Origin of the sequence: Arthrobacter sp. ES3-54 (assembly GCF_029504395.1) — a bacterium.
Lineage (GTDB): Bacteria > Actinomycetota > Actinomycetes > Actinomycetales > Micrococcaceae > Arthrobacter.
In genome coordinates this window covers 57,414-113,907 of record NZ_JAQFIF010000010.1, presented here as the reverse complement: position 1 = coordinate 113,907, position 56,494 = coordinate 57,414, and the positions used below count along the sequence as shown (strand labels likewise).

General features: G+C 66.1%; 54 protein-coding genes (2 of these 54 only partly in view). 33 read left to right on the top strand and 21 right to left on the bottom strand.

Going from position 1 to position 56,494, the window contains the following annotated elements; translation table 11 throughout:
• A protein-coding gene (locus tag M2428_RS16545) for a glycosyltransferase family 9 protein (RefSeq protein ID WP_277527044.1) crosses the window boundary here: on the bottom strand, positions 1-1,051 show its 5' portion. Its footprint begins 95 nt before the window's first position; the window shows 1,051 of its 1,146 coding nt (coding positions 1-1,051); its start codon is at positions 1,049-1,051; its stop codon lies beyond the left edge, outside the window.
• Positions 1,052-1,495: 444 nt separating this feature from the next.
• Here M2428_RS16545 and rfaE2 point away from each other — a divergent pair, with 444 nt between their 5' ends.
• Positions 1,496-3,043 carry a D-glycero-beta-D-manno-heptose 1-phosphate adenylyltransferase gene (rfaE2, locus tag M2428_RS16540; RefSeq protein WP_277527043.1) on the top strand — a complete coding sequence of 516 codons (1,548 nt, stop codon included), beginning with the start codon at positions 1,496-1,498 and terminating at the stop codon, positions 3,041-3,043.
• A gap of 56 nt (positions 3,044-3,099) precedes the next feature.
• On the opposite strand, the gene M2428_RS16535 is transcribed toward rfaE2, so the two are convergent.
• Together M2428_RS16535 and M2428_RS16530 are read right to left on the bottom strand one after the other, a co-directional pair.
• Positions 3,100-3,474 (bottom strand): hypothetical protein, encoded by a 375-nt coding sequence (locus tag M2428_RS16535; protein WP_277527042.1) that lies wholly within the window; start codon positions 3,472-3,474, stop codon positions 3,100-3,102.
• A 458-nt stretch (positions 3,475-3,932) separates the two neighbouring features.
• The gene (locus M2428_RS16530; RefSeq protein WP_277527041.1) at positions 3,933-4,814 is read right to left on the bottom strand and encodes a C2 family cysteine protease; all 882 of its coding nucleotides are present in this window, start codon (positions 4,812-4,814) and stop codon (positions 3,933-3,935) included.
• A 457-nt stretch (positions 4,815-5,271) separates the two neighbouring features.
• Between M2428_RS16530 and M2428_RS16525 the strand changes: the two genes are divergently transcribed.
• From M2428_RS16525 to M2428_RS16495, 7 genes are all read left to right on the top strand, one after another.
• On the top strand, positions 5,272-5,574 hold the full coding sequence (locus tag M2428_RS16525; protein WP_277527040.1) for a DUF4193 domain-containing protein: 303 nt from the start codon (positions 5,272-5,274) through the stop codon (positions 5,572-5,574).
• 47 nt (positions 5,575-5,621) lie between these two features.
• A complete protein-coding gene (locus M2428_RS16520; RefSeq protein ID WP_277527039.1) occupies positions 5,622-6,050 on the top strand; it encodes a DUF5956 family protein in 429 nt (142 codons plus the stop codon).
• Positions 6,051-6,288: 238 nt separating this feature from the next.
• Positions 6,289-6,858 carry a dihydrofolate reductase family protein gene (locus M2428_RS16515; protein ID WP_346780754.1) on the top strand — a complete coding sequence of 190 codons (570 nt, stop codon included), beginning with the start codon at positions 6,289-6,291 and terminating at the stop codon, positions 6,856-6,858.
• 716 nt (positions 6,859-7,574) lie between these two features.
• A complete protein-coding gene (locus tag M2428_RS16510) occupies positions 7,575-8,372 on the top strand; it encodes an MBL fold metallo-hydrolase (RefSeq protein WP_277527038.1) in 798 nt (265 codons plus the stop codon).
• Positions 8,373-8,717: 345 nt separating this feature from the next.
• Positions 8,718-9,038 carry a hypothetical protein gene (locus M2428_RS16505; protein WP_277527037.1) on the top strand — a complete coding sequence of 107 codons (321 nt, stop codon included), beginning with the start codon at positions 8,718-8,720 and terminating at the stop codon, positions 9,036-9,038.
• 344 nt (positions 9,039-9,382) lie between these two features.
• Entirely contained in the window at positions 9,383-10,045 is a 663-nt protein-coding gene (locus M2428_RS16500) for a hypothetical protein (RefSeq protein WP_277527036.1), read from the top strand.
• Positions 10,046-10,205: 160 nt separating this feature from the next.
• Entirely contained in the window at positions 10,206-10,865 is a 660-nt protein-coding gene (locus M2428_RS16495; RefSeq protein WP_277527035.1) for a DNA alkylation repair protein, read from the top strand.
• A 59-nt stretch (positions 10,866-10,924) separates the two neighbouring features.
• Here M2428_RS16495 and M2428_RS16490 read toward each other — a convergent pair whose 3' ends face one another.
• From M2428_RS16490 to M2428_RS16480, 3 genes are all read right to left on the bottom strand, one after another.
• On the bottom strand, positions 10,925-11,311 hold the full coding sequence (locus M2428_RS16490) for a hypothetical protein (protein ID WP_277527034.1): 387 nt from the start codon (positions 11,309-11,311) through the stop codon (positions 10,925-10,927).
• Positions 11,312-11,681: 370 nt separating this feature from the next.
• Positions 11,682-13,688 carry a VWA domain-containing protein gene (locus M2428_RS16485; RefSeq protein ID WP_277527033.1) on the bottom strand — a complete coding sequence of 669 codons (2,007 nt, stop codon included), beginning with the start codon at positions 13,686-13,688 and terminating at the stop codon, positions 11,682-11,684.
• Between the two features lie 43 nt (positions 13,689-13,731).
• A complete protein-coding gene (locus M2428_RS16480; protein ID WP_277527032.1) occupies positions 13,732-15,120 on the bottom strand; it encodes a sigma 54-interacting transcriptional regulator in 1,389 nt (462 codons plus the stop codon).
• A 153-nt stretch (positions 15,121-15,273) separates the two neighbouring features.
• On the opposite strand from M2428_RS16480, the gene M2428_RS16475 reads away from it, so the two are divergent.
• Both M2428_RS16475 and M2428_RS16470 read left to right on the top strand, forming a co-directional pair.
• Complete coding sequence (locus M2428_RS16475) at positions 15,274-15,933, top strand: MSMEG_4193 family putative phosphomutase (protein WP_277527031.1); 660 nt, start codon at positions 15,274-15,276, stop codon at positions 15,931-15,933.
• Between the two features lie 13 nt (positions 15,934-15,946).
• Positions 15,947-16,648, top strand: coding sequence for an SCO1664 family protein (locus M2428_RS16470; RefSeq protein WP_277527030.1), 702 nt, complete (start codon positions 15,947-15,949; stop codon positions 16,646-16,648).
• Positions 16,649-16,735: 87 nt separating this feature from the next.
• Here the strand turns inward: M2428_RS16470 and M2428_RS16465 are convergent, their stop codons facing one another.
• A complete protein-coding gene (locus M2428_RS16465; RefSeq protein ID WP_277527029.1) occupies positions 16,736-18,007 on the bottom strand; it encodes an FAD-dependent oxidoreductase in 1,272 nt (423 codons plus the stop codon).
• Positions 18,000-19,358, bottom strand: coding sequence for an aromatic acid/H+ symport family MFS transporter (locus M2428_RS16460; RefSeq protein ID WP_277527028.1), 1,359 nt, complete (start codon positions 19,356-19,358; stop codon positions 18,000-18,002). Before M2428_RS16460 ends, M2428_RS16465 begins: the two co-directional genes overlap by 8 nt.
• A 49-nt stretch (positions 19,359-19,407) precedes the next feature.
• Between M2428_RS16460 and M2428_RS16455 the strand changes: the two genes are divergently transcribed.
• From M2428_RS16455 to M2428_RS16435, 5 genes are all read left to right on the top strand, one after another.
• Complete coding sequence (locus tag M2428_RS16455) at positions 19,408-20,229, top strand: IclR family transcriptional regulator (protein ID WP_277527027.1); 822 nt, start codon at positions 19,408-19,410, stop codon at positions 20,227-20,229.
• A gap of 120 nt (positions 20,230-20,349) precedes the next feature.
• Positions 20,350-21,483, top strand: a complete 1,134-nt coding sequence (locus M2428_RS16450) for a cupin domain-containing protein (protein ID WP_277527026.1) — start codon at positions 20,350-20,352, stop codon at positions 21,481-21,483.
• Positions 21,480-22,304: a fumarylacetoacetate hydrolase family protein gene (locus M2428_RS16445; protein ID WP_277527025.1), complete on the top strand. Its 825-nt coding sequence runs from the start codon at positions 21,480-21,482 to the stop codon at positions 22,302-22,304. The genes M2428_RS16450 and M2428_RS16445 overlap by 4 nt, the downstream gene beginning before the upstream one ends.
• Positions 22,304-23,062, top strand: coding sequence for a maleylpyruvate isomerase family mycothiol-dependent enzyme (locus tag M2428_RS16440; protein ID WP_277527024.1), 759 nt, complete (start codon positions 22,304-22,306; stop codon positions 23,060-23,062). The genes M2428_RS16445 and M2428_RS16440 overlap by 1 nt, the downstream gene beginning before the upstream one ends.
• 133 nt (positions 23,063-23,195) lie before the next feature.
• Complete coding sequence (locus tag M2428_RS16435) at positions 23,196-24,008, top strand: alpha/beta hydrolase (protein ID WP_277527023.1); 813 nt, start codon at positions 23,196-23,198, stop codon at positions 24,006-24,008.
• 29 nt (positions 24,009-24,037) lie between these two features.
• Here M2428_RS16435 and M2428_RS16430 read toward each other — a convergent pair whose 3' ends face one another.
• A complete protein-coding gene (locus tag M2428_RS16430; RefSeq protein ID WP_277527022.1) occupies positions 24,038-24,229 on the bottom strand; it encodes a hypothetical protein in 192 nt (63 codons plus the stop codon).
• Positions 24,230-24,432: 203 nt separating this feature from the next.
• Here M2428_RS16430 and M2428_RS16425 point away from each other — a divergent pair, with 203 nt between their 5' ends.
• On the top strand, positions 24,433-24,678 hold the full coding sequence (locus M2428_RS16425) for a zinc-binding dehydrogenase (protein ID WP_277527021.1): 246 nt from the start codon (positions 24,433-24,435) through the stop codon (positions 24,676-24,678).
• 39 nt (positions 24,679-24,717) lie between these two features.
• On the opposite strand, the gene M2428_RS16420 is transcribed toward M2428_RS16425, so the two are convergent.
• The gene (locus M2428_RS16420; RefSeq protein ID WP_277527020.1) at positions 24,718-25,818 is read right to left on the bottom strand and encodes an ATP-binding protein; all 1,101 of its coding nucleotides are present in this window, start codon (positions 25,816-25,818) and stop codon (positions 24,718-24,720) included.
• A gap of 270 nt (positions 25,819-26,088) precedes the next feature.
• Here M2428_RS16420 and M2428_RS16415 point away from each other — a divergent pair, with 270 nt between their 5' ends.
• On the top strand, positions 26,089-26,907 hold the full coding sequence (locus M2428_RS16415; protein WP_277527019.1) for a CPBP family intramembrane glutamic endopeptidase: 819 nt from the start codon (positions 26,089-26,091) through the stop codon (positions 26,905-26,907).
• 46 nt (positions 26,908-26,953) lie between these two features.
• Here the strand turns inward: M2428_RS16415 and M2428_RS16410 are convergent, their stop codons facing one another.
• The 7 genes from M2428_RS16410 to M2428_RS16380 form a co-directional block, all read right to left on the bottom strand.
• Positions 26,954-28,390: an MFS transporter gene (locus M2428_RS16410; RefSeq protein ID WP_277527018.1), complete on the bottom strand. Its 1,437-nt coding sequence runs from the start codon at positions 28,388-28,390 to the stop codon at positions 26,954-26,956.
• An 89-nt stretch (positions 28,391-28,479) separates the two neighbouring features.
• Positions 28,480-28,953, bottom strand: coding sequence for a MarR family transcriptional regulator (locus M2428_RS16405; protein WP_277527017.1), 474 nt, complete (start codon positions 28,951-28,953; stop codon positions 28,480-28,482).
• Positions 28,954-28,991: 38 nt separating this feature from the next.
• A complete protein-coding gene (locus tag M2428_RS16400) occupies positions 28,992-29,606 on the bottom strand; it encodes a TetR/AcrR family transcriptional regulator (protein ID WP_277527016.1) in 615 nt (204 codons plus the stop codon).
• Positions 29,607-29,632: 26 nt separating this feature from the next.
• Positions 29,633-30,892, bottom strand: coding sequence for an FAD-dependent oxidoreductase (locus M2428_RS16395; RefSeq protein ID WP_277527015.1), 1,260 nt, complete (start codon positions 30,890-30,892; stop codon positions 29,633-29,635).
• Entirely contained in the window at positions 30,889-31,083 is a 195-nt protein-coding gene (locus M2428_RS16390) for a ferredoxin (protein ID WP_277527014.1), read from the bottom strand. The genes M2428_RS16395 and M2428_RS16390 overlap by 4 nt, the downstream gene beginning before the upstream one ends.
• Positions 31,080-32,252: a cytochrome P450 gene (locus M2428_RS16385; protein WP_277527013.1), complete on the bottom strand. Its 1,173-nt coding sequence runs from the start codon at positions 32,250-32,252 to the stop codon at positions 31,080-31,082. Before M2428_RS16385 ends, M2428_RS16390 begins: the two co-directional genes overlap by 4 nt.
• Positions 32,253-32,303: 51 nt before the next feature.
• The gene (locus M2428_RS16380; RefSeq protein WP_277527012.1) at positions 32,304-34,049 is read right to left on the bottom strand and encodes an MFS transporter; all 1,746 of its coding nucleotides are present in this window, start codon (positions 34,047-34,049) and stop codon (positions 32,304-32,306) included.
• A gap of 306 nt (positions 34,050-34,355) precedes the next feature.
• Here M2428_RS16380 and M2428_RS16375 point away from each other — a divergent pair, with 306 nt between their 5' ends.
• The 6 genes from M2428_RS16375 to M2428_RS16350 all read left to right on the top strand — a co-directional run bounded on the left by M2428_RS16375 (position 34,356) and on the right by M2428_RS16350 (position 41,262).
• Positions 34,356-35,366 carry a phosphotriesterase gene (locus tag M2428_RS16375; protein WP_277527011.1) on the top strand — a complete coding sequence of 337 codons (1,011 nt, stop codon included), beginning with the start codon at positions 34,356-34,358 and terminating at the stop codon, positions 35,364-35,366.
• 53 nt (positions 35,367-35,419) lie between these two features.
• A complete protein-coding gene (locus tag M2428_RS16370; protein ID WP_277527010.1) occupies positions 35,420-36,373 on the top strand; it encodes a phosphotriesterase in 954 nt (317 codons plus the stop codon).
• Between the two features lie 78 nt (positions 36,374-36,451).
• Positions 36,452-37,609, top strand: coding sequence for an NAD(P)/FAD-dependent oxidoreductase (locus M2428_RS16365; protein ID WP_277527009.1), 1,158 nt, complete (start codon positions 36,452-36,454; stop codon positions 37,607-37,609).
• A 5-nt stretch (positions 37,610-37,614) separates the two neighbouring features.
• Positions 37,615-38,565, top strand: a complete 951-nt coding sequence (locus tag M2428_RS16360) for an alpha/beta hydrolase (protein WP_277527008.1) — start codon at positions 37,615-37,617, stop codon at positions 38,563-38,565.
• Positions 38,562-39,530 (top strand): MBL fold metallo-hydrolase, encoded by a 969-nt coding sequence (locus tag M2428_RS16355; RefSeq protein WP_277527007.1) that lies wholly within the window; start codon positions 38,562-38,564, stop codon positions 39,528-39,530. Before M2428_RS16360 ends, M2428_RS16355 begins: the two co-directional genes overlap by 4 nt.
• Positions 39,523-41,262, top strand: coding sequence for a CocE/NonD family hydrolase (locus tag M2428_RS16350; RefSeq protein ID WP_277527006.1), 1,740 nt, complete (start codon positions 39,523-39,525; stop codon positions 41,260-41,262). Before M2428_RS16355 ends, M2428_RS16350 begins: the two co-directional genes overlap by 8 nt.
• Positions 41,263-41,336: 74 nt before the next feature.
• Here the strand turns inward: M2428_RS16350 and M2428_RS16345 are convergent, their stop codons facing one another.
• The 3 genes from M2428_RS16345 to M2428_RS16335 form a co-directional block, all read right to left on the bottom strand.
• Positions 41,337-43,727 carry an excinuclease ABC subunit UvrA gene (locus M2428_RS16345; RefSeq protein ID WP_277527005.1) on the bottom strand — a complete coding sequence of 797 codons (2,391 nt, stop codon included), beginning with the start codon at positions 43,725-43,727 and terminating at the stop codon, positions 41,337-41,339.
• Positions 43,728-43,851: 124 nt separating this feature from the next.
• The gene (locus M2428_RS16340; RefSeq protein WP_277527004.1) at positions 43,852-44,271 is read right to left on the bottom strand and encodes a VOC family protein; all 420 of its coding nucleotides are present in this window, start codon (positions 44,269-44,271) and stop codon (positions 43,852-43,854) included.
• Positions 44,268-44,717, bottom strand: a complete 450-nt coding sequence (locus M2428_RS16335) for a helix-turn-helix transcriptional regulator (RefSeq protein ID WP_277527003.1) — start codon at positions 44,715-44,717, stop codon at positions 44,268-44,270. The genes M2428_RS16340 and M2428_RS16335 overlap by 4 nt, the downstream gene beginning before the upstream one ends.
• A 105-nt stretch (positions 44,718-44,822) precedes the next feature.
• Here M2428_RS16335 and M2428_RS16330 point away from each other — a divergent pair, with 105 nt between their 5' ends.
• From M2428_RS16330 to M2428_RS16305, 6 genes are all read left to right on the top strand, one after another.
• The gene (locus tag M2428_RS16330) at positions 44,823-46,091 is read left to right on the top strand and encodes a type III polyketide synthase (protein WP_277527000.1); all 1,269 of its coding nucleotides are present in this window, start codon (positions 44,823-44,825) and stop codon (positions 46,089-46,091) included.
• Between the two features lie 62 nt (positions 46,092-46,153).
• Positions 46,154-46,864, top strand: coding sequence for a class I SAM-dependent methyltransferase (locus M2428_RS16325; RefSeq protein ID WP_277527089.1), 711 nt, complete (start codon positions 46,154-46,156; stop codon positions 46,862-46,864).
• Positions 46,857-48,065, top strand: coding sequence for an NAD(P)/FAD-dependent oxidoreductase (locus M2428_RS16320; RefSeq protein WP_277526999.1), 1,209 nt, complete (start codon positions 46,857-46,859; stop codon positions 48,063-48,065). The genes M2428_RS16325 and M2428_RS16320 overlap by 8 nt, the downstream gene beginning before the upstream one ends.
• Before the next feature lie 194 nt (positions 48,066-48,259).
• The gene (locus M2428_RS16315) at positions 48,260-49,108 is read left to right on the top strand and encodes a PhzF family phenazine biosynthesis protein (RefSeq protein ID WP_277526998.1); all 849 of its coding nucleotides are present in this window, start codon (positions 48,260-48,262) and stop codon (positions 49,106-49,108) included.
• Positions 49,109-49,132: 24 nt separating this feature from the next.
• On the top strand, positions 49,133-50,179 hold the full coding sequence (locus tag M2428_RS16310; RefSeq protein ID WP_277526997.1) for a hypothetical protein: 1,047 nt from the start codon (positions 49,133-49,135) through the stop codon (positions 50,177-50,179).
• A 9-nt stretch (positions 50,180-50,188) separates the two neighbouring features.
• Positions 50,189-50,860: a peptide deformylase gene (locus tag M2428_RS16305; protein WP_277526996.1), complete on the top strand. Its 672-nt coding sequence runs from the start codon at positions 50,189-50,191 to the stop codon at positions 50,858-50,860.
• On the opposite strand, the gene M2428_RS16300 is transcribed toward M2428_RS16305, so the two are convergent.
• Positions 50,857-52,926 carry a S9 family peptidase gene (locus M2428_RS16300; protein ID WP_277526995.1) on the bottom strand — a complete coding sequence of 690 codons (2,070 nt, stop codon included), beginning with the start codon at positions 52,924-52,926 and terminating at the stop codon, positions 50,857-50,859. The two genes, M2428_RS16305 and M2428_RS16300, sit on opposite strands and share 4 nt — an antisense overlap.
• Positions 52,927-53,098: 172 nt before the next feature.
• On the opposite strand from M2428_RS16300, the gene M2428_RS16295 reads away from it, so the two are divergent.
• From M2428_RS16295 to M2428_RS16280, 4 genes are all read left to right on the top strand, one after another.
• Positions 53,099-54,046, top strand: coding sequence for a putative RNA methyltransferase (locus tag M2428_RS16295; protein ID WP_277526994.1), 948 nt, complete (start codon positions 53,099-53,101; stop codon positions 54,044-54,046).
• Between the two features lie 233 nt (positions 54,047-54,279).
• Positions 54,280-54,741, top strand: coding sequence for an NfeD family protein (locus tag M2428_RS16290; protein WP_277526993.1), 462 nt, complete (start codon positions 54,280-54,282; stop codon positions 54,739-54,741).
• Positions 54,742-54,830: 89 nt separating this feature from the next.
• On the top strand, positions 54,831-55,787 hold the full coding sequence (locus tag M2428_RS16285) for an SPFH domain-containing protein (protein ID WP_277526992.1): 957 nt from the start codon (positions 54,831-54,833) through the stop codon (positions 55,785-55,787).
• A gap of 418 nt (positions 55,788-56,205) precedes the next feature.
• Positions 56,206-56,494, top strand: the 5' portion of a protein-coding gene (locus M2428_RS16280; protein WP_026266329.1) for an RNA polymerase-binding protein RbpA. It continues 59 nt past the right edge of the window; 289 of the gene's 348 nt are visible here — the first part of the coding sequence; its start codon is at positions 56,206-56,208; its stop codon lies off the right edge, out of view.

The following is a 56,494-nucleotide window of genomic DNA, read 5'->3' as shown; positions in this document are numbered from 1 at the left end:
GTGGGCAACGCGGAGCCGTCCAGCCAATCTGGGTGATGTCGGCGCCGCACTCGGGGCAGTGTGTCAGCCATGACACGTGTACCCGGTGCTGGCTGCGGCCCAGCGGGCCTGCATTGATGACGTTCCCGGCCCAGTACAGACCTACTGTCGGGGTACCCAGCGCCTGTGCCAGGTGTCGCGGACCGCTGTCGTTGCCCACCAGGACCGTTGCCGCGGCCAGTAGCGACGCCAGAGCCCCAAGCGCGAGCTCACCGGCCAGCGAAGTGACCTGCGCCGAGGCGGCCGCCTCCACTACCGCTGCGGCCAGATCTTCTTCGTCCCTGGTGCCCACAACGAGCACCCGGGCACCGTCCGCTGCGCAGGCCGCCGCCACCTCGCCGAAGCTTCGCGCCGGCCAGCGTCGACGCGGGTCTGTCGCGCCCGGGTGGATAACCACGACGGCGGACTCGCCTCCCAGGAAAGGTTCCAGACCTGCCGCGTAGCGGTCTAAAGGCCGAAGCCGAGCCTCCAAGCCGGCCGGGGGAGCGCCGGCAAGTCCGGCAACTTCGAGGGCTCGGAGCGGTTCGTGCTGGTAGTAGGCATAGGGAAGGTTGCGCTCCAGCCGAGCCGCATCAGGGGTCCGGGCGCCCACCGTATGCCGGGCGCCCAGGCGCAGCAGAAACGGATTGGAGAAGCGCCCTCCGCCGTGCAGCTGCACAGCGAGGTCGAGCGATTCCCCGTTCATCTGGGCGAAAAAGGCCTCCAGATCCGTACCGTCCTCCGGGCCCGGCCGGATGCCTTCCGCGAAGGGTAGAACCCGGACGTCGTAGGCTGGTCCGGCGGTGCTGGCCGCCAGTTCCTGGTGGACGGGCGTTCCCAGGACAGTGACGACGGCATCGGGGTAGGCCGCCCGGAGGGCAGCGATGGCCGGCAGCGCAAACAGTAGATCGCCCAGCCCGCCCCCGCGCAGCACTGCTATTCGCCTGACGCGTTCGAACTTCTCCAGAATCGGTCCGACGCCCCAGCCGACAACGTCGGCGTCGCCGGATACTTCCGGTCTGAACCCTTGCATCAAGTCCTCCCGCGTCTGTACTTGCCTCGGCACTTGGCTCGTCGTCCGTATGGAGGGCCGTCGGTGTAGCGGCCCTCGGCCGACCGTGCCGCAACCATAGTTCTCCTCGGGGGCCGCTGGCTACACCGTCCGCCGGTGATCAGCCCAAGGCATCGGGGGCACTTCGGCCGCCGGCCAAGGGTGTAAACCTGCCCCCACGGGGTAAGTAATGGGTCATAGGAAGAGCGGCGAAAGGCCTGTGAGTATTTCGGCAGCTGCTCAGGACCTCTCCAGGAGCCAGGGAAGGATTCCCGTGTCTGCGACCGTCAACTGCGTACGCAACAGATCCAGGGAGCGGATGTCTATCCGCGAACCGCAAACGGTTGAACGTATTGGCAGTGCCCCGGCAACTCCGCCGAGGCCCCCCGAAATCATGGGGCGCGCCCTAGGCGGAAGCCGGCGACCGTGACACCGCGCTCGGCCGCGGAGAACACTCCCGGCGGCGGGGATCTGGCTGGGCAGCGTGGCCTGGAAGAGTGGCTTCCCAGACGGTTGGCCGCGATCGGTCCAGCGGTAACGGTCGTCGGCGACGCAATGCTGGACGGCTGGTGGAGCGGCACCATCGAAAGACTCTGCCGCGAAGCGCCGGCCCCGGTGGTCGATATCGGCAAACGCAGTTTCGCCCCGGGCGGCGCCGCGAACACCGCCGTGAACCTGGCTGCCCTCGGGGCCAGGGTGCGGCTCGTTGGGGTCGTGGGCTGCGACGTGGCAGGTGCGGAATTGCTGCGACAGCTGGGGGAAGCCGGTGTGGACACCGGGAATATCTGCCGCGTCCCGGGCCTGACCACCACGACGAAGACGCGGATCAGCAGCGCCGGCCAGCTGCTGCTGCGCTTCGATGAGACCGCCGAACGGATTCCGGCGGCAGCCCTCAACGCCTCGGCCAGGTCCCTGCCGGCAGTTGTCCAGAACCAGGACGCCGTCGTCATCTGCGATTATGGTGCCGGATTTCTTAGCGGGCCGGTGAAAAGCACCCTCGTCACAGCCCTCGCGGGGCGCCCCGAGTCCGTGCTGGTGGTCGTTGACGCCCATGATCCCCGGCCCTGGGCTGCTCTCAGGCCGGACTTGGCCACGCCGAATGCCCAGGAGGCCTCCGAAGTGCTCGGCATCAAGTTGTCGGCCAGCTCCAGGCGACCCGCCGTCGTCGTTGAGCATCGCCAGGAGCTGCTGCGCGCAACCGGGGCAGCTGCCGTGGTGGTGACGCTGGACCGTGAAGGTGCAATCCTGATACCCAGTTCCGGCGACGTCCACCGAACATGGGCCAAGCCCGTCACGGAGAAGCAGGCTTCCGGGGCCGGGGATACCTTCGTGGCTGCGCTGACACTTGCCCGGGCCGCCTCGCTGCCGCTGACGACGAGCGTGGACCTCGCCCAGGCGGCAGCCGACATCGTGGTCCGCCGGACGGGAACGTCGGTGTGCAGCACGGATGATCTTGGCCAGCACCTGGCCAGCTTCGCTGATACCGCGCTCGACGCCGGGGAGCTCGCCCGGCAGATTAGCCGCCACCGGGCCGCCGGGCAGAGGATCGTGTTGACCAACGGCTGCTTTGACGTCCTGCACCGCGGCCACACCCGGTATCTCAACCAAGCAAAGCAACTGGGCGACATCCTGGTGGTGGCCCTAAACAGCGATGATTCCGTCCGGGCGCTCAAAGGGCCGGATCGCCCGATCAACTCCGTCACGGACCGGGCCGCCGTGGTCGGCGCGCTCAGTTGCGTGGACTATGTCACGGTGTTCGACACACCCACCCCGGTGCCACTCATCGAGGCGCTTCGTCCGGAGATCTACGCAAAGGGCGGTGACTACTCCTCGGAGATGCTTACGGAAGCCCGAGTCGTGGAACGGTATGGCGGCACGGTGGCGATTCTGGACTACGTGGCCGATGTGTCCACGACAGCCGTCGTAAAGCGCATCCGCCACGGCGGCGGTGCCGTTCCGGTCGAACCAACGTGAGCATGTGACTATCGAAAACCATCGTCCCCGGATGAACCCAGGAATCGGCCCGGGCTCTAGGCGGCCGGGGCTGATACCGAGCCGTTTCCTGGCGCCGGTTCCCGGCCGATAGCGGCGGTTCCGTCGTCGTCAGCAACACTCTTTTGGAGCTCTTGGGGGAGCGGTGCGAGGGGGAGTTCCCGATGGACGATGTAGTCGCAGGCAGCGGGGCCCGTCATCGCCAAGCCTCTGCACAAGCCGCCGCGGTGTTCGGGCTGGATGTTCGCCGCGCGCAGTCCCGCTCTGAAAGTTCTGGCTGGGGCGGGCGTGGATTCCCGGAGGGCGCACCAGCTGAGGTATAGACCGTACAACTCTTCCTGGGTGAGCCCGTCTGCGTCCGGATTCCGGGCGATGCAGTCATTGACGAACTCCTGCAGTGGTGACTTCAACATCTTGGCCTCCTGCGTCCGGCGGCGTAGCCGCTCAACTGGCACAGCTATCAAGGGGTGAAGCAAAACCGTCCCGGGCTTCGCCGGGCACCTAAAAATTTAGAATGTCGGGCTACACCTGTCAACCGCGATCTACGCCTTGATTCATTGCCCGCTCTGGACGGGCCCCGGGCCCTTCCATCACGGCTCAATGGCAGGCGTGAGAGGGAAGCTGCCTGCCGAAGGAGCTGGAGAAAGTCATGAGCAACGAACCCAATATGCTCGGGCGAAGACGGCCGAATGGACCCGGATGTCCTCATCGGCCGCCACCGGCTCGGGCACATGCTCGTCATAAGGCCGAGAGCCGGATGAGCGGGAACCAGGCCCGCGACGAATCGCGGGCCGGCCGGGGGTGAGGGCGCGGCAGGGGAACTTGACCGCGGTCTTTCGTTCAACGGTCTGTACTCGTTCAACGGTCTGTGTTAGGGAAGTGCCGGTATCGCGATGTACTGGTTGATATTTGTGGACTGGAAGGTCTCAAACGACAGCGTCTCTTGGCCGCCCTCCGGATCTCCCACCACGACGGTTTGGTCGGAAGAATTCACGCCCAGCAACGCGTAGGAATGGTCGGACACCAGCTTGCCGTCGGAGTTGGACGTCCCAAGGGTAATCAGCCCGCTGGCGAAATCCTCCGCGATCTGCGCAAAGGTCACGTCCGTCATGGGGCCGCCGGGATTGCGGTCGACGCCAGCCTCACCGGTGATGGCATAGAGGCCATTATGCACATCGTGGTCCTGAGCGTTGCTGAGGTCGGTGCCATCGATGCCCTTATAGCTGTTGCCGTTCGCCGCCGCCCATCCTTTCTCGATAATCGCCGCCCATGAAACGTTCTTGCCGTCAATATTTTCGATGCCATTTTCGAAGGGTTTGTCGCGGCGGAACGGAAGATCACCGTTGACCGTCACCGTCACCGGATTGGGTACGCCGTCATATTTGCTGTGGAAGGTAATGGTGTAGGTCCCGTTGCCGTTGTCGTGGACCATGTTCAAAATGGTCTCAGGCGATCGCGCGGCCACTGTCATCAGGGCGGCCAGGAAATAGCAATCGCCCGCGTCGCCCTGCTTGATATTCGTCAGGTCCCCGGAGATATTCGGCTTTCCGGCGCTATCATGCGCAAAAAGAACTTGATTCGGAACTTTCTGGTAAGTAGCACGCCCAGACACTGTTGGGTTGTTCCCCTGAGGCCCGGACGCTCCCGGAATCGGCGAAACGTTCGACCGGGAAATGAAAAGATACGCAATTCCAAGAATCACGATCACGGCAATTAGTGAGCAAATGACAATTGTTTGGAATTTGGCCGACATGGATACTGGACGTTGCATATTGCGTGCCCTCCCGTTCTGCCGGTTCATGCCCGGGCGGCGGCATCGCCGCTACAGAGTCCGGCAGCAGCCTCGCCGTCGGTCTCCTTGTACTTGATCAATTCACCAAGTGACCAACAGCTTGCCGCAGGCAACCAGATGCGCGCAAGGACCCGCGGATGATTCACAGGCAAAACCAAGGAAGTCACAGCTAAGAGGGGCATCGCATGGCACCACCACAGTGATTGCGAGGCTGTCGTCAGCCCGGGGTGATGGCTGCTCCGGGACATGGCAGGGGGCGTTTCCGCTGGTCCAGCGGCCATGGCGCTGGACCAATTTCCGGGCTGCCAGAAGCCGCCCGCCACTTCGTGGCGTGCGGGGAATACGGGCGCCCTCGCGTGTGTTGGACTGGAGTCAGACATGATCGTCCGACAACATCAGGGAAGAGAGAATCACCGAAGTGGCAACCGATTACGACGAAGTCCGTTCCGACGTCAAGGAATCACAGGACAGGTCTCTGGAGGCGCTGCAATCCGCGAACGCTCCCGATGCCCGCAGCGTCGTCCGCGAGCTGGACGAGTCCGAGGCCCTGGATGACGCCATCACCCCCGGCGGAGAGTTCGTCGCCGAGGAACTTATCGTTCAGGTCATTCCCCAAGCCCAGGACGAGTTCACCTGCTCCTCCTGCTTCTTGGTCCGGCACAGGTCCCAGCTCGCGCGCGAAAGCAACGGCCACTCGTACTGCATCGAGTGCGAAGGCTAAAGCGCTCCTTCAGGGCGCACGCGCACCCCAGCCGATACGGAGCAACCATGTGGAGTGAGGTACAGGAAGCTGAGCCCTCAGCTTCCTGGGTGGAGCTGCCCGAAAACGGCTGGGGAGCGCTCATGGGGTGGGCAGCCGGCAGGGAAAACCTGCGCCGCCACCCGTCCTCGGACGCGGACAAGGTGGTCACCGGCTACACCGAGCACGCTGGCGTTCGGCACTATTTCGAAGGTCCGTTCACAGCCGCTGACCGGCAAGGAGTAGATGACGACATCGATTCCTACCTCCGGGACGCCGACGTCCCGCCGCGGCCTAGGGGGTATGTCTGGTTGATCCGCGTTCCGGATGGGTATGCATCACCTGAGGCCTTTCTGGCCGACGTCGACACGTCAATGATTCGAGCGGCAGGCGCCGTCACACATCCAAAGCGGCTGCGGCCGATATTCGTTGCCGTTCTCCGCGGCTTCTACGCCTAGGGCCACTGAGCGGCCCGAAGCTCTGCCGCTTTGTCCGCCTGCAGCGGGGCAGGGGAGTGAGCGCGGAATTGGCCGTCGTCCTGTGTACGCACGACGTGATGCTAACCCGTTGATAAACAACTTCTAGTGTGCTTCTTTAAGCAAGTAGCGCAGATCCAGAAGGGGTGTCACCACGACATGAGGTTGACGACGACGACCAACGTCTCGGTGGACGGCGTGATGCAGGGGCTGGGCGGACCTGAGGAAGATCGCCGCGGCGGCTTCGACCGCGGGGGGATGGGCCATCCCGCTTCTCGATACCGAAAGCGGGGACTATCTCAACCAGGTCTACGGCGGTGCCGCCGCGTTCCTCTTTGGCCGGCGAACCTACGAGATCTTCGCCCGCTACTGGGGAGCCATGATCGATCCGAGCACGAGCCCGATCGCCGCCGCACTGAACAGCCGGCCCAAGTACGTGGCATCGACCAGCCTCACCGACCCGCAGTGGGCGGGCACGAGCATCCTGAGCGGCGACGTCGCCGGGGCCGTCCGTGATCTGAAGGCTCAGCAAGACGGCGAACTGCTGGTGCCCGGCAGCGGTGTCCTCGTCCGATGGCTACTCGCCCACGAGTTGGTGGACCAGCTCGACCTGCTCACCTATCCCGTCGTCGTCGGCCAGGGCACTCGGCTGTTTCCCGATTCCGGTCCGGACATCGCGCTCGAGCTGGTGACCACGCAGACCACTTCCCGGGGAATAACCATCCAGACTTATCGGCCTCTTGGGCGCCGCCCGGAGTACGCAACGTCCTCGGCCGACCCGAACACATGACCTAGCTGCGCTTCCTAGCTTGTGGAGCGCTATGACCTCAGCGGGCCGGAGTTGGATCGCCTGGCGTCCTGGTGCCACACGGACGGTGACCCGGAGCGCAACATTGAGGTGGTGCAGGACGTCGTCGACGGCGTCGACGACGAACGTGAGGCGCGGGATGCCCGGGGTGTTCATCGGCGCCCTCGGCCAATACCAACGAAGTCGTAGTCGACGCAGCCCCATAATCCGGCTCTTCATCAACAGCTGATTCATCTGCCGACGCACGCAGAGTGCAGCGGGAATATGAATCGGTCCGAGTCCTGATTCCAGCGGTTCCTGCATTCAGGAACCGCTGCATGACACTACAAAGAATGACCAGGCCGGGGGAGTGGCGCCCCAGAAGGGCTAGGAGAGGGCCGTATGGTCGGAGTCCTGAGCAGGACGCGCAGGCTGTTGATCGGTTTCGAAGCCCTCGGTGGTGTGGAAAACGATTCATGTGGTGCCCCGGCGGATTCGTGACCGGCGAGTTCTCGCGGCTACTTGCGTCACCGCGGGTCACCGGGGGAGTATTTCCGCATGACGATGCCTCTGCAGCTCGGGTTTTCCGTTGACCGTGAGAGTGTCGCGATGGGTGACGATGTCATTTCGGACAAGCATGTAATCAGCGTCGATGCGGGAACTTCACTCAGTGTCATGATGCACCGCTACGCCAGTCGCGATGTAAAGGGGCCCAGCGCGTGCTGACGCAGGTCGCGGACGGTGTGCTTATCCACGAGAGCGAGTTCTGCCAAAGCAACGCCGTTGTCGTGCAGGGCGGGGCTGGCGTGCTGCTCATCGACGCCGGGGTGCACGAGGACGAAATGAGCTGTCTCGTGAGCGACCTGTCGGAATTGGGGCACACGGTAGTGGCAGGCTTCTCGACGCATCCGCACTGGGATCACCTGCTCTGGCACGCCGGGCTCGGCGCCGCGCCCCGTTACGGCACCGCGCGCTGCGCGGCGACCGCCGGGGATCGGCTGTCGGGCGGGGTGGATGCGGTCGCGAAGGCCGCCGGCATCCCCGAGGAGGTCTCCCTAGATCTGCTCGGCCTCATCACAGGCCTGCCCGCCGAGACGACGCAGATTCCATGGCATGGCACGGGGATCCGAATCATCGAGCATCATGCGCATGCCCCGGGGCATGCGGCGCTGTTGATCGAGGAACGGGGAGTCCTCGTCGCCGGCGACATGCTCTCTGATGTGCTGATTCCGATGCTCGACCTGAATGGCATCGGCGACCCGATCGAGGAATACCTCACTGCGCTGCGGCTGCTCGAGGACGTGGCGGGCGACGTGGATGTCGTTGTCCCGGGCCACGGGTCCGTCGGCCGAGCTGACCAGGTGCGTGCGCGGATCGACCAGGATCGGGCGTACGTGCTCGCCTTGCGTGACGGCACGGATCCCAGCGACCCGCGGATTGGTCCGTCGGCCAAGCCCGGCTGGGAATGGGTGAGCGACGTGCACGCAGGGCAAGTACAGCGCCTCCTTCGGAATTAGTCGGTAGCCAGACTTTCGGGTTTGCCCAACGTTCGGCATCCGATAGCGGGACGAGCTTCCTGACGGCGTCGTTTTGCGCTTGCTCCCCAGCCCTGCCATTGGTTCTTGACGCCCTGGGTGGCCAACCAATAACCAATACGCCGGCGTACTCGCTGGATTCCCGGGGTTTCTTCGTCGAAGCACATCTGCATCACACCACAAAGAGCGAATGGGTCGGGGGAGAGGCGCCCCAGTGCCGGGCAGGGCGTAGGTTAGGCTCATGAGCATCCGCCGCCGGCGACAACAGGCCGCCATGTGGACCCTGGCCCGCCTGGCCTCCCTGGTACTCACCATGCGGGATTGGCGATGACGTTCTCACTCATCCACACCCCGGGGTCGTTCGCCAGGGAAGGTCCGGGCCATGCGCTGATCTTCGCCGGAGCTGTTGTCTCGGCGGCCTCAGCCGTCTGGGCGCGCCTGAGCGATCTGGGATGGCCGGTGATCCTGGCCGTCGCGGGACCTGCGCTGCTGGTCGGCTGGCCGGATCTCGTCATGCCCGACAGTCTCATTCCGCACCTTGGGGGTTTACTCGCACTGCCCGCGGCGTTTGCGGGGCTGATAACCGGACTCGTGGCCGGACGCCGCCCAAGTGGACGCGATGAGAGGCCCTTATGGATGCAGTACTGAGTTGGATGCGCGGGTGGAGGGGAGCGCTGTGCACCTCTCCCGTAGTGCCATACAAAGCTAGCTTTACATAATGTTGATTATCGGCGTTATAATAATCAGTCGAGAGGGGCTGATGTTCTGCCAGCCCAACCCTTGGCAGTCTGCAGACAGCAACGATGCTGGCTGGGTGGTCGGGTGAGCTCATCGGGAACCGCAGCCCGGGCGCGCATGGCCGCCAGTCTCTGGCTGGACCGGTCCGACACTGCAGATTTGGCCAAATTCCCGTCAGACCATCTGGACGATTATGTCCGTCACCAGAGGCGCGCCTGCTCGTCTCCGCCGGAATGCCTACGCATGATATGGGTATGACCGAAAAATCCCTGCGTGTCCTTTACTCGATCGGCCTGGGCATCATCATCGTGCTCTTCGTTGGCCTCGGCATCGCAACCTTCTATCCAGCCCCTGAACTGTCATCGCTGGTAAATCTCGACACCGCGGCCAGGCAGGCAGCCATCGACGCCCACCAGTCCGCGATGCACGACTACAACCGCAACGTCACCATTGCGGCGCTCGTCTCGGCTCTCGTGATCCTGGGCGCCAGTATCTGGACCGAATCGAGGAAGCCACTGTTCGCCGGCGGGTTCCTCATCGGCGGCCTGCTGACGCTCATCTACGGCCTTATTCGAGGCCTGACGTCCGGCGTGACGGCAGTTGCTTTCTTCTCCGTCGCCGTCGGCCTCTTCGTCGTCGTATATCTCGGACATCAGCGGTTCTTTTCCGCCCGGGCCGTCGAAGCCCGGGCAAGGGCACGGGCGGAGAACGGGACCGCCGCGTACGGCCGGATGCCCATGCAGCCGCCGTATGCCCCGGTACAGCAACCCCAAGGGCCGGCTCCATCCCCGTACACCCAGGGTCAGCCCTACCAGCCGCCGCAGCCCCAGCAGTGGCAGTACCCGCCCCAGGCGCAGCCGACGCAGCAGCCGTACCCTACGTACCCGCCGGCGCCAGGAGATTCCGGACAGCGCTAACGCCCACCATTAGAGAGGCCCGCCGACCATCATGTTCGGCGGGCCTCTCTGCTCCCCTGTCGTTTCTTGACCATGCGCTTGCTGATCGCTCGGTTGAGCGCGCTTCCCCAGTAGGCTGAATCTCACAATTGATGGACAGGAGGCAAAGGAGGCCGAGACGATGGTGGCCGAGGTCATGGCCGAACTGGCCGGTCTCGAGGACCCGAGGGCACGCGAGGTGAACGAGAAGCACGGAGACGATCACGGTGTGAACCTCGGCAAACTACGCGCGGTTGCGAAGCGGCTGAAGACGCAGCAGGAACTCTCTCGCCAGCTTTGGGAGACGGATGACACCGCGGCGAGACTACTGTCGATCCTGATCTGTCGCCCGAAGGCGTTCGAGCGTGACGAGTTGGACGTCATGTTGCGCAAGGCGCGCACCCCCAAGGTGCACGACTGGCTCGTGAACTACGTAGTGAAGAAGAACCCGCACTCCGAAGAACTGCGCGTGGCCTGGTTCGCGGACCCGGATCCAGTGGTCGCGAGTGCCGGCTGGGCCCTGACCACCGAACGCGTGGCGAAGAATCCCGAGGGGCTCGACCTCACCGGACTCCTCGACGTCATCGAGGCGGAGATGAAAGACGCCCCGGACCGCCTGCAGTGGGCGATGAACCACTGCCTGGCCCAGATCGGGATCGAGCACGCCGGGTACCGCACCCGTGCAATGGACATTGGTGAGCGCCTGGAGGTGCTCAAGGACTACCCGACTCCCTCAAACTGCACGTCTCCGTTCGCGCCCACCTGGATCACCGAGATGGTTCGCCGACAGCAGGATAAGTAGGAGGCTCTGAGCTCAGGCTCGTGCCCAGCCGCGGGTCGGCGGCGGGTGAAGGTCTCAGCCTAGCTAGGTGGCCCGTTTCGGCGTTCGTCCACTCCGAGGGCCGTCCGCGATTCATTGAGCAGAGCCGCAAGCTTGCCGTTTAAAGCCTCTTCCGTGCCGGAAAACTTCCGGTCACTCAGGTACCGCCCGAGCCTGTCGGAAGCCCTAGCCTTCACGGTCGTGCCGCCGCTGCGTCTTTCGAGCTGAACCGTTAGGCCAACGGGGATGCTCCTGGGTGCCAGGAAGCCCAGAAGACGGAATATGAAGTCCGATCCCGCACTGATCTCCAGTCCATTCGGGAGATCCTTGACGCTGAACCGCAGCGCTCTGAAGTGGTCGGCCAGGACCGTTCGGGCCCGGGCTGCGCTTAGCGGAGTCGGAAACTCATCATTTCTGCTGTACTTCACCGCTGTCCTTTCCCATCGTCTCGCTCTGTTGAGGGCAACCTCAGCCGATTCTGAATCGGCGCAGCCCAAAGTCGCGGTGGCCGCTGTGCACCTCCCGCAGAGGAATCAAACCGCTCCCTTCGAGCCACTCACAGCGAAAGCCGCAGCTGTCTGAGGGGCGGCGGGCTTTCGGCCAATCAGCATGGAGGCCCCAGACTTTGAAGTGAGTGATGGCGCTCACTTTACGGCCGGCATTTGTCCCGTGACTAGGGAAATGGCGTGACAGTTCGATATTGGCCCTTGACATTTCAGTCACGTTTGGACGGTCTTGAAGCGGGGCGCGTGATGGTCGAATTTTGAAATCTCTGCGTCTGTTATCTCCGCTGGCCGCCTAGAATGCCCAGTCGGCGTCGTCGTACGGGCGGCCGCGGAAGTGGGCGCGGAGGTACTCCCCCACAACGGCAGCCCCCAGATCTCCAGCCTCGGGCGCGACCACCCGGCCGTCGATTCGGCGGACCATGCGCTGGACGAACCGCTCGAGCCCTGGGTCGTCGCCGAGCCGGAAAAACGTGGCTTGTGTGCCGGCACGTCCGAGGCGGTCGAGCTCGGCGACCGTGACTCGGATGGTTTCCGTGTCGGGAGGCCAGGCGAACCACGTCTCGCCGTCGGCCAGCAGGTGCGCGGTGGGCTCGCCGTCGGTCACCACGAGGAGGACGGGCTGCATGGACGGGTGCTGGCGGAAGAATCGACCCGCCAGCAGCAAGCCGTGATGCAGATTGGTCCCCTGTTCCCGCAGGGCTGGCAGGGCCGTGAGCTCACCGATGTCCATGGCCTGGGCGTAGCGGCCGAACGTGATCAGCTGCAGTCGATCCCCGCGGAACCGGGTTGAGACGAGGTGGTGCAGGGCGAGGGCGGTGCGTTTCATTGGCACCCACCGGCCCTCGGCGGCCATCGAGAACGACACATCGACGAGCAGCGCGACGGCGGCCTGGGTGCGCGCCTCTGTCTCCGTCACCTCGATGTCGCCCACACCGAGGCGGACCCCGCGGCTCGGGTCACCGCCGTCGGCCATCGTCCGGCGGATCGCGTTTGTCATGGTGCGGGTGACGTCCCACGGCTCGGCGTCGCCGAACTCCCACTGGCGGCTGGAGCCAGTCTGCTCGCCGGCAGCCCCAGCGACGCGCGTGTCGCGGCCCCCTTGCCGGCCGGACAGTTGCTTGGCGGTGTCGCGCAATAGTGACCTGCCGAGCCGTCGCATGGCCTGCGGCGACAGCTTGAGGTCGTTGTCCGCATCGCGCCGCAGGTAGCCGCCGTCCTGCATGGCCCGCTCGATCTCCCCGAGGGTACGGGCCGTCACGGCGGCACTCTGCCCGAGTTGGCGGGCGAGGGCATCCAGATCCAGGTCGTCGAGGCGGGACCCGCTATAGGACTGGGAGAGCTGTTCGGCCAGTTCGTCGAGTTCGGCGATGTCCTGGAGTACGCCGGTGCCGTCGCCTAGCCCGAGTCCTTCCTGGCCCTCGAAGCGTTCGGAGCCCGTCCAGTCCTCGCCGGGGCGTAAGGCGCGCAGGCTGGAGTCGAGTTGATCGAGCTGAGCCATGAGTTCGGGCGAACCGAATGCTTGGGCGGACAGGCGCATCAGCTCATCGCGCTGCTCCTGCGACATGGATTGCAGGAGCCGCTGGGCCGCGGCCGCGCGCTGGGCGAGGGCGTCGACCAGCTCCTCGACGGATTGTGGATTCTCTGGAAAGAAGTGGTTGTGCCGCGACATGAACTCTCGGAAGTCCGCGTCGGTGTCTTCGCCGCGCCGGTGTTTTCCGAGCAGATCGTTGAGATCTCGCAGCATCTCGCTCACTGCCGCGCGGTCCTCAACGGTGGCGTCCTTGAGCGCCTGCTTCATGCCGGCGAACCTTTGGTCGAGAACCTCACGGCCCAGCAGGTCCTTGATCCGCTCATAGGCTTCCCGTGCGCTGCTTGACTGCCAGTCGTAGGAGGCGAGTTCGTTGACCGCCGCCGCTGTGGAAGAGGGCAGGTTCTGTAGCTGCATCTCCCGTAATGCGCGGTCGGTGTCGTCCATCGTGACGTCGCGGGCGAGTTGTTTGCGCTCCTCCAGCACGGCGGTGTCGAGAAGCTTCTGGACCTCGCTGAGGGTGCCGTCCAGCCGGTGGCGGCTCAGCAGTTCACTCCGGCGCTGTTGAACGCGGCCGGCGAGGGCATCGAGCCCTTCATGGTTGCGGCCGCCGCGCCGCAGGTACTCCTGCAGGGCGTGCCTCGGTGAGTACCCGGCCATGACGTCGTCGGCCATCGCGTCGAGCGCCTCCGCCAGGTCCACCGGCGGGGCGAGCGGATCGGGTCCTCCCCGATACCGGCCGTACCTGGAGGAGTGGTTGTGGACAACCATAATGCCGCCTATCCCTGTCCCTATGTTCCAGCCGACGTCGTTCCTAGCCGTAGATCGTTTCCTCGTCGTCGGATTCCTTGGAGATCCGCCGGGCGAGGTAGAGACCCTCCAATGCAAGTTCGATGGCGGCGGCGCGCTGCCCGTCGTTCTTGGCGGCCAGGCGCCCGCTGATCTCGTCGTAAAGGCCGGATCCGTCAAGAGTCGGGAGGTTTTCGAGGAACTCCCGCGCGGTGACTTGTTCTCCTGTGGTCACGGTCCTGTGGCCGTCAAGCGCCGCAACGAGGGGGCCGAGGTCCAGGCCATGGAAGTGCGCCCGCGCCGCTTCGGCAGTAGCCAGGCGCAAGAGGTGATCGAGGACGGATTGTTCACGCCCTTCCTCCCCCGATTCGAACTCGATCTTGCCCGTGAGGACCTCGACCGCAGCCGCCAGGTCGACGATGCGCGCGACTGCCTCGTCCTCCCTGCGCATGCTGGCCCGGCGCAGGGCCGCCGCGGCGACGGTTTCGGCACCCGCGATGGCGAAACGCGCCGAAACCCCGGAGGTCTGGTTGATGGCCGGGGATTGCCGCAGCGCGCGGGTGTAGCGGGCTAGGATCTCGAGGATGACGGGCGGGACGTCGGCGACCAACCGCCCCTCCTGATGGATGACTGCGACCTCGTCATCGAGCTCGATCGGATAGTGCGTTCGGATCTCGGCGCCGAAGCGGTCCTTCAAGGGCGTGATGATCCTGCCGCGGTTGGTGTAGTCCTCCGGGTTGGCGGACGCGACGACGAGCACGTCCAGCGGTAGCCGCAGCACGTAGCCGCGGATCTGGATATCGCGCTCCTCCATCACGTTGAGCATTGCGACCTGGATCCGCTCGGCGAGGTCGGGCAGTTCGTTGATGGCGATGATCCCGCGGTTGGATCGCGGCACGAGACCGTAGTGGATGGTTTCCGGGTCACCGAGCCGGCGGCCCTCGGCCACCCGCATGGGGTCGACGTCGCCAATGAGGTCGGCAACGGAAGTGTCCGGGGTAGCCAGCTTCTCGACGTAACGTTCCGATCGATGGCGCCACGACACACGCAGCCGGTCACCTTCGGTGAGCACACGAGCTCGGGACTGCTCCGTGATCGGTTCGTACGGGTGTTCGTTCAGTTCCGATCCCTCGATGACCGGCGACCACTCGTCGAGCAGCCCCGCCAAGGTGCGCAGAAGCCGCGTCTTGCCCTGTCCCCGCTCGCCGAGCAGGACGACGTCGTGACCGGCGATCAAAGCACGTTCGAGCTGGGGCAGGACGGTCCGGCCGAAACCAAACATCCCGGGCCACGGATCACGGCCGGCCGTCAGGGCGGCTAGCAGGTTGCCGCGGACCTCGTGGCGCAAGTCCTTGTAGACATGGCCGGCTGAACGCAGTTCGCCAACAGTGAAGATATCGGGACGATCACTCACCCCTCCACGGTAGTCCTCGAGCGTGCGGCGAATCGAGGGAATTTCCCAATATTCCTGCACATGGGCCCGGGGTAGGCGGTGAGCGTTACCGCTGCGCGGCTCCCCCTCCCCTCGCAAGCTCGGGCGGGGCCCCTGCCGCTACGCTTAGTGCTGATGACTGCAGCAGCGCCGTCGGCACCCGCGGCACCCCAGGCCACGCTCATTCTTTTGGTGCGCCACGGGCAGACACCTACGACGGGGACGGTGCTGCCGGGGCGGGCCCCGGGACTGCACCTTTCAGGCCAGGGCCGGGCCCAGGCTGAACGGGTCGCGGAACGGCTCGCGGGTCTTCCCATCGATGCCATCTATTCCTCTCCGTTGGAGCGCACCCGCGAGACTGCAGAGCCCACGGCAGTCTGCACCGGGCTCGAGGTTCATGAGAACGCCGGCCTCATCGAGTGTGACTTCGGCGAGTGGACCGGAGCCGCGCTCGCCGAATTGGCGGGCCTGCCGCAGTGGCAGACCGTGCAGCACACCCCGTCGGCCTTCCGCTTCCCGAACGGGGAGAGCTTCGCGCAGATGCAAGCTCGAATGGTCGGAACGCTGGAGGCACTGTGCGCCGCTCACGCCGGGGGCGTCGTCGTGTGCTTCTCCCACGCCGATCCGATCAAGGCCGCCGTTGCCCACGCCCTTGGCACCCATCTGGACCACTTCCAGCGGATCGTCATCAGCCCGGGCTCGGTCTCGGCCATCTCGTATGTGGAGGGTCAGGCGCCCGCCGTGCTCATGGTGAACGCGACCCTGGAACCGTTGAGCGGACTGAGGAAGTCATGAAAAGGGACGGACAGTGTCGGAACGGGAGCTGACACTGCTCGTAGAGGGCCGCATCGAACTGCTCGGACGCATCCCGCGCGGCAGCAACGCGGCGTTCCTTGTCGAGGTCTCTTGCGGGGCCGATTCGGTTTACGCGGTCTACAAGCCGGAGACCGGAGAACGGCCGCTGATCGACTTTGAGCCCGGGCTCTACCGCCGGGAACGCGCGGCCTATCTGCTCAGCGAATACCTGGGATGGGGAATCGTCCCGCCGACGGTGATCCGCGAGGACTCGCCCATGGGGGTCGGCTCGCTTCAGCTGTTCGTCGAGTGCGACTTCGGCGAGCACTATTTCACCCTGTATGCGGACTCCCCCGAGACCCACCACAGGCTGTTGCAGATCGCCCTGTTCGATTGTGTCGCGAACAACACCGACCGCAAGAGCGGGCACGTGCTCCGCGGCCATGACGGAACGGTGTGGGGCATCGATCATGGACTGTGCTTCTCGGCGGGCTTCAAACTGCGCACCGTGATCTGGGACTTCGCCGGTGTTCCCATCCCTGGAGCCCTTCTCGAAGGCATCGCTCCGCTCGCAGAGGCCGTGCCGGGCGACATGGCGGAGCTTCTCGACGTTGCCGAGGTCACCGCCCTGCGGCGCCGGGTGCGGCGCTTGCTGCACCAAGGTGTGCTCCCGGTTGACCGCACCGGCATGCGCTACCCGTGGCCGCTGGTATAGGAACGCACCGCGGACCGGCTCCTGGATGGAGCCGGTCCGCAGCGCGTGGTGGGTTGGCCGGTGTGCCAGCCGGGGATCCGTTCGGGATCAGGCAGAAACCCGGTCCGCCAGACTCGGCTGGGCAGCGCGAACTGCCGGCACGCCGTCGCCGGTCTGGCCGTACAGCCAGTCGTTGTACCGGAAGTCGTTGTCCTTCCGGCTCTTGAAGAGGAGGTTGCGCAGCGTCCGGGCCAGCCCGGAAACGTGCCAGGATTCGCCCCAGATACGGGCGGTGCGCTGGACCTGGGCGGTTCGGCCGGCGCGGACGTTGTTGAATTCCTTGATGGCGTCCTCCCAGCCGTCCGGGTTGACTCCGTCCGCGGTGAACACGGTGCCGCTGCTGGCGTCCTGCAGGACGGCTGCGTCCTCGAGCGCCTGGCAGGCGCCCTGGGCCAGGTACTGCAGCATCGGGTGCGCGGCGTCGCCCATCAGCACCATCCGGCCCGCCACCCAGTTTTCGGTCGGATCGCGATCGTACATGGGCCAGCGCATGCTGGTGCCCAGGTTCTTCAGCGCATCCTGGACGGCCGGAACGCAATCCTTGTACGCCGCCTCGAGCTCGTCCACTCCCCCGTACTGCTCCTCGCCGCGTTCGAACGAGGCCGACTTGAAGACGGCCACGGTGTTCAGCAGCTTGCCCTTGCGCAGCGGGTACTGCACCAGGTGGCAATCCGGTCCGAGGTAGACGATGACGTCCTCGAGGTCAGCCTTGGGCGTGTTTTCGGTGATCGGCACGGTGCCGCGGTAGGCGACGTAGGCCGAGGGCACGGGTTCATCATTGGCGACCAGCGGGCGCAGAGTGGACTTGAGCCCGTCGGCGCCGATCACGACGTCGGCCTCGTAGTCCACCCCGGCGGCGGTGTGGGCCACACCGCGGCCGTTCACGGTTTCAACACTCTCGACCATGACGTCATTGACCAGCTTGACGCCCGCGGCCTCGCAGCCTTCGAGCAGGACCCGGTGCAGGTCGCTGCGGTGGATCACGACGTACGGGGCACCGTAGCGCTCCTCGAATTCCCCGCCGAGGCTCTGGCGCGTGAGTTCCTCGCCGGTGACGGCGTCGCGGAACACCAGGTGCTTGGGCTGGACGCCGATTTCCAGGGCCTTTTCCAGCAGGCCCCAGCGCTTCAGGACGCGGGAGGCGTTGGGGGCCATCTGCAGCCCCGCGCCGACCTCGCCGAATTCGGGGGCCCGCTCCACGAGCGTGACGTTGGCGCCGTTTTCACGCAGCGCGAGGGCTCCGGCCAGTCCGGCCATTCCCCCTCCGATGACGAGGACATCGGTGGACAGGACATCGGTGGACGGGGCGTGCTCAGACATTGCTTGCTCCTGTTGGTGAGGATGGGGTTGAGGATTTTGACTTGAGTTTGCGGCCGACGGCGGCCAGCAGGACCGCGGCGACGGCGGCTGCGCCGGCGAAGGCGAGGAAGTTGGAATTGACGCCGAGTCCGGCGGCCAGCAGGAGGCCGCCGATCTGGGGTGCGGCGACGGCGCCGATGCGGCCCGTCCCGAGTGCCCAGCCCAGCGCGGTCCCGCGCAGGTGCCCGGGATAGTGGCTCGCGACGGCGGCGATGATCAGGCACTGCGTGCCGTGGGTGCCGACGCCGGCGAGGACCAGCATGAGGTACACGACGGTGACCGGCGGTCCCGTCACCAGGACCAGGAGCCCGGCGGCGGCGACGGCGGCCGCGGCGATCGCCGTCGGGATCGGACCGAAGCGGGTTCCGGCCCAGGCGGTGATCACCGAGCCGGCTACCGCACCCAGGTTGAGGGCCAGGGCGAAGGTCAGTGCGGACCCCAGGTTGTAGCCGGCCAATTGCATGAGGTTGGGCAGCCAGGTGCCCAGCCCGTACCAGGCGAACAGGGTGGCGATCGTCGCAAGGGCGAACAGCAGGCTAACTCCCAAGTACGGGGCGCGGAGCAGGGACTTGAAGCCGATCGGCTCCTCGATGGTTCGGCCGCTGCCGGCTGCCTTGCGGGCTGCCTTGCCTGTTGCGCTGCCCGTGGCGTTGACGGGGGCGAGCGTTTCCGGAAGGTATCTCAGACCGAGCGGGACCACGATCATCAGTGCGAGTACGGCCACGAGGAACATGGACTCCCAACCGAAGGCGGGGATCAGCTGGATGCCGACGAGGGCGGCGATGGACCCGCCGATCGGGACGCCGGACATCATCAGGGTGGCAATGGTGGACCGCCATTTGGTGGGGACCAGTTCGGCAACGAGGGCGTTCGCCGAGGGCACCAGGCCGCCGAGTCCGATGCCCGCGAGGAGCCGCAGCCCCCCGAAGACGGCTGCGCTGGGGGCGAAGGCGCAGAGGATGGTGAAAATCGAGAAGACGATGGCACAGCCCAGGATGGTGCGGCGGCGGCCCCACGAGTCGGCCATCCGGCCGGCGAAGATCGCCCCGATCATCATGCCGACGAAGGCCATGGAACCAATGGTCCCGGCGGTGGCCTTGGTCAGCCCCCAACCGGTCTCGGAGATCAGGGAGGACTGGACCGTGCCGTAGACGATCAGGTCGTAGCCATCGAAGACCACCAACAGCCAGCAGACCAGGACAGCGGCTGCCGAGCCTTTGGAGAACCGTGATGCAGGCCCACCAACGGTAGAGGGAGCAGGGGCCCCCGGCGAAGACCGTTGCGGCACTGCAACAGATTGTGTGTGATTCATGCCACTCACTGTCCTAGCCGCCGCAGGTGAACCACAATACAATTCTGATGTGCAGAACAACCCATCCGGCAGAGCAGCCCGCAAGCCCGTTCAGAAACGGCCCACCTATTCCATCGAGGCGGTGGACAACGCGCTGCAGCTCCTCCAGCTGCTCCGCGACGGCGGAGCACTCCGGCTCAAGGACGCCGCCGACGAGCTGGGGGTGGCCCCGTCCACCGCCCACCGCCTTTTGGCCATGCTGGTCTACCGGGGATTCGCCGTGCAGGATGAAACCCGCCGCTATGTCCCCGGCCCGGCTATGGGGGTCGGGCCGGCGGGCCTGAGCTGGACCCGGCTGCTCCGCTCGCTCGCCCAGCCGCACATGGAGCTGCTCTCGGCGCACCTCAACGAGACGGTGAACCTCATGGTGCGGGTGGGGACGAAAGTGCGCTTCCTGGCGACGGTGGAAGGGGACAATGTGCTGCGGGTTGGTGACCGGCAGGGGACGGTGATGCCCGCCAACAAGACGTCCGGAGGCAAGGCCATGCTCGCCGAACTGGAACCGCCGATGATCGGCCAGCTGTTCCGCAGTAACAATGCCGAGATTGGCGGGGACACCATTCCGGCCGCGGAGTACCCGGCGTTCCTGCGCGAGCTTGAATCCATCCGCAGCAACGGATTCGCGGCCAATTTCGAAGGCACCGAGGAGGGCGTGAGCGCGCTCGGCATGACCCTGCACAACCGGCACGGGCACGTGGTCGGCGCGCTCACCGTCGCCACTCCCGCGACCCGCTTCCGCCGCGTGTTTGACGCCGGACTGGTCCCCGCCCTGCGGGAAACCTGCCGGCAGCTGGAGATCGATATCGCGGCAAACCCGGCCGAGCCGGACTGAGTGCCGCGGCGGCTAGTCGCGGGACAATTCTGACTAGCAGAATATGCTGGGGGTCACCCGCCGGCATCCGTAGAGTCGAACCACGCCAACGAACTGTTCTGACCTACCGAGGAGGCCCACGTGTCCATCAGCGCCGAGAACACGACTCACGAATCAGTGGCCGCGGGGCACACTGCTCCGGAGCCGACGCCTGAAGAGGCCGCCCAGCTCAAGGAGCTGTACCGGGATTTTGACCGCGAAAACCTGATCCCGCTCTGGACCGAGATCGCGGACCTCATGCCGATGGTCCCGACCCCCAAGGCGGTGCCCCACGTCTGGCGGTGGAGCGACCTGTACCCGCTGGCCGCCCGTGCCGGGGATCTGGTTCCCGTTGGCCGGGGCGGCGAACGCCGGGCCATTGCCCTGGCCAACCCCGGCCTGGCCGGAACACCGTACGCCACCCCAACGCTGTGGGCGGCCATCCAGTACCTCGGTGCCCGCGAAACGGCACCCGAACACCGGCACTCCCAGAACGCGTTCCGCTTCGTCGTCGAGGGCGAAGGCGTCTGGACTGTGGTGAACGGGGACCCGGTGCGGATGTCCCGCGGCGACTTCCTCCTGACCCCGGGCTGGAACTTCCACGGCCACCACAACGACACCGATGAACCGATGGCCTGGATCGACGGCCTGGACATCCCGTTCGTGCACTACGCCGACGCCGGCTTCTTCGAGTTCGGCACCGAGCGTGTCACCGACGAGGCCACCCCGGACATCTCCCGCTCCGAGCGGCTCTGGGCCCATCCGGGCCTTCGCCCGCTCTCCGGGCTGGACGACACCACGAGCTCCCCCATCGCGGCCTACCGGTGGGAACACACGGACCGCGCACTGGCCGAGCAGTTGCTGCTCGAGGACGAGGGCCACCCGGCCACCGTATCCCAGGGCCACGCCGCCGTCCGCTACACCAACCCCACCACGGGCGGGGATGTGATGCCGACCATCCGGGCCGAATTCCACCGCCTCCGCGCCGGCGCCGCCACCGAGAGCCTCCGCGAGGTCGGCTCCAGTGTCTGGCAGGTCTTCGAAGGGTCCGGCTCCGTGGTCCTGAACGGCGAAACCAGAAACCTGGCGAAGGGCGACCTCTTCGTGGTCCCGTCCTGGCAGGAATGGTCGCTGCAGGCCGAGACCGAGTTCGATCTCTTCCGCTTCAGCGACGCCCCCATTTTCGAACGACTGAACTTCAACCGCACCTACATCGAAGGACGCAAGAACGCATGAGACTCCTCACCCTCCGCACTGACAACGGAACCAAGGCTGTCCGCCAGGACGGCGACACCCTGACCGAGATCGACGGCTTTGCCGACGTCGGAGAGCTGCTCCGTTCAAGCGACTGGGAAGCCACCGCGAAGGCAGCGAACGGCGCCACCCACCCGGCCGAAGGCGCGGACCTCGACGCCGTCGTCCCCTCCCCCGGCAAGATCATCTGCGTGGGCCACAACTACCGCAACCACATCAAGGAAATGGGCCGGGAAGTCCCCGAGTTCCCCACCCTGTTCGCCAAGTACCAGGAGTCCCTGATCGGCCCGAACGATGACCTGGCCCTGCCGCAGGAATCCGACGCCGTCGACTGGGAAGCCGAACTCGCCGTCGTGATCGGCAGGAAGGGCCGCCGGATCAGCGTAGCCGACGCCCCCGACCACATCGCCGGCTACGCCGTCCTGAACGACGTGTCCATGCGCGACTACCAGTTCCGCACCATCCAGTGGCTGCAGGGCAAGACCTGGGAAAAGTCCACCCCGTTCGGCCCGGCCCTGGTCACCAAGGACGAATTCACCGCCGGCCCGCTGATGACCTCCGCGGTCGACGGCGAAATCCAGCAGCAGACCCCCACCGGCGACCTCGTCTTCACCCCCGAGTACCTGGTCTCCTACATCTCCACCATCATCACGCTGAACCCGGGCGATGTTATCGCCACCGGTACCCCCGGCGGCGTGGGCCACGCCCAGGACCCCAAGCGCTACCTGCAGGAGGGCCAGATCCTGGTCACCACCATCGAAGGACTGGGCCAGCTGAAGAACCGCGTGGTCAAGGAAGCCTGATGGTTGCCCGCCAGGACCAGACGACGGATCCGGAGCTGCTCGCGGCCCTGCTGCAGGCACGGCGGGGCACGGCGTTCTTCGCCCGCAAGCTCAACGAGCTCTCCGACGGGGAGCTCGACGGCGATTCGCTGCTGCCGGGCTGGACCCGCCGCCACATCACCGCACACGTCGGCTACAACGCCCGGGCCATCGCCCGGCTGGTCGAGTGGGCGGCTACCGGCCTGGAAACCCCGATGTATGCCTCCACCGCGGTCCGGGACCACGAGATCGACTTCGGCGCCACGCTGAGCCCGATCGCGCTGCGGCACCTCTTTGATCACTCCGCCGTGCACCTGAACGTCGAATGGCGGGACCTGCCCGGGGACGCCTGGCACCATAAAGTCCGCACCATCCAGGGCCGGGAAGTCCCTGCCACCGAAACGGTCTGGATGCGCACCCGGGAAGTCTGGATGCACGCCGTGGACCTGGACAACGGCGCCAGCTTCGCTGATATCCCGGCACCCGTGCTGGAGCGGCTTCTGGCTGACATCACCGGCGCCTGGAAGACCCGCGGCACGGACGCCGGCCTGGTGGTCGAGGTATCGGACCGCGGCCTCAGCTTCGGTGACACGACGTCGGACACCTCCACGTTGGTCTCCGGACCGCTGGCCGCCGTCGTGGAATGGGCCGCCGGCCGGGGCAGCGGCGGTGTTACCGCCACAGGGCCCGGCGCTGCAGCCACAAACGGTAAGGTTCCGGCCGCGCCGAAATGGATCTGAGCCCGTCAAAGCACTGATTCCGCGACGGCGCCAGGCAGTTGAGGGCACCTGGACGGAGCCTACAGCGAAGGTCTCGTCCAGGCCGCACCAACAACCGCCGCCAGGAAGCCGCGACGCGACCTACACTGTCTGGATGGAGGCTACGGTCAGCGGAGTGCCAGTGCATTACGCCGAACACGGCAGCGGCACGCCGGTCCTCGCCCTGCACGGCGCTGGCGTGGATCATCGCGAGATCGCAGGAGCCCTTGAACCGATATTCCGTGTCGCTCCCGGCTTCCGCCGGCTGTATCCGGACCTGCCGGGGATGGGCCTAACGCCGGCGCCCGTGACGATCAATAGCAACGATGACGTCCTGGACATCCTGCTCGGCCTGATCGACAGCACCATTGGTGATGAACCGTTTCTTGTCATGGGGCAGTCGTACGGCGGGTACTTAGCCCGCGCGGTCGCCAATCGGAGACCTGAGCAGGTGGTCGGGCTGGCGTTAATCTGCCCGGTTGGCGCGCATACCCGTAACGTGCCCGCGCACGAGGTTCTCGTTTCGTCGGCCGAACTGACCGGCAAACTGAGCCCGGAGCTCGAAGCTTCCTACCGCAGCTACTTCGTGGTGCAGACGGCGGAGACACTGCGCCGGTTCCAGCAGTTCGTGGCTCCCGCGGCGTCCCTCGTTGACGAGCCGGGCCTGATGCGGATCTTTTCGCACTGGGAGCTGCGGGATCTCCCGGAGGCTGCGGCTACCTATTCCCATCCTGTGTTAATTCTTGCAGGGCGACAGGATGCCACGGCCGGGTACACGGGGCCGTGGGAGCTGGTGGAGCACTACCCCCGGGCCAACTTTGCTGTACTCGATCGCGCCGGCCACGCGCTGTTGCACGAGCAACCCGCCCTCACGCAGGCCCTGGTTATCGAATGGCTCGCCCGGGTGCGTGAGCTCTCCGGGCCATGAACCGTCGGCTGCGCCCAATACTGCCGGTTTCACCCGTTCAGCCCTCGGTTCCGGTCGTGCAGCATCTTGATCCGTTCTTTTTGGGCGGCAGCGTCCAACGGACCCACCAGCGCCAGGTACAGGCCGAGGGCAATGTAGAACGCGGTCCAGAAGTCGAGGAATGTCATCAGGACTAGATCCAGCACCACGGCCCCGAGGAATCCGATCGATGCCCACTTCATCAGCCGCCGCATTTTTGGCGGCCGTGTTTCGTTCGCCTTCACCTACAGCCTCCACGGGCCGGCTTCCTGTCCCTGTTGCCGAGGAGGGACGATTTCCCGTTTCCCCCCACAATTCCGGTGAAAATTCCGGGTGATACCGACGGATCCGGGCAAACACGTCAAGAGTCGGAACTTCCTCGGCGAGAGCCTTGCGAGGTTCACTTTTGACGCCGGTTCCCCTGGTTGCGGCTCATAAGACAGATGGTGCCACCTCGCGCCCGCGTGGGATAGGGACTTCTTGCCGGACTTCCGCTTCCGTCCCGGCACGAAACGCCAAGAGCGAGCAGGCCGTCAGCGACGGCACCGCAACCGTCCCCATCGGCAAGGTGTACACCCTCGATGACATCGTCCAGGCCCACACCGACATGGAGGAAAGCCGCGCCAGCGGCAAACTCGTCGTCACCACCTGAAAGCCTCTCTGCGGACCGGCAGGAACAGCAGCGCGCCGACTAATTCCGGTTCGGGTGCGCGGTGAGGTATTCGCGGAGGCCCGGGATGGCATAGCTCACGCGTCCGTGGCCGGTTGCTTCGATGAGTCCGGCGTCGATGAGGCGGGTTCGGTAGTTGCCGACGGCGTTGGGTCGCAGGCCGGTGCGGTTGCCGATGTCCAGGGTTGCCGAGGGGCCGGAGTCTTCCGCCATGGCCTGGAGGAAGTCGCGGTCTCTGGCGGAGGTGGTGGACAGCGCAGCCTCAATGACCATGCGTTCGTTGCGCCGCCGGGCAGCGGTCACTGCGCGGTCAACCGCGGGGGCGTCGAGACTGTTGCCCGCTTTTTCGGCTTCTTGCCAAAGGTGATAGCCGACTAGCTGGATGAGGAAGGGATAGCCTCCGGTTGCTTCGGCAGCAGCCTTGGCCAGGTGCGGGGTCAGCCCAATGCTTGCGCCGGTGAAGGTTTCGGAGAAGGAGCGTTCGACTTCGGCGATGGATGCGGCGTGGAGGTCGATGCGGTCTGCCCGGCGAAGAAAGGTGGCCACGCCCTCGTTCAGCAGATCCGATACGGCGGCGGGAGGGCCGGCAAAGACGAGTCCGATGGGGAGGCCCTCGCGGATGAAGTGCTGGACGTCGGCGGCGAGGCGTGAGAGTTCGGGCCTGTCGGCGGCGTGGATCTCGTCGACCGTGATGATCAGCCCCGTGCCCTTAGCGGCCAGAAGCCGCAGGAGAGTCACTCCACGGGCACGCCAGTCGACCTGTTCTTCAGGACCGAGCTGTGTGGTGACGGAGAACCCTGCCAACGACACTGCCGTGATCCGCCGCCCGGTCGGCCCGTCTCCAAGATCGTCCGTCAGCCGGCGCATGGATTCCCCGATTCGCCCGACAAAGCCGTTGGTGGCTGTTTCGGAGATAACCGCCCAGCCGCTGCGGAGCGCCAGATCTTCAGCGGCACCGAGCATCACGGTCTTGCCAATGCCCCGGGCCCCGGTGAAAATGGTCAGCAGCCCGGGCGCTCCTGATCCGATGCGCAGTCCATAGGCGAATTCATCCAGGACTCCCCCGCGGCCGATGAGGTCAGGTGGCGTTGCTCCCGCCGTGGGTCGAAAGGGGTTCTCCACGCCAGCTCCTGTGAATCCTTGTGTATCTTGTGAATCTTGTGAATCTTTACCTTAGCTCAGCATCTACGCTGCCAGGTTGCCAGCCGACGACGGCGGGCCGAGCCCACCGGCGAGGCGCCTTAGGTAAAACAATCGACGGCGGCACGCACCTTTTCGGTGCGTACCGCCGTCGTACTTCCCTGGCTGAACCGGTGAGCCGGCCGCCCGTGCCCCAAAGGTGACTGCCTATAAACCGTTTCGCGCCGCGGAGGGCACTGGCATGCTTGTGGGGTGACATCAGTCTCGACGGAAGGTCAACGTACCGCGCTCAGTTGGAAGCTGCTGCCAGCGGTGCTGGTCTCGCTGTCCGGAGTGGTGTTATTCGGCGTCGAGAACGACGCGCTTGGCTACGGCATTCTTGTCATGGGCCTGGCCACTGCGGCTTTCATCGACCGCGAGTTGACGCGGCACCTCGCGCTGATCGCGGCGGGAATGGTCATCATCAGCATGGTGGCACTGAACGCTGACTTGAGCATCCAACACATGATCCTCATGGGCAGCGCCCTCGCCTTGGCCGTGCTGGTTCCGTGGCTGGTGTCGCGGTTCGTCTACGGCGAGAAGATCATCAAATTTCCGGTGAACACCGGCCGTAAATGGCCGATGATCGCGAGGCTGTACCTGATCGGCGTGGTCCTGCTCGGATACTTCATTCTGCCCGCCTACCTGATCAGCACCGGGGTGTACCAAAACTGGCCGGATCCATCTGACCCAACGACCTTCTGGCGCCTCTTTCTTGGAGTGAACGCCGTTGGTATCTGGGACGAACTGTTCTTCATCTGCACCGCGTTCGCGCTGCTGCGGCGGCATTTTCCAGACTGGCTGGCCAACATCCTTCAAGCCGTAATCTTCTCGTCCTTTCTTTGGGAGATCGGCTACCAGGCGTGGGGGCCGCTTCTGACGTTTCCGTTCGCATTACTGCAGGGCTACACCTTCAAGCTGACGAAGTCCCTCACCTACGTCGTGACCGTGCACCTAACCTTCGACTTCGTGCTGTTCCTCGCACTGGTACACGCCCACAACCGCGACTGGCTGCCGATCTTCCTGTACTGAGTCCATGGCGGCCGGGAAGGTCGGCGACCTCGGCTTCGCGGGCCGGTCAGGCGCCTTCGGTGCCGGTGAATTTCTTGCGGTCGATGGTGATGAGAAGCAGGGCGACGGGGACGATCAGGATCGCCACGCCCGCAGCCCAAAGGAAGACCGCCGCGTAGCCGCTCGAGAGGGCCGCCGGCGACACGCCTCCGGCTGTCGCTGTAACTGCGATAGTGCTGAACAGGGCGATGCCCAGGGAGCCGCCGATCTGCTGCGAGGCGTTGACCAAGGCGCTGGCAACACCGGAATCATCCTTGTCCACGCCGAACAGGGCCAGGTTCTGCATGGGGACGAAGACCATGCCCAGCCCCACGCCCATGAGAAGCAAGGCGGGCAGCATGTTGACGAGGTAGTTGCCCTCGGCGCTGACCTGCGTGAGCCAGAGCATGGCAGCGGCCATGAAGACCGGGCCCGTGGCCGTCGGGATCTTGGCACCCAGTTTCGGCAGGTTCTTCGCGACGAGGCCCGCCGTGATGATCAGCGCCACCGTCATGGGCAGGGAAGCAAGCCCGGCGAGGAACGGTGCGAAGCCAAGCACGATCTGGATGTAGAAGTTGATGAAGAGAATGCCGCCAATCAGGACCGCGCCGGACAGGAAAGAGGCCAGGAACGCTGCTCCTCGGTTGCGCTCGGTGACCACGCGCAGCGGCAGAAGCGGATGCTTGACTGTGGCCTCGACCAGGACAAAGAGTGCCATGAGAACGCCGCCGGCCGCAATGAATCCCCAGGCTTCGGGGGCATCCCAGCCGTGCTCGGCATTGGTGAAGCCGTACACAAGGGAGCCCAGTCCCAGGGCGGCCAGGATGACGCCGGGCCAGTCGTATTTGGTGGACCCCTGGGCGTTGCTTTCAGTCACCAGGAACCACACGCCGGCGAGGGCGATGATGGCGATCGGCACGTTCACGAAGAAGCACCAGCGCCACGTCACGTGTTCTGTCAGGAACCCGCCCAGCAGGACGCCGACGGCGGCACCGACACCGGTGATGGAGCCGAAGATCGCGAACGCCGTGCCGCGATCCTTTCCGCCCGGGAAGGCGACAGTCAGCAGCGCCAGGGCAGCGGGGGCCAGCAGCGCAGCGAAGATGCCCTGCAGGGCGCGTGCGCCGATCAGTTCCCACGGCTGTTGTGCGATGCCGCCGATCAGTGACGCGGCGGCGAAGCCTACGGCGGCCACAATGAAGGTCCGTTTGCGACCCCAGAAGTCCACGATTCGGCCGCCGAGCAGCAGGAAAGCGCCGAAGGCCAAGGCGTAGGCCGTGACCACCCAGGAACGCGTCGAGTCGTTGATCCCCATCTCGATCTGGAGACTCGGCAGTGCCAAGTTCACGATGGTGCCGTCCAAGACCACCATGAACTGCGCGAGGGCCAGGAACACCAGCGCCCACCAAACGCTCCTGGGCCTGCCCGCCTGCCCTACGCCCTCAACTGCTAACTGTGTTGCCATGCCCAAGATCATCCTCCAAAGTAGTAATACTTATAAAAGTATAACTACTATCGATCAGCGCTTACGGCAGCTAAGGGGTGTGATGCGCCCTACTCTGGCTCGGCCAGAATCGAGGCGAGGCGCTGCAGTGCCGGCAGGCTGGCGGCGATTTGATCGCGTTCCTCGGGCAGCAGTCGGGAACTCGCCGAGGTCAGCGCTTCCGCCCAGGCGCCCTCGAGCAGCGCGTTGATCCGCTGGGATTCCGCCGTGGGATGAAGGGCGACGTAGCGCTTATCTGCGGCGTCGCGGGTGCGGGTGACGAGGCCCGCGGCCACCAGTTCCCGGAGCTGGACGCTGACGTTGCTGAACTGCCGGCCGAGGCGTGAGGCGACGTCCGCCACGGTGATGCCGGGGTGGTTCTCAATGACGCGGAGGATTTCCAGCACGCCGTTAGACAGCGGCCGGACGCCGGTGTCATTGTGCGATTTCCGGCGAATATCGGAAGAAATGTCTATCACCGAGACGGCAAGGGATCGGTGGTCCATAGCCTTCACCGGCCCGTCAGCTGCGCCAATACTTTCCATTGCATAAGCATAGGCTTTCTCGTTTCGTGACGGCCGGCTTAGTCCTCAGCGCACAGCAGGTGGTACCAGTTGTCGGCAAGCACCTCGAGGGCGTGTTCGCGGTTTGGTTCAAACTTGCGGCGTGTCCAGAGCGTGGCAACGTAGTCCAGTGAGGTGAAGGCGAGGGTTCCGCGGATGTGGTGCGTCTCCTCCGAGAAGCGCCCGGCCAGCTTCATCCCGCGGACCAGGTCTGAAATGACCTCCTCATGCCATCCGTCAACCATGGTGCGCACCTCACGGTCGACGGCGGCGGCCTCGTCGAGCACGTCGAGGTAGGGGCGGAAGACCGGCCAGAGAGCCGCCCGTGACTCCAGCCACGCCAGGATGCCCGGTAGCTCGCCCGCGCGCACCACGTCAACGAGGTCCGGCGCAGTGGAGCCGCTCCCTGGGGCGTCGGCACGGTCCAGCACCGCGTTGACCCGCGCCATGAAGTCCCTCATCAGATCAACGCGTGAGGGGTAGTAGGCGTAGAAGGTGGCCCTGGTGGTGCCGGCCGCCGCAGCGATCTCGTCGATGGTGGTCGGGGCGTAACCCTTCTCGGTAAAGAGCTCAAGCGCGCGCTCCACAATCATGTCGCGGGTGAGTTTCTTCTGGGCTTCTCTCAACGACGACATAGATCAATCCTAGCGGTGGCGTGGCGTCAAACCCGGGCGGGCGCGTTCGGACGCAGCGCGGCCGGACCGGTGTCGGCCAGCCGGCGAAGTTTGGGGATCGGGATCCGGTAGTTGACCGCGGCGGCGGTCCCGGAACCGTCCGCGTTGTCCCAGCGCAGGAGCAATGACCCGTTATCCCCGCCCGGCTCGCAATAGTCGGGGGCACCCACCACCGGCGTGAAGCCGACCGCCTTGAGCGACAACCCGAATCCCTCCGTCCAGAAATACGGCTGGAAGTTGAACTCGGGTGCCGCATCGCCATTGAGCAGGCCGACGGCCGCGACCTTGGCCTGGTCGATGGCACTCGTCCACAGGGGAACCCGCTGCACGCCGCGGAGGGTCGGGAAGAACGCCACGTCGCCGGCCGCCACGATGTCCGGCCGGACCCGGCCGCGCGAGTCGACGCGCAGCGACCCATCGGTGAGCAGTTTTGAGCCGGTCAGCCAGTCAATGTTCGGCTCATCGCCGACGGCGGTGACCACGAGATCCGCCTCGAGTTCGGTGCCGTCGGCCAGGACAACCTTGGCCCCGGCACCGTGATCGACAAGACGGGCCTTCCCGCCGCCGACCACCCGCAGTCCGCGCCGGATGGCGGCGGAAGTAAAGAGGTCGGCCAGATGGTCGCCAAGCTGACGCGACAGTGGCTTGGCGTCGGAGACGAGCGTGACGTCGCAGCCCACGTGCAGGCACCCGGACGCGACCTCCATGCCCAGCGGTCCCCCGCCGACCACGATGACCGACGGGCGCGACGCAACGCGTTCCTTGAGAAGGATCGCATCCTCGATGGTGCGCAGGGTGAGCTCCCGGAAGGAGCCGTCCTGGTGCGGTCCGGCAGCTCCTTGCCCGACAGCTCCTTGCCCGGGGGCGAGGCGCCTCGCCCGGGAACCGGAGGCGATGACGAGGCCGTCATACGGCAGCCCACCGCCCCCGTCCAGACGTACCAACCGGGCGTCGACGTCCAGGCCTGTGGCGCTCACGCCGAGCAGTTCCGTTGCCTCGTGGGTCGGTGCGGGGAGCGCGTGCGCTTGGAGGGCATCGATGCCGTTCCCGTCGACTTTGCTTCCGTCAACACTGTTCCCACCGATACTGTGCAGCAGCGCCTTGGACAGGGCGGGCCGACTGTAGGGATGGTGCCGCTCGGCGCCCACCACAGTGAGCTCACCGTCGAAGCCGGCCGAGCGCAGCGAGTCGCAGGCCGTGAGTCCGGCGATGCCGTTGCCGACCACCACTATCCTGCGCATGCTCATGCCGCCTCCAGCCGCAGCGCGGCGACCGGGCAGACCCGGACCGCCGCTTTGGCGGCGGCGAGCTCGGCCCCATCCACGTGAGGGACATCGATCACCAGTTCGCCGTCGTCGTCCAGATGCATCAGCTTCGGTGCGGCTTCCTCGCACAGGCCGTGTCCCTCACAGCGCGGCCGGTCCAGCTCGATTCTCATGCTGCCACCACCTTGGTGACCTGGAGCTTCTCGATGCTTCGGGTCATGTTGCTCGGCAGCCGGACCTCGTCGGAGATTGTCAAGGATTCCACCCGGCGGGCCAGCGCCTCGATGATCGCATGCGCTTCAAGCTTTGCCAGACCCTGGCCGGCGCAGCCGTGCGGTCCATAGCCGAAGGCGAGGTGGTCCACCGGGTTGCGGAGCACATCAAAAGTGTCGGGGTTCTCGTAATGCCGCGGGTCGCGGTTGCCGGCGCCAAAGAGGATGCCCACCTGGGCGCCTGCAGGAATGGTGACGCCGTCGATTTCCACATCACGCATTGCTTTGCGGCCCCAGACGTGGATCGGGGCCCAGTAGCGCAGCACCTCGGCGAAAGCTGCGGGGACGAGTTCCGGGTTCTCCCGGACCAGCTTGAACTGCTCGGGGTGATGGCCGAACAGGGCGATGATGTTCCCGATGGACGCGATGGTCGTGTCGACACCCGCCCCCAGGTACTGGTGGATGATGTGCCCGGCAGTTCCTTGGGGAATGTCCCCCCGCATCTCGGCGTCAAAGATTCCGCGTCCTATGGAGCCGGGCGCCAGGTCTTCTGCGGTGACCGATGAGCACCAGCCGTAAAGCTCGCCGGCGATCGGGAAGTTCTCCTGCGTGCGCTGGTTCAGCGGGCCGAGGACCTGCATCGCGGCTTGGCCCCAGCGCAGCATGTTGTCCTTGACGTGTCCCTGGAAGCCAATGAGGTCGGCAACGATCTCGATCGGGAAGGCGCGGGCCAGTGAATCGATGGCCTCGAAGCTGCCGCTGGCGGCGAGTTCGGCGACGAGCTTGTCCGCTTTGTCGTCGATGACCACTTTCAGACCGCGGAGTGCGCGGGGGGTGAGGTTCTGTGACAGCGTGGCGCGGAGCTGCGTGTGCAGGGGCGGGTCGGAGGCGAGTGAGGTGCCCTGCAGGGCCTCGTTCACCATGGGGTTGAATCCGATGCTGGTGGACGAGAAGGTTTCCGGATCACCGAGTGCGTCGCGGATGGCGTCGTAGCGCGTCAGGACGTACAGGTCGTTCTTCGGCAGGTGGACTACTGAAGCCTGCTCGCGGAGCGAGGCATACGTGGGGTAGGGAGCGACAAGGATGTCATCATCCCAGATGTCGATGTCGGATTCGATGGGTGCAGTCACGGTGTTCTCCTTGCGGATGGATGATGGGTCGGTAAAGGGAGGACCGACGGCCTAGACGGTCGCGTCGGCACTTGTCTCAGTGGCCCCGGTGGTCTCCGCGATGTCATCGGGCGTGGGCGCCGAAGAGCGTGCGGAGATGAAGAGGGTAAGAACGGCGGAGAGGGTCGCCGCGATGCCCGCGGCGAGGTACACAGCCTGGAAGCCCTGGCCGAGGGAGGTCCCCGCCACGCCCTGGATCTGCTGCTTCGCGGAGGTGAGGGCGTTGACCATGCCGTCAACGGCCTGGGCGGGTGCACCGCTGGCGGTTGCCTGGCCCGAGAACTGCGCGATCACGCCATCCCAGCCTGAGAGGTAGCCCAGTGGCGGCACGTTCGACAGCCCGGCGACGGCCTCGGCAGGCAACCCTGCCCCGCCGAGGATCCCCGCGAGGGGTCCTGCGAAGACGGTGGCTCCGATTCCGAACGCGATGGCTGAGCCGATGACGGGGCCCAGGGCGAAACCGAGGTCGCGCAGGAGGTTGGTGGTGGCAGAGGCCATGCCGATGTGCTGCGGCTGCACGGTGTTGATGGCAACGGCGGTGATGGAGCCGACAGTGAGCGCGAACCCGATGCCCAGCATCAAGAGCGGCGGAATGAACGCCGTCCAGGGAGTTCCGCCGAAGGCTTCCGGCGTGCCCAGGGAGAACGTCGAGAGCCAGTAGGCGGAGAAAGCCATGAAGGCGAAGCCCGCCGTGAGCACCCAGCGCGGGGCCACGTGGTGGATGAGCCAGCCCACCACCGGGATGAAGGCGAATGCCGGTCCCTGAATGAAGACGAACAGCACACCGACCTTCCACGCTTCGGCGAGGGCGAGCCCGCCGACGGCGACACTCGTGCTGAAACAGACCGCAAGGAAGGCGAACATGCCGGTAACCGCGACGACGCCTGTGATCGAGTAGGCGCTGTTCCTGAACAGGGAGAGGTGGATGAGCGGCTGCTTGGTCCGCATCTCGATGACGACGAAGACGACCAGGAGGAGGCCGCCTGCAACATAGCTTGCGACCACCTCAGGGCTGCCGAAACCGGCGTCGACTGCCTGCACGGTGGCGAAGAGGACGGCGATCAGGCCGAGCGCGAGGGTAATCTGGCCGGGCAGGTCCAGCTTGCGCCCCTCGGCAGCTGCGGAGTCCTTCGCCCGGACCGCAACGATGAGGACGGCGACGGCGATCGCGGCGGCAATGTAGTACGCCACGCGCCAACCACTAAAGATGTTGGGCGCGCCTGCCGCCGGACCCGCCACGGTGAAGGCCTGGGCCGTCAAGCCTGCCAACATCGGGGAGATCACGGCACCCAGCGACAAGAACCCCGCCCAGGTGGCGATAACTTTCGCCCGGGCGCGATGGTCCGGGGTGATCGCGGCGATCATGGACAGCGAAATGGGGAAGAGTATGCCCGCCCCGATGCCGCCGACCGCCTGCGCCGCGATCATCATTTCGGTGGTGGACGCCAGCGCCGCCAGGACCGAGCCGGCGACGCTGACCAGGGCGCCCGCGTACAGCAGCTTCTTCCGGCCGAACAGGTCGCCCAGGAGCCCCCAGCTGAGCTCGAACACCACGATGCCCATCATGAACATGCCCGCGATCCAGGTCAGGCCTGCGCCCGAGGTACGGAACTCCACGGCAAAGGTGCCGTTGAGGGCGCCCGGCAGAGCATTGGTGATTTGGGCCAGTGTGACCGCGCTGTAGGCAGCTACGAAGGTGGCTCGTACAGAGCCGCGGCTCGACGCTGCGCTTGTCTGCGCAGTTGTGGTTTGACTCATCGATGAAACTCCTTTGTTTCCGGTTGCTTCTCCGGTGACGCGGCAGAACTGGTGCCCTACCGGGCAAGAGCTGGCAGGCCGGAGGTAGATGTGGGGTTCCCCACAGTCTGATGCCTAGGTTTACATGCTGTCAAGAGTTTTTACACAACGTTGTTTTCGTGAACACGTCGAAAAATACGCTCTGACTATTTCTTTGACACGGTGTCAAGAACTATGTGATGGTGACTACACCGCAACGGAGCGACGGCACGGCCAAGCTCCGCGGCGCCCCTGCATCCAGAACCCGAACCTCAAGGGAGAACCCACGTGAGTCACCCCACACCCGCCGAGACCGGCGACGCAGTGCATGCCCCGGCCGGGCAAACCGTCAACACGGTCCTGGGCCCGGTCCCTGCTTCCGAACTAGGGGTTGTTGCGGTCCATGAAGCTTTGTTGTCGGTGCTCCCCGGTGCCCAGTACGCCCCGGACATCTCCATGGACCGGGCGGAGATCTTTGAGGCCCTCGCCGCGAAGCTTGCGGACTTCCGCGAGCACGGCGGGCAGACGATCGTCGACAGCACGGGCATGTTCCACGGACGCGACCTCAAGCTCTACGAGGCGCTGTCACGCTCCACCGGTGTCCACATCGTCGCCTCCACGGGTCTGGGTCCGGAGGAAGAACTCGGCGGATACTTCCTGACGCCGCAGACCAACCCGCCCACCCCCTGGCCGGCCGAAAAGTTCGGCGAGCTCTTCGGCAAGGAGGTCACTGAGGGGATGGTGGTTCCCCGGGTGGAGCGCCGCGCCGCCGCTGGCATCGTCGCTACCATCGCCGGCCGCGACGGCATGACCCCGACCGAGGAAAGCCTGTTCCGCGGCTCCGCCCGTGCCGCCAAGAACACCGGCGTCCCGGTCTCCATCCGCTTCGGCGCCGACGCCCTCCACGATCTGGACATCGTTCTGGACGAGCAGCTCGAGGCCGACCGGGTGCTCGTCGGTGACCTGGACCGCAAGGATGCCGCCGGCTCCGCCGTCGTGGTGGCGTGCCGCGGAGCCTTCGTCGGCATCGACCACGTGGGCCTCAACGACCATGCGGACTACCTCACCGACCAGGACCGCGCCGAACTGGTGCTCGAGCTCGTCAAGGCCGGCCATGCCGACAAGATCATCCTGTCGGGCAACTCGATCGGCGTGGCCAAGGGCCTGCCGGAGTACAACCTGCCCTACAGCCACGTCCTGACCACGTTTGTGCCTTTTCTCAAGGCCAACGGCCTGAGCGATGAAGACTCTCTGCGCATCCTCGTGGACAACCCGCGCAACTTGCTGACCTTGCGCTAAGCACACGTCCGCCCACACACACAACAAGCTTTCGAACCCCTGAGGTGAACGAAATGACCAAGGTCAACACAGTGCTAGGAACCATCCCGGCCGAAGAACTGGAAATCGTGGCGGTCCACGAACACATCGGCTACGGAATGCCTGGGTCCGAACTGGACACCAAGTGGTGGAAGTCGCCGGAGCAGGCCTACGAGGAGACCGTCCCGAAGCTGCGGAAATTCCGCGAATACGGCGGCGGTACCTTCGTGGACGCCACGGGCATCTGCAACGGCCGCGACGTCGATTACTACAAGTCCCTGTCCCAGAAGACTGGCGTGCACATCGTCGCCTGCACCGGCTTCGTCGGCGGCGACACCGCCCTTCCGCACTTTTCCCGCGCAACCGTGGACTACCTCGCGAAGGTGTTCATCCACGAGATCACCGTCGGCATCGGCAACACGGGCGCCAAGGCTGGCGTCATCAAGGTCGGCGTGAGCCGCGGTGGACGAATGACGGAGCTGGACAAGCGCATCTACCGGGCCGCGGCGCGCGCCGCCGTCGTCACCGGCGCGCCGGTCCTGACCCATCTGGCCATTGACCCCGAACCGGCAGTGAACATCTTCAACGAAGAGGGCCTCCCGCTGGACCGCGTGCTGTTCGGCCACGCCGACGACGGACTGAACTCTCCGATCACCCCGCACGATTGGATCTACGATCAGGGCGGCCGCATAGGGTTCGACACCTTCGGCTACGACCTCGAACTGCCGGATCCGCCGTTTTGGGGCCGCAAGCGCGCCGAACGCATGGACCACTTCGTCAACCTCGTGAACAAGGGCTACGCGGACAAGCTCCTCGTCTCGGCCGACGCGAACTGCAGCCCCCTGGGCTGGCCGGGCGTGAAGGGCCACACCATCAACTACATCTTCGAGGACATGATCCCGGACATGCGCGCGGCCGGCATCGACGACGCCACCCTCAAACTCCTGCTCGAGGACAACCCGGCCGAGTTCCTGTCGCTGCACGGCTGACCCCCGGACAGGCCACCACAACTTACCCGTCCCCCAGAAATGGCCCGGGCCACGAATAGTCAAGAAAGAGACAAAACCATGAAGGCTTCGGAAATCAAGAACCTCAACATCGCCATTGTCGGCGCGGGGTACGGCGGCGCAGCGGCAGCCAAGGCCCTGAGCCGGCTCGGCGCGAACGTCACCGTGTACGAGCAGGCGTCCCAGATGCGGGAGGTCGGCGCCGGCATCGGCCTGCGTCCGGCCACAATGGACCGGTTCAGCCAGTGGGGGATCTTCGACGCGATCGCGAAGGTCAGTTCGCCGAGCGACTACTTCGAAATCCTCACCGCCTCGAATGAACCGATCATGAAGGACACCTGGCCGGAGTTCGGCGAGCAGACCCAGACCTACCTCATCCACCGCGGCGACTTCATCGAGGCTCTCCTGGGCGTTCTCCCCGAGGGCATGGTGCAGCTCGGCCACAAGCTGGAAACCATCGAGGACCAGGGCGGCCGCTCCGTCCTGACCTTCACCAACGGCACGACGGTCGAGGCCGACCTGGTGGTCGCTGCCGACGGCATCAAGTCGGTGGTGCGCGAGCAGCTCTTCAGCGACAAGGGCCCGGTGTTCTCAGGCGAACATGCCTACCGTGCAGTGATTTCCGCCGACGACGCCCACGGCCTGGTGGTCGACGACAACCTCCGGATGTACATCGGAAAGGGCACCAAGGTCTACCTGCTGCCGCTACGCCACCGCAACCAGGTCTCCTTCGACATCACCGCCCTGAACCCGGACGGTACGTGGGCACCCGAGGTAACCAAGGAGGACCTCCTGGCCACCGTGAACGGCTTCGACGAGCGGCTGGTGAACATCACCCGCGGCCTCGACATGGACACAGTGAACATCCGCGCGGTCTACGACATCGACCCCGTCGATTCATGGCACACGGACTCCGTGGTCCTCATGGGCGATGCGGCCCACTCGATGCTGCACCACCAGGGACAGGGCGCGAACTCTGCCATTGAGGACGCGGGAGCCCTGGCCGACGCCCTGGCCCAGGCGGGCTCGGTCGAGGAGGCTCTGTCCCTGTTCCAGGCGACCCGCAAGCCGGTGACGGACGAACTGCAGCGCATCTCGCGGCAAGGGTGGTCCGAGGAAGAGGTCGACGACGTTTTCCCTGGTCAGAAGCCCACGTCCCAGAAGCCCATGTCCCCGAAGCCGACCAGCGTAAACGCACCAGCACAGGCGAAAGGCTGAACGCCATGACGATCCATCCTGAAATCGCCAAAATCCTCGCAACTTTGCCGGCACCCGATGGTTCTCCCCTGAACCCCGAAGCCATGCGTGCAGGCGAGGCCGCCCAGGTTCCCCCGCCGGAAGTGCGCCTCCCGCTGCACTCTGTCCAGGATGCCACGGCAGTGACGCCATCGGGCGAGGTGCCCGTGCGGATCTACACGCCGGCCGAGGCCGACGCTTACGGCCTGCTGGTGTATTTCCATGGCGGCGCGTTCTTCCTGGGCAGCCTGGACACGCACGACCACGTCGCGCGATCCCTGGCCAAGGAAACCGGCCATAAGGTCATCTCGGTCGGCTATCGGCTGGCCCCCGAGGCCTCCTTCCCGGCCGGCCTTGACGACTGCTACGGCGCGGTCCGCTGGGCCGCCGAGCAGGGCGGCAACCTGGGCTGGGACGGAAAGAACCTCGCTGTCGCCGGCGACAGTTCGGGCGGCAACTTCGTGGCCGCCGTCACCGCGAGGGCCCACGATGACGGGTTCTCTGCGATCACGCACCAGATCCTGTTCTACCCGTCGCTGGACCTGGACTTCGACGTCGACCGCTTCGCGTCGCTACGGGAGAACGCCGAAGGATACGGACTGGAGACGGCGGGATTGTTGCCGTTCAATTCCTTCTACCTCGAGAGCGGGGCGGACCCGGCGGATCCGCTCGTCTCCCCCATCAAGCGCCAGGACCTCGCCGGCCTGCCGCCGGCCCTGATCATCACCGCCGAGCACGACCCTCTGCGTGACGAGGGCGAGCTCTACGGCCTGCGCCTCAGGGAGGCCGGCGTCTACTCGGCCGTCACCCGCTACGAGGGGGCCAACCACGGCTTCGTCCAGAACTTCTCCTGGATTCCGGAGTTCTACGGGCCATTCGAAGAGACCGCCGCCTTCCTGGGCCGGAGCACCGGGCTTAACGGGGGCACAGCGCAATGACTGAGTCAGTCGCCGTTCACCCCGTTGTCTCCCCGTGGGGGAGGTTCGGTCTCTACAGCTTCTTCATCGACGCCCCGGAACCCGCGATCGTCGACACGGGAATCGCGTCCTCGCCCGCCGAAGGCATGGTGCCGGCACTGGAGGCGATCGGCCGCCGGATCGAGGACGTCCGCTGGATCCTGCTGACCCACGGACATATCGACCACATCGGTGGCGCCTACGCCCTGTGGGAGCTCACCGGACGGCGCGCGCAGGTGGTCATCCACGAGGCCGACGCACCGATGTTGCGCTCGCGCCGGGCGCATGTGGACGAATACCTCGCCGGACGGGCGCAGTACCTGGATGACCCCGACGGTGAGGCGAAACTGACCGAGGCGACGAAAGCCGTCATCTCGGGCGAGATGGAGCCTACCCTGCTGGTGCGGGGCGGCGAGACCATCTCACTCGGCGGCGACGTCACCGTCACCGCGCACTCGATTCCGGGCCACACCCGCGGATCCGTGGCGTACGTCATTAACGGGCAAAACGACGTCTTCGTCGGCGATGCTGTGCAGGTCCACGGTGCGGCCAACGGCTTCCCCGGATTCGTGGACCCGGCCGACTACCGCGCAAGCCTGCAGTACCTCCGCGACCAGATCCGTCCGCGGCACCTCTATCTGGGCCACCCGTATCGCCGCGCGGACGGCACGCCCTACGGCGTGGAGCTCGACGCCGGGCAGGCCGAGGAAGCGCTGACGGGGAGCCTGGAGATCGAAGCCCGCGTCAATAGCGCGGCCCACGACTGCTGGGCTGCCGGGCTGCAGGAATCAGATTCACCGTACTCGCCCTTCGCACGCGTGGCCGAGGAACTTGGCTACGCGGGGGACCCCTCCTTGGAGCCGTCCCCGTTCTTCACGACGCTCAACGGCTACCGCACCACATTCGACCACATGACCGAAGATGAGGAGATCAACACTCATGGATGACTTCCAGCTACTGAATACCGGCGGGGAGAAGATTGCCGTTCGTAAGGACCTCCGGGTCTCCATGCGGGACGGTGTCGAACTCGCCGCGGACGTCTACCATGGGGCCGAGGACAAGCCGCGGCCCGCACTGGTGGCCCTGAGCCCCTACGGAAAGGAACTTCAGGCCCTGGCCCTGACCACCCCGCCGCAGCGGCGGCCCAGCCCGATGTGGGACGGCTGCATCGAGGCCGGCGACATCGCCCGCATCGTCAAGGAAGACTACGCCCACGTCATCGGCGACCTGCGCGGCTCCGGGCACTCCGGCGGCGAGCACATCGGCAACTACAACGCCGGCGGTGTCTCACTTGGCCAGGACGCGTACGACTTCATCGAGTGGGTCGCCGACCAGCCCTGGTGCGACGGCAACGTCGGCATGGTCGGCATCTCCTACTTCGGGTCCATGCAGGTGCTGGCCGCGGCCGAGCGCCCGCCGCACCTGAAGGCGATCTTCGTCTCCGGCGGGCACTACGACTTCTACGAGACCACCTACCACGGCGGCGTCATGTGGTTCATGCCGCGGGCCGCCCGCGAGGGCCGTGGCGGCGACTCCGGCTGGGCCTTCACCGACAACGTCAAGTCCCGCATGATCGAGAAGTACTCCCCCGAGGAGCTCAAGCAGCTCGTCGCCAAGCGCCTGGAGGATCCGGACGTCGCCGCGTGGCCGAACCTGGTCCATGTCCTGAACTACCCGAAGAACCACGAAGCCTGGTTCGACATCGTGATGAACGAACTTGACGGGGACTGGTACGAGGAGCGCAACCCCATCACGCTGGCCCCGAACATCGACATCCCGGTGTGGCTGCAGATCGACCAGGGCCGCGGATGGACCATGGATGGCACAATCGAGCTGTTCAACAAGCTGAAGGGCCCGAAGAAGCTGGACATCGGCCCCTACCCGCCAATGCAGTCGCGTCCCTTCATCGAAGAGCACGACAAGATGTTCCGGTGGTACGACTACTGGATCAAGGGCATCGACAACGGCGTCATGGACGAGCCGGCCGTGAGCGTCTTCGTGGAGGGCTCCCGCGAACTCGTGACCGCCGAGGCATGGCCGCCCAAGGCCATCGAGTACAAGTCGCTCTATCTGCGCCCGCGGCACAAGCTGTCCACAGAGCCCGAGCTGATGGATGCCGAGTACGCCGCCCCGGACGGCTTCTACCAGGCACCGCTGACGGTGACGGACAAGGTGGAGATCATCAGCTGGTCCACGCCGCCCTTCGAGGAGGACAGCGAGTTGATCGGTACCGGCGCGGCGCACATCTTCGCCGAGATCGACCAGCCGGACACCAACTTCATCCTGCGCCTGTGGGACTACGCCCCCAACGGCAAGCGCCAGCTCATCACCAGCGGCTATCTCAAGGCCTCGCACCGCGAGCTCGACGAGCGGAGCGCCGAAGGCAGCCCGGTACACCCGCACACCCGGTCAGTACCGGTGGAACCCGGCACGATCGAGGAGTACGTGTTGCGCCTCTACCCGTTCGCGAACACCTTCAAACCCGGCCACACCCTGACCGTGGAACTCTCGAATGGCGAGCCGCTGGCCGACGAGCACAACGCGCTGCTGCCGCCGGATGCCTTCCACCTGCCGGTGGGCCGTCCCGTCACGCACAAGATCTACCGCGACGCCGCCCACCGGTCCCGGCTGGTGCTGCCGTTCACCACGCGCAAGGCAGCTGCAGACCAGGCGGACTGATCCCCGGCGAGCTCGTGGTGCTCGATGACACCCGGTCCCGCCGGGGCCGAAGGCGCCGCGACCAGCCGGACCAGTCAGGCGCCGACGTAGGCCGCGAGGTGCTGGCCGGTGAGCGTGGAGCGGGCGGCGACGAGGTCGGCGGGGGTGCCCTCGAAAACGAGCCTGCCGCCGTCGTGGCCGGCACCGGGGCCGAGGTCGATGATCCAGTCGGCGTGTGCCATGACCGCCTGGTGGTGCTCGATGACGATGACCGACTTGCCGGTGGCGACCAGCCGGTCCAGGAGGCCCAGCAGGTTCTGGACGTCGGCCAGGTGCAGGCCGGTGGTGGGCTCGTCGAGGACGTAGATGTCACCCTTCTCTGCCATCTGGGTGGCAAGCTTGACGCGCTGCCGCTCGCCGCCGGACAGAGTAGTGAGCGGCTGGCCGAGGGTGAGGTAGCCGAGCCCGACGTCCACGAGCCGGTCGAGGATCTTGTGGGCCGCCGGCGTGCGGGCTTCCCCTTCGGCAAAGAACCCCTCGGCCTCGGTCATCGACATCGCCAGCACTTCGGCGATGTTGCGGCCCCCCAGCTTGTACTCCAGCACCGACGCCTGGAATCGCTTGCCCTCGCAGTCCTCGCAGGTGGACTCGACGGTGGCCATGACACCGAGTTCGGTGAAGATGACGCCCGCGCCGTTGCACGTGGGGCAGGCGCCTTCCGAGTTGGAGCTGAACAGCGCCGGCTTCACGCCGTTGGCCTTCGCGAACGCCTTGCGGATCGGTTCGAGCAGGCCCGTGTACGTCGCGGGGTTGCTGCGGCGCGACCCCTTGATGGCACCCTGGTCGATCACCACCACACCGTCGCGGCCGTCCACCGAGCCGTGGATCAGCGAACTCTTCCCTGAGCCGGCGACGCCGGTGACCACACACAGCACGCCGAGCGGGATGTCGACATCCACGCCCTGAAGATTGTTCGTGGACGCTCCGCGGACCTCCAGTGCGCCAGAGGACGGGCGTACCGATTCCTTTACCGCGGCCCGGTCGTCGAGGTGGCGGCCGGTGATGGTGTCACTCCCCCGCAGCCCCTCCACGCTTCCCTCGAAGCAGACGCTGCCGCCCGCGGTGCCTGCGCCGGGACCGAGGTCAACGACGTGGTCGGCAATCGCGATGGTTTCCGGCTTGTGCTCGACGACGAGCACGGTGTTGCCCTTGTCGCGCAGCTGCAGCAGCAGCTGGTTCATCCGCTCGATGTCGTGCGGGTGCAGGCCGATCGTCGGCTCGTCAAAGACGTAGGTGATGTCCGTCAGGGACGAGCCCAAGTGCCGGATCATCTTGGTGCGCTGGGCCTCTCCCCCGGACAGCGTGCCCGCCGGCCGATCCAGGGAGAGGTAGCCCAGCCCGATTTCGGCGAACGAGTCGAGCAGGTGCCGCAAGCCTTTCAGGAGCGGCTCGACCGAAGGCTCGTTGAGCTCCCGGGCCCACGCGGCCAAGTCACTGATCTGCATGACACAGAGATCGGCGATGTTCTTGCCCTTGATCTTCGAGGACCGGGCCTCCCGGCTGAGCCGAGTGCCGTCGCACTCCGGGCAGGCCTGAAAAGTGATGGCGCGCTCCACGAAGGCCCGGACGTGGGGCTGCATCGCCTCGACGTCCTTGGACAGCATCGACTTCTGGATCTTCGGGATCAACCCCTCATACGTCAGGTTGATGCCCTCGACCTTGATCTTGGTCGGTTCCTTGTAGAGGAGGTCGTGCATTTCCCTTTTGGTGAACTTCGCGATCGGCTTGTCCATGTCGAAGCCGGCGCCGCTGAAGATGCGGCCGTACCAACCGTCCATGCTGTAGCCGGGGATCGTCAGGGCACCGCCGCCGAGCGACTTGGAGTCGTCGTAGAGCGCAGTGAGGTCGAAGTCGGAGACCGAACCCATGCCCTCGCAGCGCGGACACATGCCGCCCAGGTAGACCGCATCGTGCACCACACTCTTCTCCACCCGGCCGCCCTTCTCGGTGCTCATCACCCCGCTCGCCTTCCGGGTCGGGACGTTGAAGGAGAACGCCGTCGGAGGGCCCACGTGCGGGGATCCCAGCCGGCTGAAAAGGATGCGCAGCATGGCGTTGGCGTCGGTGACGGTGCCGACGGTGGACCGGGGGTTGGCGCCCATCCGCTCCTGGTCGACGATGATTGCCGTCGTCAACCCCTCGAGATGGTCCACCTCCGGCCGCGCCAGCGACGGCATAAAGCCCTGCACGAAGGCGCTGTAGGTCTCGTTGATCATCCGCTGCGACTCCGCGGCGATCGTCGCGAACACCAGGGAGCTCTTGCCTGAGCCGGAGACACCGGTGAACACCGTAAGCCGGCGCTTCGGGATCTCGATGCTGACGTCCTTGAGGTTGTTCTCGCGTGCGCCCTGCACACGGATCAAATCGTGGGTGTCTGCAACGTGCTGCGCAGCCGACTGCGTGTCCGCCCTCGTGGCCATGCTCATGGTGTCTCCATCTGTTTGTGGGGCCGCCTGCGCGGTCTCCCTCAGCGTCGCTTTTGCTCTATCTAACCAGCTCCCGGCTGGGCCTCCTGGTCCTGCATCCGCTTGTCCCGCGTCCGCGGACGGCTCAGAGCGGCTGCTGGATGCGGATCAGGTTGCCCGCGGGATCACGGAAAGCGCAGTCGCGGACCCCGTAGGGCTGCTCGGTCGGCTCCTGGACCACCTCGGCGCCGCTCGCCTGCAGCCGCTCGAAGGTGGCGTCGACGTCCTTGGTGGCCAGGAGGATGCGGGCGTAAGTGCCCTTGGCCATCATCTCGTCGATGGTGCGGCGCTCGTCGTCGGTGACGCCGGGGTCGGCGGCCGGCGGCTCCAAGACGAGGGACGTGCCCGGCTGGTCGGCCGGGCCGACCGTGATCCAGCGCATCCCGCCGTAGCCGACGTCGTTGCGGACCTCGAAGCCGAGCGTGTCGCGATAGAAGGCGACGGCGGCGTCGGGATCGTTGTGTGGGAGGAAACTCGCGTGAATGTTGATGTCCATGAAATTCATGCTAGCTGCGGTTCGGGGGCCGGCACTTCTCGATTCCTGACCGGTCTGGTGACCTGTTTCGCCACGCAGGACGGCATCCCCGCGGTCGCACGGGCAGCCTCGCGCCTGTAGACGCTGGGCGGCACGCCGACCAGTTCGGTGAAGCGGGTGCTGAAGGTGCCCAGGGACGAGCAGCCGACCGTGAAGCAGACCTCGGTGACGCTGAGGTCGCCGCGGCGCAGCAGCGCCATCGCGCGCTCGATGCGCCGCGTCATCAGATAGCTGTACGGCGACTCCCCGTACGCGAGACGGAACTCGCGGCTGAGGTGCCCGGCGGACAGGTGCACACCGCGGGCGAGGGCCTCGACGTCGAGCGGTTGCGCGTACTCCCGGTCCATCCGGTCACGGACGCGGCGCAGCAGCGCGAGGTCGCGCAAGTGCTGCGCAGGGTCGGGTTTGCTGGTCACATGTGAGATCGTGCTACTTCGCGCCGACGTTGTCCAGCCCGGGCCGTCGTGCCAAATCCCGGGTCCGTCCATTGTCTTTGGCGGCGGGCTCACTGAGAATGAACCATGACGGTCTACCTGAGGTCCTTAGAAACTGCAGTCCCGCCAACCATCCTGGTCCAGCCCGAGGCCAGGGCCGTGTTCGCCGCCCAGCCAGGCCTCACGCGGCTCGGATCCCGGCTGGTCAACACGTGCTTTGACTCCGCAGCCATTGACACCCGGCATACGGCAGTCGAGGAACTCACCACGGACAGCCGGGCGGAAGACCCCCAGTTCTTCGACCCGGCCACCGGCTTGGTGCTCAGCCCCAGCACCAAGATCCGCAACGGCATTTTCGCCACGGAAGCGACCAAGCTCTTCATCGAGGCCGCCCAAAAAGCCCTGGACGCCTGTCCTGGAGTCGATGCGCAGGACATCACCCACCTGATCACCGTCTCCTGTACCGGTTTCTTCAATCCGGGCCCGGACTACAAGATTGTCCGTGCCCTCGGCCTGGACCCGGCCGTCCAGCGGTACCACCTCGGTTTCATGGGGTGCTACGCCGCCTTCCCGGCGCTGCGGGCCGCGAAGTCCTTTTGCGAGGCGGACCCTAATGCAACGGTGCTGGTGGTCTGCGCCGAACTCTGCTCCCTCCACGTCCGGACCTCCAACGATCCGGACACCATCATGGGATCGGCCTTGTTCGCCGATGGCGCCGCTGCGGCCATCATCACGGCGCGGGACATTCCGGACGAACCTGCCCTGCTGCAGCTGGACCACTTCGAAACCGTTCTGACGCCCGTCGGGGAGGACTCGATGGCCTGGAACATCGGCGACGAGGGCTTCGAGATGGTGCTGGGAAACTATGTCCCCCACATCATCGACGACCACATCATCGGCGCCCTCGAACCTCTCCTGTCCCGCGACAGTTCGCTGCAGGGACTCCCCTACCGCGACATCCAGCACTGGGGCATCCACCCCGGCGGCCGGAGCATCCTGGACAAGGTCCAGTCCAGGCTGGACCTCAGCGACGAACAGCTGGTCCCCGCCCGCGAAACCCTCCGGAACTTCGGCAACATGAGCAGCGCCACCGTCCTGTTCGTCCTCAAGCACATCCTGGACCTGCCGGTCAGGGACGCGGCCGCGGACGACGCCGGGACCAGCTCCGGTGCCCCCGGTGCCCCCGGCGCCGAACGGATCTGCTCGATGGCCTTCGGCCCGGGCCTGACGGTGGAAACGGCGCTCTTCACGAGGCTGGCCGCCCCGCCGCCCGCGGCGGCCCAGCGGCAGGAGTCCGCTGCGGCCCAACGGCAGGAGTCCGCGGAACCGGCGGACCCAGTGGCGGTGCGGGTCTGAAAGCGGCCACGCTGAAACCGCTGAGCGCGAAGCAGGGCAGGGAACGCCTCCGGGCGGCCCTCCTGCGGGACCGCGCGTCCGAGGCCGTCGAGGAAATGGACCTGCCCGGCTGCGATCCGGGCCGCCTGGAGCGCACCTATGCCCAGTTCGCGCTCGTCAACCGTGTGGTGGCCGGTTGGCGCGGCATCTATCGGACCCGGATCCGGCCGCGGCTGTCCGCGGACTCTCCCGCGTCCCTGCTGGACATCGGGTGCGGCGGGGGCGACCTATCGGTTCTGCTTGCCCGATGGGCCGCCCGGGACGGACTGCGGCTCGAGGTCACGGCCATTGACCCGGATCCGCGGGCAATCCTGTTCGCCCGTTCCCGCCACGCGGCGGCGGACGTGACGTTTCGCCAGGCGAGCTCTGCCGAGCTGCTCGAAGACGGCCACCGGTACGACGTCGTGGTGTCGAACCATGTGCTGCACCACCTCGACGGGCTGGGAGCGTTCCTCGCCGAATCGGCCATGTTGTCGCGTGGCACTGTGGTCCACAACGACATCCGCCGCAACCCCGCCGCTTACGCGCTCTTCTTTGCCGGCTCCTGGGTGCTCACCAACTCCTACATCCGGCAGGACGGGCTGACCTCGATCCGGCGAAGCTACACCTCCGCGGAACTGGCCGCCGCAGCTCCCGCCGGCTGGACAGTTGCCCGCCACGCCCCGTTCCGGAACCTGCTGCTGCTGGACACTCCCGACGGCGACCATCCGGAGAGGCCCGCTGCCCTTGGCTGACGTGCTGATCATAGGTGCCGGCCCGGTGGGACTGTTCATGGCCTCGCTGCTGCTGCAGGATGGCATCGATGTGCAGATCCTGGAACAGCGGAGCGCACCGGAACCGCATTCGCGTGCCATCGGCATCCATCCACCGGCGCTGGCCGCGCTCGCCGGAACCGGAGTTGCCGAGGCCTTGGTTGCCGAAGGAGTCCCGATCCGACGCGGAGTGGCACTGGGGGGCGGTAAATGCCTCGCCCAAATGTCCTTTGCCGGCGTCTCGGACCGTTTTCCTTTCATCCTTTCCCTCCCCCAGAGCCGTACGGAGGCGCTGCTGGAGCGGCGGGTCAATGAGCACGACGACGGCGCCCTGCACCGCGGCGTCCGGCTCACCCGGCTGTCCGACGACGGCGCCCGGGTCACCGTGGAAGCCGTTTCCGTTAGCGGCCCCCTTCACTACACGGCGCCGCTGGTTATCGCCGCCGACGGCGTGCGCTCCACGGTGCGGGCGCTGCGGGGCGGCGCCTTGCGCATGAAGGAGTACCCGGACAGCTACCTCATGGGTGACTTCGCCGACAACACCGGGTTCGGTCCGGACGCCGCGCTTTTCCTGGCCGGGGCCGGCATCGTGGAGTCTTTCCCCTTGCCCGGTCAGCGCCGCCGCTGGGTGGCCCGGCTGGGCGCCGGCGATGTCACTGCAGGCAGCCTCACGATTGGCGACAGTACTACGGGCGACAGCACTCCCGGCGACTCCGCTGCCGGCGGTCAGGGCGGTGACGCACGGTGGCTCATGCGTTGCGTGCGCGAGCGGACGGGGCTCTCCATCGACGCCGGGACCAACAGCATGCTCAGCCGCTTCGGCGTCCGCACGCGCCTGACCCGCCGGATGGTGACCGGACGGGTAGTGATGATCGGCGATGCGGCCCATGAAGTCAGCCCCATCGGCGGGCAGGGCATGAACCTGGGCTGGCTGGACGCTGCGGCGCTGGCACCGATCGTGTCGGCTGCCGTGCGCGGCCAAGAGGTAGAAGCCGCCCTAAGAACCTTTGAACGCACCCGGCTGCGGGCGGCGGCGAGGGCCACACGCCAGGCCGAAATCAACATGGCCCTGGGCCGGCCCCTCCCGGACGGACTCTTGGCGGCGCGGAACCGGGCCATCGGAGGCGTCGCAGCGGTCCCGGCGGTGAATGCACTGATCGCCCGCCGCTTCACTATGCATTAGGCAGCACAGGGCATTAGTCAGAGAATTGGGCATTAGTCAGCACACAGGGCATCGCCGCACTCGCCCTCAATCGCGGCCGTGATCGTCCCGGCCACTTTTTCAAACTGGACCTTTATTGTGAAGCCAGTTGGACATTACGGTTTTATCGGAGCGCCCTTGGCCGCATTTCAATTTCGTACAGGAGAAAGAACCACATGACCGTTGCCGCATCCTCACGCCCGTTCTCGCAAGTAGATGTGTTCGCCCCCGGACCTAAGGCCGGCAACCCGGTCGCCGTCGTCCATGACGCCGATGGGTTGTCCACCGAGCAGATGCAGAACTTCGCCAACTGGACCAATCTGTCAGAGACAACCTTCCTGCTGACGCCGACCGATCCGGCGGCAGACTACAAGCTCCGGATCTTCACCCCACGCGCCGAAGTTCCCTTCGCCGGGCATCCGACGCTCGGATCCGCCCACGCCTGGCTGGAACACGGCGGTCAGCCGCACAACATGGAACAGCTGATCCAGGAGTGCGGGGCCGGGCTGGTCAAGATCCGGCGCGCAGAGGCGGAACTTTCCTTCCAGGCCCCGCCCCTGACCAAGTCCGGCCCTGTGGAAGCGGCCACCCTGAACCAGGTCCTTGCCAGCCTCGGCATCACCGCCGATCAGGTCCTGGGAAGCAATTGGATCGACAACGGCCCCGGCTGGCTCGGCATCCGGCTGGAGTCCGCCCGGCAGGTCCTTGACCTCCAGCCGGACTTCTCCGTCATGGGCCAGCTCAACATGGGCGTCATCGGCGCCTACAAAGACGGCGGCCCCGCGGACTTCGAGGTCCGCGCGTTCGCGCCGGGCCACGGTGTGGACGAAGACCCGGTGACCGGCAGCGTCAACGCCGGGCTGGCCCAGTGGCTCCGCAGCGAGGGTGCAGTCGAGGGGAACTTCACCGTCCAGCAAGGAACCGTCCTCGGCCGCGGCGGACGCCTCACGATCACCAGCGAAGCGGACGCCATCTGGGTCGGCGGCAGCAGCCGCACCGTCATCAAAGGCCACGTCACGCTCTGAAACCCCTCGGAATAGACTGTGCGCATGGACGGCCTTCCTGTGACGCTCCGGCTCCACATCCTGTTGCGGGTTGCTGCTGCCGCGGCCGTGCTGGGCGTAGCGGCGTCCTGCAGCGCCGGTACCGGCGGTGGCTCCGGCGGCACCACGTCCTCGGCGAAGGAGACGGCGACACTGGTCCCCACCACCCCTGTGACCGCGGAAATCAGCCAGTTCCGCGACAACTACAGCAAACAAATCATCGAAATCCAGCTCACCAACACCACCGGCGCTCCCCTGACCGTCCTCGGTGCGGAACTGACCAGCCCGCTGTTCGCGGCGCCGATCACGTGGCCGGCGCGCACCGGCGGGATAGAGCTTCCGCCCGGACAGACGAAGAGCCTGCCGGCGCCGCTGCCCGCGCCGGAATGCGGCGCCCCGTCTCCGGCCCCAAGTGGGCCGGGAGCTGCATCCGGCACCGACGCGGGCACCGCATTTGTCGCCCTCCGGCTGGCAGTGCCGCAGGGCGCCGCCCAACAGGGACCCGCCCAACAGGGCACTGTGCAACAGGGCACTGTCCAGCAGGGAACCTTGCCGCCTCCAGCCGACGCCACCGCCGCGGCCGCAGACCCGTTCGGCGTCCTGGCACGGAACAACTCCGAGATGTGCCTGACCCGGGAAGCCTCCGCCGTGGCCGCGGTCGCACTGGCTCCGAACCTTGAGGTCGCCGCGGACGGGCGTACCGCCGTCGTGCGTCTGCTGATCCAACCGCGCGCCGCCAGCGGTCCAGGAGCTGGAAGCGCCGGTGGGCTGGTGATTGACCGGGTCGAGGAAACCACACTCCTGGCGGAGGCCCCGCAAGCGCCCTGGCCGCATTCGCTAACGCTCCGCGCCGGCGGGCCCCCTGCGGAAGTCCGCTTGGGCATCCGGCCCGCCCGCTGCGATCCCCACGCCGTGGCCGAAGACAAGGTGGGCACGCTCCTGCCGCTGCGGGTCAGGGTGGCGGGCCGGGAGGGTGTCCTGAAGATCGACGCCGGCAGCCGACTTCGCGGCCGGATCTATGACTTTGTTACGAAGGCGTGCGGCCGCCAGTAGTCTGGGGGCATGTCCTTTGAAGCCAGGCCCACCGACTACAGCGCCGCCCGGATCAGCGAGGCCGTACAGGAGATCCTGGACGTGGGTATCCTGCCGCCGATTGTCCAGGCAGGGCATCCGGTGCTCCGGCACGTGGCGGCACCGTTTGACGGCCAGTTGAGTGACGCCGAACTTGGCCACCTCATCGACCTCATGCGCAGCGTGATGCACAAGGCCCCGGGCGTCGGCCTGGCGGCACCGCAGCTTGGGATTCCGTTGCAGCTCGCCGTGCTGGAGGACCAGTTCGCGGTCGATCCCGACGTCGCTGCAGTCCGCGGGAGGGAGCCGCTGCCGTTTTTTGCCATGCTGAACCCGAGCTATCGGCCCCTCGGCGAGAAGTCCGTGGCGTTCTACGAAGGCTGCCTCTCCATCGGAGGCCTGCAGGCGGCCGTGTTGCGGCCGGAATCGGTCCAGCTCGACTTCACGGCACCGGACGGCACGCACCTTGAGCGGACTTTCACCGGCTGGCAGGCCCGGATTGTCCAGCATGAGACCGACCATTTGCATGGGGTCCTGTTTCTTGACCGGGCCGAGCTGCGCTCCATCAGCAACACTGCCGAATACTCCGCCCGCTGGGCCCAGCCGGACATCAGCCGCGCCCGGCAGGAACTCGGGTTCCTGCCGGACCCGGCGGAGGACTAGGGCTGCGGTGCCGGATTTCCGGCGGATGGCAGGTAGCGTGCCCACCACTTCAGGATTTCATCGAACCGCTGCTTCCGGTGGTGCGGAGTGCCGGACCGGGACAGCTCATGGTTCTCGCCCGGGAATACTAGGAATCCGGTCTCGACGCCCTGCTGCTTGAGGGCGGTGAAGTACCGCTGGCCCTGCTCCACGGGGCATCGGAGGTCGTCCTCGCTGTGGATCACTAGCGCCGGCGTCCGTACGTTCTCCACGCGGGCCATGGGACTCTGCGCCGCCATTTGCTCCGCCGAAGGGCCGGTGTATTCCCCGCCGAAGAACCAGCCGATGTCAGAAGAACCCGTGAAGCTCACAGGATCCAGGAAACCGCGCTCGACTATGGCCGCCCGGAAGCGGTGGTCGTGGCTGACGGTCCACGCCGTCAGGTAGCCGCCGTAGGATCCGCCCATGATGCCGACATTCGCGCCGTCCAGGTCCTCAAACTTCTCCACGGCCCCGTCTAGGAAGGCGAGGACGTCTTGCATGTCCACGGTTCCCATCCGCTCCTTGATGGACCGTCCGTGCTCCTGGCCGTAGCCGGCCGAGCCCCGCGGATTGCACATGAGCACGGCGTAACCGGCCCCGGCATAGATCTGGGCTTCGTCGAACAGGGCCACGCCGAACTGGGCAAAAGGGCCGCCGTGGATGTTCAGCAGCACCGGGTGCGGGCCGGGGCCTGCCGGCTTCACGAGCCAGCCATGGACCGGGTACCCGTCAGCCGATGGCAAAGTCAGTTCCTGCGTCTCGCTGATGCCCGCCACGCTGCGCAGAGGCGCGGAGAAGTCCGTCAGGCGGCGGACCTGCCCGCCGTCGAGCACGGCCAAATCACCGGCCGTGGTCGAATCGCTGAAACTCACCACGAGCGTCCCCGCGCCGTCCGCGGCTCCGGTCACCACCCGGTTCCCTTCCAGGAGGACAGTGTGGCCTCCCGTCGCATCGAATTCGTGCAGCTCCACGGTTCCCCGCGCATTGTTCAGCACCAGGGCGCCCGCGGCGCCGCGCAACTCGATCCGGCTGCCGCCGGACAGGTCCAGGGTCTCGGCATCGCTGAGCGCTGTCGCGTCACCGCCGGCGGCCGGCATGGCATACAGGGCGGTGTTCCTGGCCACGAAGTCCCGGCCGGATGCGCCCAGGTCCTGGGCGAGGAAGAACAGCCATTCCCCATCCGCGGACTGGCGTACGGCGCTGACGGTCTGCCTTCCGGTATTGGCCGGAGTGAGGGCCTGCGGTTGCCCTCCGGCGGCGGGAACCGTGTAGATTCCGCTGACGAGGTCGGTGTCCCGGCCGTCGTGCAGGGCCGCGGTGAAGTAGATGGTGCCGCCGTCGGCGCTGAAGCTGGGGTCATTGTGGTCGAACGCCCCGGTGGTGAGCTGCTTGGCGTCCGGCAGCAGGCTGGCACCGGACTCCGCGGGATCGGCCGCGGCGCCGAGGGCCTTGAGGGCGCGCCCGGCCGGGGCCACTTTCGGTTCGGCGTCAAGCTGCGGCACTTCGATAAGGAACAGCTGCAAGGGCTTGTCGGCCGTGTAGCCAAGACCGTTCATCCGGTACTGGAAATCGGTGATCAGCCGGGCGTCCTCGCTGCCTGCACTGACGCCGTCGATGCTGCCGTACCGGCCCTCGTCAGGAGTCCTGGCACCGAAGACAATGCTGCGGGAATCGGGTGACCAGGCAAAGGAGCTGACCCCCAGTGGTGCGGCCGTTAGCAGCTGGGGTTCGCCGCCGGCGGCTTCCACCACGTGGAGCTGCGGCTTCCCGCCGGCGGGCGCACGCAGGAACGCAAGGGCCCGGCCGTCCGGTGAAAAGTCGGGTGCGGTGTCGCGGAAGCCGCGGGTTAGCCGGCGCGGCCGCTGGTCCGGGTCGGTGAGGCTTGGGTTCTTCTGGTCCGGATCCAAGGGCACGGTCCACAACTGGCCCACGTAGGCATCGGCATCGAAGTCGGGGCGGATCACGGACACCACGGCGCGGGAGCCGTCCGGGTGCACGGCGGGGGCGGAGACGGAATTGAGCAGCGGGAGATGTTCAGATTTCACGATTGCGAGCCTAGCCCGCTATGCGCGAGCTGTGAAATACCTCACGTCCTGCCGGTGCGCCGCGGCCGTCCCAGTCCCCGGGAACGGCCCCTGCCCAGCAACGCGCTAACGGTCCCTGTCCCGCGTGCCCTGCCCGCGAGGAGGGCCGGGGATCCGCGCTTAGGATGAAGCTATGCCTCCCGCCACCGATTTTCCCCTCCTGTGCCCGGTGTGCCGGGACGCTCTCCAGTTCGGTGGCGGCGATGCCCGCACCCTGGTGTGCGGCGCCGGCCACAGCTTTGATGCGGCCAAGCAGGGATACTTCAACTTCCTGGTCGGCAAGGGGACTGTTTTTGAAGCCGACAGCGCAGACATGGTGGCGGCCCGCTTCGATTTCCTATCGGCAGGGCACTACCAGCCGCTGGCCGATGCCATTGCCCAGCTTGCAGCGCCGGCGCTACTGGCCACCCCGGGCCGCCGGGGCGTGGTGCTGGACGCCGGAACGGGAACCGGCCACTACCTCAGGGCCGTGCTGGATCGTGTCTCCCGAGATCTGGCTGCACACGATCGTGCAGTACCGGATCTTGCACTGCCGGATCTTGCATTGCCGGGCGAGCCGTCGGCGCGCGGTGTTTCGGCCGCGGCAATCGGCCTGGACATTTCCAAGTTCGCACTGCGCCGCGCCGCCAGGATGAACCCGGAAGCCTTGAACGTGGTCGGGGACGTCTGGCAGCCGTTGCCGGTCGCGGAGAACGCCGTCGAAGTCGTCACCGTGGTGTTTGCCCCGCGCAACGCGCCCGAATTCGCCAGGGTGCTCCGCCCCGGCGGCCGCCTGGTTGTTGTCACGCCACGGCCCAGGCACCTGGAGGAGGTCGCCGGCCTTACCGGGATGCTGGGGATCGAACCGGCCAAGGATGAACGGCTCGCGGCATCCTTGGGCCAGCTTTTCGCGCCCGTCGAAACACGGGATCTGGACCTGGCATTGACCCTGAGTCCGCGCGACGTCGCCAACCTCGCCTACATGGGACCCGCCGGCCACCACCTGGACCGTGCCGCACTCGCCGCCCTCGAGGCCGCGCTTCCGGCGTGCACCGCTGTCTCGGCCCGTTTCCGGATCAGCGTTTTTGAACCCATCCCCTGACCAATCCGGCCGCGACGCCGCGCCTGGGCACGCAGTCAGGACGCCCCGAACCGTTCCCGGGGGCGAATCGGGACGGGGACATCGGGGCAGGGAAGGGACCCGCGAAATAACGACTTGGCCACTTTGTCCATCAATTCCCAACTCCCCGTCCCAGATATTGCCCTGCCGCTTAGGATGGAAAGACAGTTACTGGGGAACTGTGCCTGCAGCTCCCGGAACTAAAGGGGGGATTGATGTCTGAATGGCTGATCGAGAATTGGTGGGCCCTGTGGCTCACGCTCTTTCTCCTGTTTGCCGTGGTCGAGATGATCACTCTGGACCTGTTCTTCATCATGCTCGGCGGCGGCGCCCTCGCCGGGCTCGTGGCGGACTTCGCCGGCGCAGATCCGTGGCTGCAGATCATCGCCTTCTGCGTGGTATCCCTGCTCATGATCGGATTCGTCCGGCCGGTTGCCCTCAAGCATCTGCACCGGGGCCCGGCGGATCAGCGCACCAACATCGAACGACTTATCGGCGAGCCCGCCGTCGTCATGGAGGCAGTGAACGAAAGCGGGGGCCTCGTCAAGATTGGCGGGGACGTCTGGAGTGCACGGTCCCAATCGGGAGTGCTGGTGCCCGGACAGCAGGCCGTGGTCAGCGCCATCGACGGTGCCACCGCGATCGTGGCCCCGCAGCCGGAATCGGCAATCCAATAACCGCCAGCAGTTCTGCGGCCACAGCTGTCCGGAAGCCCGCTGAACTGCCGGAGCGAGACCAAACCAAACAACTGGGGAATAGGTGATGTATGGATATCGCAGTCGCAATTGTGCTGCTGGTACTAATTGTGTTCGTAATTATTGTGCTGGTCCGGTCGGTTCGGATCATTCCACAGGCCCGGGCCGGCGTTGTTGAACGGCTGGGCAAATACCAACGCACGCTGAATCCCGGACTTACCCTGCTGATCCCGTTTGTGGACCGGTTGCTACCGTTGCTCGACCTGCGCGAGCAGGTGGTTTCTTTCCCGCCGCAGCCCGTCATTACTGAGGACAACCTGGTGGTTTCGATCGACACCGTGGTCTACTTCCAAGTCACTGACGCACGGGCCGCCACCTACGAGATCGCCAACTACATCCAGGCGGTGGAGCAGCTCACCACCACCACCCTGCGCAACGTGGTTGGCGGCCTCAACCTTGAGGAAGCGCTGACCTCGCGCGACCAGATCAACGGCCAGCTCCGCGGAGTCCTGGACGAGGCCACCGGTCGCTGGGGCATCCGGGTCTCCCGGGTGGAGCTCAAGGCGATCGATCCGCCCCACTCGATCCAGGATTCGATGGAAAAGCAGATGCGGGCTGAACGTGACCGCCGCGCCGCCATCCTGACCGCGGAAGGCACCAAGCAGTCCGCAATCCTCACTGCCGAGGGCCAGCGTCAGTCCTCCATCCTGAAGGCCGAAGGCGACGCCAAGGCCGCGATCCTGCGGGCTGACGGCGAGGCTCAGGCCATCCAGAAGGTCTTCGACGCGATCCACAAGGGCAACCCGGATCAGAAACTGCTCGCCTACCAGTACCTCCAGACCCTCCCGAAGATTGCCGAGGGAAGCTCGAACAAGCTGTGGATCATTCCCAGTGAGGTTGGCGAGGCCCTCAAGGGGATCGGCAACGTACTGGGTGCTAACGCTGTCCAAGAGCAGGTGTCCCCGACGCCGGACGCCGCTCCGCCGTCAGCGCCCGTCGGTGCGGACGGCCAAGGGCACCTGCCCTGAGCCTGCGCCCGCCTTGGTTCACGAGGACACCGCCTGCCTAACTGCGCGGCCCACGTGGTCCCCTGCTGGCCCCCGCAGCCTGGCCGTTTCGGCCCGGCTGCGGGGGCCAGCCAGCTTAAGCCGGGCCAGACGGGTACAGCCTACGCAGTCCATCCCGCCGGACCACTCGCTTTACCTCGCATGCACCACTCCCGTATACTTAAATATTTGTCCGGTCGGTTCAGCCGTCCGGAACAAAAACGCTCCGCACAGCGTTGATTCCAATGATGTTCCAAACAGTTTTTTCCACTGGTGACTGTCTTCTGGCCGGGCTCTACGGGCCAGCTACGGTACAGCGCGGTGGAACCAGAAGTCCGGCGCCTGACGGCCCCCGGACAACGCAGGGCTGGACCCTGCGAACCGAATAGAGGGAGAAAAGATGAGCGATCGCAGCCTGCGGGGTATGCGCCTTGGCGCACAGAGCATGGAGACCGAATCCGGCGTCGAACCGGCTCCGCGCCAGCGGGTTGAATACCGTTGCGAGGACGGCGAACAGGTGTTCGTGACGTTCTCCTCGGAAGCCGAAATTCCCCCGGTCTGGGTTTCGAAGACGGGCAAGGAGGCCTTGCTGGTGGACGGCGAACGCCCCGTCAACAGCAACGAAAAGGCAGTGCGCACGCACTGGGACATGTTGCTGGAGCGCCGCTCGCTTCCCGAGCTTGAGCAGA

What these genes read in the sequence shown, in the direction of transcription:
- M2428_RS16535 (WP_277527042.1), bottom strand. Translation starts at nt 3,474, where the DNA reads ATGTTGAAGTCACCACTGCAGGAGTTCGTCAATGACTGCATCGCCCGG.
- M2428_RS16530 (WP_277527041.1), bottom strand. Translation starts at nt 4,814, where the DNA reads ATGTCGGCCAAATTCCAAACAATTGTCATTTGCTCACTAATTGCCGTG.
- M2428_RS16520 (WP_277527039.1), top strand. Translation starts at nt 5,622, where the DNA reads ATGTGGAGTGAGGTACAGGAAGCTGAGCCCTCAGCTTCCTGGGTGGAG.
- M2428_RS16505 (WP_277527037.1), top strand. Translation starts at nt 8,718, where the DNA reads ATGACGTTCTCACTCATCCACACCCCGGGGTCGTTCGCCAGGGAAGGT.
- M2428_RS16500 (WP_277527036.1), top strand. Translation starts at nt 9,383, where the DNA reads ATGACCGAAAAATCCCTGCGTGTCCTTTACTCGATCGGCCTGGGCATC.
- M2428_RS16495 (WP_277527035.1), top strand. Translation starts at nt 10,206, where the DNA reads ATGGTGGCCGAGGTCATGGCCGAACTGGCCGGTCTCGAGGACCCGAGG.
- M2428_RS16485 (WP_277527033.1), bottom strand. Translation starts at nt 13,688, where the DNA reads ATGGTTGTCCACAACCACTCCTCCAGGTACGGCCGGTATCGGGGAGGA.
- M2428_RS16475 (WP_277527031.1), top strand. Translation starts at nt 15,274, where the DNA reads ATGACTGCAGCAGCGCCGTCGGCACCCGCGGCACCCCAGGCCACGCTC.
- M2428_RS16465 (WP_277527029.1), bottom strand. Translation starts at nt 18,007, where the DNA reads ATGTCTGAGCACGCCCCGTCCACCGATGTCCTGTCCACCGATGTCCTC.
- M2428_RS16460 (WP_277527028.1), bottom strand. Translation starts at nt 19,358, where the DNA reads ATGAATCACACACAATCTGTTGCAGTGCCGCAACGGTCTTCGCCGGGG.
- M2428_RS16445 (WP_277527025.1), top strand. Translation starts at nt 21,480, where the DNA reads ATGAGACTCCTCACCCTCCGCACTGACAACGGAACCAAGGCTGTCCGC.
- M2428_RS16440 (WP_277527024.1), top strand. Translation starts at nt 22,304, where the DNA reads ATGGTTGCCCGCCAGGACCAGACGACGGATCCGGAGCTGCTCGCGGCC.
- M2428_RS16435 (WP_277527023.1), top strand. Translation starts at nt 23,196, where the DNA reads ATGGAGGCTACGGTCAGCGGAGTGCCAGTGCATTACGCCGAACACGGC.
- M2428_RS16430 (WP_277527022.1), bottom strand. Translation starts at nt 24,229, where the DNA reads ATGAAGTGGGCATCGATCGGATTCCTCGGGGCCGTGGTGCTGGATCTA.
- M2428_RS16410 (WP_277527018.1), bottom strand. Translation starts at nt 28,390, where the DNA reads ATGGCAACACAGTTAGCAGTTGAGGGCGTAGGGCAGGCGGGCAGGCCC.
- M2428_RS16405 (WP_277527017.1), bottom strand. Translation starts at nt 28,953, where the DNA reads ATGGAAAGTATTGGCGCAGCTGACGGGCCGGTGAAGGCTATGGACCAC.
- M2428_RS16400 (WP_277527016.1), bottom strand. Translation starts at nt 29,606, where the DNA reads ATGTCGTCGTTGAGAGAAGCCCAGAAGAAACTCACCCGCGACATGATT.
- M2428_RS16395 (WP_277527015.1), bottom strand. Translation starts at nt 30,892, where the DNA reads ATGAGCATGCGCAGGATAGTGGTGGTCGGCAACGGCATCGCCGGACTC.
- M2428_RS16390 (WP_277527014.1), bottom strand. Translation starts at nt 31,083, where the DNA reads ATGAGAATCGAGCTGGACCGGCCGCGCTGTGAGGGACACGGCCTGTGC.
- M2428_RS16380 (WP_277527012.1), bottom strand. Translation starts at nt 34,049, where the DNA reads ATGAGTCAAACCACAACTGCGCAGACAAGCGCAGCGTCGAGCCGCGGC.
- M2428_RS16370 (WP_277527010.1), top strand. Translation starts at nt 35,420, where the DNA reads ATGACCAAGGTCAACACAGTGCTAGGAACCATCCCGGCCGAAGAACTG.
- M2428_RS16365 (WP_277527009.1), top strand. Translation starts at nt 36,452, where the DNA reads ATGAAGGCTTCGGAAATCAAGAACCTCAACATCGCCATTGTCGGCGCG.
- M2428_RS16360 (WP_277527008.1), top strand. Translation starts at nt 37,615, where the DNA reads ATGACGATCCATCCTGAAATCGCCAAAATCCTCGCAACTTTGCCGGCA.
- M2428_RS16355 (WP_277527007.1), top strand. Translation starts at nt 38,562, where the DNA reads ATGACTGAGTCAGTCGCCGTTCACCCCGTTGTCTCCCCGTGGGGGAGG.
- M2428_RS16350 (WP_277527006.1), top strand. Translation starts at nt 39,523, where the DNA reads ATGGATGACTTCCAGCTACTGAATACCGGCGGGGAGAAGATTGCCGTT.
- M2428_RS16345 (WP_277527005.1), bottom strand. Translation starts at nt 43,727, where the DNA reads ATGAGCATGGCCACGAGGGCGGACACGCAGTCGGCTGCGCAGCACGTT.
- M2428_RS16340 (WP_277527004.1), bottom strand. Translation starts at nt 44,271, where the DNA reads ATGAATTTCATGGACATCAACATTCACGCGAGTTTCCTCCCACACAAC.
- M2428_RS16330 (WP_277527000.1), top strand. Translation starts at nt 44,823, where the DNA reads ATGACGGTCTACCTGAGGTCCTTAGAAACTGCAGTCCCGCCAACCATC.
- M2428_RS16315 (WP_277526998.1), top strand. Translation starts at nt 48,260, where the DNA reads ATGACCGTTGCCGCATCCTCACGCCCGTTCTCGCAAGTAGATGTGTTC.
- M2428_RS16310 (WP_277526997.1), top strand. Translation starts at nt 49,133, where the DNA reads ATGGACGGCCTTCCTGTGACGCTCCGGCTCCACATCCTGTTGCGGGTT.
- M2428_RS16305 (WP_277526996.1), top strand. Translation starts at nt 50,189, where the DNA reads ATGTCCTTTGAAGCCAGGCCCACCGACTACAGCGCCGCCCGGATCAGC.
- M2428_RS16295 (WP_277526994.1), top strand. Translation starts at nt 53,099, where the DNA reads ATGCCTCCCGCCACCGATTTTCCCCTCCTGTGCCCGGTGTGCCGGGAC.
- M2428_RS16290 (WP_277526993.1), top strand. Translation starts at nt 54,280, where the DNA reads ATGTCTGAATGGCTGATCGAGAATTGGTGGGCCCTGTGGCTCACGCTC.
- M2428_RS16285 (WP_277526992.1), top strand. Translation starts at nt 54,831, where the DNA reads ATGGATATCGCAGTCGCAATTGTGCTGCTGGTACTAATTGTGTTCGTA.